Origin of the sequence: Pelagibacterium mangrovi, from assembly GCF_036662815.1 — a bacterium.
Taxonomy (GTDB): domain Bacteria; phylum Pseudomonadota; class Alphaproteobacteria; order Rhizobiales; family Devosiaceae; genus Pelagibacterium; species Pelagibacterium mangrovi.
In genome coordinates this window covers 55,393-113,063 of the sequence record NZ_JBAFXA010000009.1, presented here as the reverse complement: position 1 = coordinate 113,063, position 57,671 = coordinate 55,393, and the positions used below count along the sequence as shown (strand labels likewise).

Below are 57,671 nucleotides of genomic sequence, written 5' to 3'. Positions count from 1 at the left end.
GGCATTCTCGATGCGGACCTCTACGGTCCCTCGCTCCCCAAGCTTTTGGGCCTCGAAGGCAAACCCGCCGTCCGTGACGACGGCATCTTCAAGCCGTTCGAGGTTTTTGGGCTCAAGGCCATGTCCATCGGCCCCATGCTGACGGGCAGCCAGGCCGTCGTCTGGCGTGGCCCCATGGCCACCTCCGCCTTGCGCCAGCTCCTGCGCGAAACCGCCTGGGGCGATCTCGACGTCCTCGTCGTCGACATGCCCCCCGGCACCGGCGATATCCAGATTTCCCTCGTTCAGCAGGTCGAACTGACCGGCGCGGTGATCGTTTCCACCCCGCAGGATCTGGCCTTGATCGACGCGCAAAAAGCCATCGACATGCTCGGGCGCACCAACGTCCCGGTGCTCGGCATCGTCGAAAACATGAGCTTTTTTATCGCCCCCGACACCGGCAATCGCTACGACATCTTCGGCCATGGCGGTGCCCGCCAGGCCGCCGCCGATCTCGACATCCCCTTCCTGGGCGAAATTCCGCTGGTCATGTCCATTCGCGAAGGGGCCGACGCCGGCCGCCCCGCCGTCATCGCCGCCCCCAACGGCCCCGAGGCGCAAGCCTTCATCGCCGTCGCGCGCCAGCTCGCAGAAGCGATTTCCCTTCGCAGCTAGAATGACAAGCTGGAATCGGGGCAGCCTATGTCCTCTTCCAGCGTCGACATTCGCCCACCCTCGTGACAAATCCGCCGAACGCTGCTAATCATAATGTAACCGATTACAAAAATGCATTCCGGGCGGAGATCATCCCATGTTCAGCCACAAGCGGGCCGATTTCGGCACCGATTTCCTCTTCGGCACGGCAACCGCCTCCTATCAGATCGAGGGTGGGCAAACCGACGGTCGCGGCTCGTCCATCTGGGATACGTTTTCGGCCACCGCCGGCAACGTCCATAATGGCGAGACGGGAAAGATCGCCTGCGATCATTACAATCGCTGGCCTCAAGATCTCGACCTCCTCGCCGATGGCGGCTTCGATGCCTACCGCTTCTCCTTCGCCTGGCCGCGCCTCATCCCCGATGGGGTAGGGGCGGTCAACCCGAAGGGTATCGATTTCTACGATCGCCTGATTGACGGCATGCTCGAACGCGGCCTCAAACCCTTCGCCACCCTCTACCATTGGGATTTGCCCAGCGCGCTGCAGGACAAGGGCGGCTGGCTCAACCGCGACATCGCCAATTGGTTCGCCGATTACGCGACCCTGGTCCACACCCATTTCGGCGACCGCCTCGCCGCCACAGCCACCATAAACGAGCCCTGGTGCGTCGCCTTCCTTTCCCACATGCTCGGCATCCACGCCCCCGGCTATCGTGACATCCGCGCCGCCGCCCGCGCCTCCCATCACGTGCTGTTCGCCCACGGCACGGCCATCCAGGCCATGCGCGCCCAGGGCGGCAAGAACCTCGGCATCGTCTGCAATTTCGAAATCGCCCAGGGCGCGACCGGCAAGCCCGAGGACATGGGCGCCGCCCGCCTCTGGGATGGCATCTTCAACCGCTGGTATCTCGACGGCCTGTTCAAGGGCAAATACCCCGCCGACGTCCTCGCCCATTTCAACCCGCACATGCCCGACGAGTACGCCGACGACATGGACGTGGTTTCAACCCCCATCGATTGGCTGGGCGTCAACTACTATTCGCGCAGCCTCTGGGCCCACGACGCCGAACGCGGCGCGTTCCCGTTGCGTAAGGTCGATGGCCCGCTCGAAAAGACCGAAATGGGCTGGGAAATCTTCCCCGAGGGCCTCGAGGAAATTTTGACCCGCATCTCCGCGGACTACACCGACCTGCCGCTCTACGTCACCGAAAACGGCATGGCCGAAGTCGAAGGCACCGACGATCCCCGCCGCGTCGCCTACTACGATTCCCATCTGGGCTCGGTTCTCGCCGCCCAAAAGCGCGGCGCCGACGTGCGCGGCTATTTCGGCTGGTCTTTGCTCGACAATTACGAATGGGCCGAAGGCTACGACAAGCGCTTCGGCCTGGTTCACGTCGACTACAAAACCCAAAAGCGCACCCCCAAATCCTCCTACCGCGCCTTCCAGACCCTCCTCACCGGCGACAACCGCTCACGGGTAGCCTAGCCACCTCTCAGCGCAGTCCTGCCGAAACGCTGCCCGGGCTACCCTTCTCCCTTGAGGGAGAAGGTGGGCTTTCGCTTTTTAAGCGAAAGGTCGGATGAGGGGTGCGCTGAGTCCACCAAAAGCACCGTCCCCTCATGTGCCTCTCACCCCACCTCCCGCAACGCCTCCTCCGGCGGAATCGGAAAGTTCTGGTTGAACACATTGTCCGGATCGTAACGCCGCTTCAGCGCCCGCAACCGCGACAACGCCGGCTCGGGAAACGCCTCGCCCAGCCGGTCGACATGCGTATCGGTCTCGAAGTTGAGATACATCCCCCTGAGCAATGGCCGCAATTCACCCCACAGCGCATCGAGCACGCCCGCGCTGCCGCGACTGCCCGCCGCGATCAGTGAAAAATTCTGCGTCCGATGCGGATAGGCCATCGCGTCCGCCGCCACATCGTTGACCGCCCCGCCCACCGAACGCACCTGCAACAGATTGGCCGCGCCCGACGACAACAGCGCGCTCGTCTTTCCAGCAAGCTCGGGGGTGAAATGCTCCACCAGCCCCGACCGGATCACCGCGCTGCCGCCCCGGTGTTCGCCACCCTTCTGGGCGACGATAGCGGGGTAGGGCACCATATAGGCCCGCTGGTCGAGGATCGGCCCGGCCTCGGAAATCGCATTGATCGCCTCGGCCGCAGCCTCGACATCCTCGCCGGCATAAACCGTGATCGCCTGCGCAATGGGTGGCTGGTCGTCGCGCCGCCCCACGGCCACCAGAAAGCTCGTGACCTCGCGCGGCGCGGCCTCCACCAGCCCGCCCCAGCGCTCCAGAACGCCCGCCATGTCCGATCCGTCGAACACCTGGATCGCCTGCACCACATTGCCCAGCCGATAGGCTTCGAGCTCGAACGCGGTGACGATCCCGAAATTGCCGCCCGCCCCGCGAATGGCCCAGAACAGGTCGGGTTCGTTCTCCGCGTCGGCGCGCACGATCCGTCCATCCGCGAGCACGATTTCCGCCGCCACCACATGGTCGATGGTCAGCCCAAACTTGCGCGCCAGATAGCCCAGCCCGCCCGCCGTCGCCAGCCCACCGACACCCACGCCACCATAATCGCCCGAACTCATCGCCAGCCCGTGCTCGCCCAGAACCGAAGCGACCTCGCTCCAGCGCGCGCCCGGTCCCAGCCGCACCAGCCCGCGCTCGGCGTCGAGCACCTCGATCCCGTTCATCGCCCCCAGATCGATGACGATGCCATCCCGATTGGTCGAGCGCCCGCTGATCCCGTGCCCGCCACTCCGGACCGATAGAGGCACGTCTTGCGCGCGGGCATAAAGCACCGCCTCGGACACTTCCCCCGCGCTCTGCGGCTTGATCACCAGCCCCGGACGCCCCGACCAGATATAGGAATGGCGCACCCCGTCATAGCGGAAATCCCCCGGCTCTATCGCCCGGTCGGCGAGGGCAGGGGGTAGGCCGTCGTAGTCGATCCTCTCGACCCGCTTGGACAGCGCAACGCTCGATTTCGGCGCCAGCGTCCCGGCCTGCGACCGCGCCTTGCTCACCGCCACCCGCACACCCGGCGCAATCTCCTCGCCGAGCACGCCGATCACCTCGGGATCGTCGCCGCCGAAAAAGAACCCCGAAAACCCGTGCTCGAGCACCAGCCCGGTCAACTGCTCGATCCATTCCTCCGGCGTCTCGCCGGAAAGCCGCATGATGTTGAGCAGACGCCTTATGTCGCCCGGCTGCCGCCCCGCCGCGATTGCCGCCGCGTCGATAGCCGCGTTTGATTCCGCAATGGTCGGCGATTTGATGTATTCGAGCGAGGGCAGCCACCCATCCGCCTTGGCCCCGGTCAAGGCCAGCATCCGTGGCTTATACGCCCCGAGCCATATCCCGATCTCATGCGCCGGCTTGGGCCCGCGTCTCAGCCCGGCGATCTTGTAGTGCTCACCTTCGTGTTTCAGTCCCGCGCGGCTTGTGTCCCACACCCCGCGCATCACCTCTATCGCCTCTTCGAGCGCATCGACGCGCTGGCCGGGCGTGAGGTCCGGCCCACCCGCCGCCTTGATCGCGTCGCCGAACCCGCCCGCGCCCAGTCCCATCTCGAACCGTCCGCCCGAGAGCAGGTCGATGCTCGCGGCCGCCTTGGCCAGCACCACCGGCGGGCGCAGCGGCAGATTGCTGACATTGGCCGCCACCTTGATGCGGCTGGTCTTCGCCGCGATCCAGGTCAGCAGCGTATAGGTGTCGAGAAAATCGGAATTGTATGGATGGTCCTGGATCGTGACCGCATCCAGCCCCGCCGCTTCGGCGGCCTGCGCAATGGTCACCGCAAGCTGGGGGTCCTTGGCCGATGGCGTCGTGAAGGTGCCGAACATCAGCTCGTGTCCATAGTCAGGCATCGTTCGTACCTCTTGTTACTATTTGTTCCTGCAGTATATGAAGGTGACCACAAAACCACGCAAGACGGCACCTCGGTGTTAGGTAAGGCACATGCATGTAACGGCCCCCGCACAAACCCATCCCACGGCGGAATGCCTCAAGATCAGCCAGGTCCTGGCCCGCATCGGCGACAAATGGAGCCTGCTCATCGTCACCCGCCTGGGTGAGGGCCCGCGCCGCTTCGGCGAGTTGCTGCGGTCTATCGACGATATCTCCCAGCGCATGCTTACCCGCACTCTGCGCGGGCTGGAGCGTGACGGGCTGGTCCGGCGCACCGTCGTGCCCGCATTGCCCCCGCGCGTCGAATATGAGCTGACCGATCTTGGCCGCTCGCTCCAGGGCCCGGTCACCGTCCTCAGCCAGTGGGCGGCCGAAAACCTCTCGGCCATCGACGCCGCCCGCGCCAGCTATGATGGCGAGCCCGCGTAGGTTGAACGACGGTCGGCGGTTTCAGTCGGTGCCACCCCACCACCATGTCACCCCAGGATTTATTCCCGGGGTCCAGCAACAGCATCTCCAAAAGCAATGGCTATATCGTTCGCCAGGCCCCGCGCCGGCTGCGATCGGGAACGGGGTTGAACCTCAAGCATTTAGTGCCCGGCGATGCCGCCTCTCGCCGCTCGCAACCGCGTTACACCGCTTGGCAATTCAGCCACTTTATGTAACCCTCTTTTCTGCCGCACGTCAGAGCCCGCTTCCTCAACTGGGCCGGCAAAAACGTTTTGGTTGCCAAAACGTTTTGGAGTGTCGTATGCGGCAGCTTGACGCAGCTAAGCGTCGCCATGTGCAATGGGAGGACTACATGCACAAAACCCTTTTGGCCGGAGTGTCCACTCTGGCTCTTTGTCTTGTCGCGACGTCCGGCTTCGCCCAGGATATCGTCCGCGGCGAAGGCGATTTCACTTGGGATTCGCTTGATGCATTCGAGGCCGAATATGCCGGTTCGCTCGATGGCCAGCAGCTCACCTTCTGGACCCCCTGGCGCGACGATCCGGGTGACGCTTCCCAATGGCGCGCGGTGGTATCCTTCTTCGAGGAAGCCACGGGCGTAACCGCCCAGCTCGGTTCATCCCCCAACTATGAAGAGCAGGCGCGCATCGATATCGCCGCCGGCTCCCCCGCCAACATCACCATCCTGCCCCAGCCCGGCCTTCTGGCCGATTTCGCGGCCCAGGGCGCCTTGGCCGATCTGGGCGAGGAAACCACCACTTGGGTCAACGAGAACTACGCCGCCGGCGAATCCTGGTCGGCTCTTGGCCAGTTCGAAGGCGAGGACGGCGCCGTCGCCCAATATGCCTTCCCCTTCAAGCAGGAAGTCAAATCCCTGATCTGGTACTCGCCCGACAATTTCTCCGAAATGGGCTATGAAGTGCCCGAGACCATGGAGCAGCTTCTCGAGCTTCAGGAACAGATCAAGGCCGATGGCGGCGTGCCCTGGTGCGTCGGTCTGGAATCGGGCGGTGCCACCGGCTGGCCGGCCACCGACTGGATCGAAGACCTGATGCTGCGCACCCAGACCCCGGAAGATTATGACGCCTGGGTCTCCAACGAGCTGCCCTTCAACGACCCCAAGGTCGTCGAGGCCATCGAAATCTTCGGCTCCATCGTCAAGGACGATGCCAACGTCGCCGGCGGCACCGCTGCCGTTGCCACCACGGCGTTCGGTGACAGCCCGCTGGGCCTGTTCACCATTCCGCCCCAGTGCTATCTGCACAAGCAGGCGTCCTTCATCGCCTCCTTTTTCCCCGAGGGCTCCGAAGCGGGCACCGATTTCGACTTCTTCTATATGCCTCCCTATGAGGCTCAGGCCGATCTCGGCCGCCCGGTCCTGGGTTCGGGAACGCTGGTGTCGATTACGTCCGATTCCGACGCGGCCCGCGCCTTCCTCGAATACCTCAAGACCCCGATCGCTCATGAGATTTGGATGGCACAGGACAATTCGAGCTTCCTGACCGCCCATACTGGCGCCAATGTCGATGTCTATTCTTCCGACGCACTGCGCGCCCAGGGCGAAATCCTGCTCGAAGCCACCACTTTCCGCTTCGATGGGTCCGACATGATGCCCGGCGCCATCGGCGCAGGCGCGTTCTGGACCGGCATGGTCGATTTCGTGAACGGCGCCTCGGCGCAGGAAGCGGCCGATCAGATCCAGGCTGCTTGGGACAACCTCTAATCCATAGGGTTGCGGGGCACCCGCTCCGCAACCCATCCAGCTTGCACTAAAAAGAACAATCGGGTCCGCTGAGCCGGACCATGGGGGAGCAGAGGTGGGGGGATGATAACACAGGTCCTGAATGCCGTTCTGGCGGTTCTGGTCGCGCTTATTGCCGCCGGGGCCTATTTCTGGGGCAGCAACTGGCTGCTCGACAGGTTTCTCAAGGCCGATGCGGCAGGCGAGGCCTCGGTCCGGCAGGACCGCCTGCGCACGTCCATCCGCCCCTGGCTGTTCCTCGCCCCGGCGCTGCTGTTCCTCTCCCTCTATCTCGTCTATCCGGTTTTCGAGACCATCAGGCTGAGCCTTTTCAACGCCAATGGCTCCCGGTTCGTGGGGTTCGCCAATTATATCTGGGCGATAAACGACGCCAATTTCCGTCAGTCGCTGCTCAACAATTTCCTCTGGCTGCTGATTGTCCCCGCGCTCGCGACGGCGTTCGGGCTGGTCATCGCCGTTCTGGCCGATCGTATCTGGTGGGGCAACATCGCCAAATCGCTGATCTTCATGCCCATGGCGATCTCATTCGTCGGCGCCTCGGTCATCTGGCGCTTCGTTTACGCCTATCGCGGCCCCGACCAGGCCCAGATCGGCGTCCTAAACGCGTTGGTCACCGGCATGGGCTTTCCACCCCAGAACTGGATGACCATCATCCCATGGAATTCGTTCCTGCTGATGATCATCCTCGTATGGATTCAGACCGGCTTTGCCATGGTCATCCTCTCTGCCGCCCTGCGCGGCATCCCCGAGGAAACCATCGAAGCGGCGCGCATTGACGGTGCCAACGAGGTGCAGATTTTCTTCACCATCATGATCCCCCAGATCACCGGCACGCTGATCGTGGTGTGGACCACCATCACCATCACCGTGCTCAAGGTTTTCGATATCGTTTTCGCCATGACCGGCGGTCAGTTCCAGACCGAGGTTCTGGCCAATCTCATGTATTCGTGGATGTTCCGCTCGGGCGATTTCGGCCGGGGATCGACCATTGCCGTGGTCATCCTCATCGCCGTCCTGCCGATCATGATCTGGAACGTGCGCAACGCCAACCGCGAGCAGGGGACACGCTGATGAGCACCACCACAACTGCCCCCGCCGCGACCGTGTCCACCGACCAGCCCCGGTCCTCGTTCCTATCGCGCATCAAGCTCGGCCGCCTCATCGCCAACATCGCGCTCCTGCTGATCGTCGCGCTCTGGACCTTCCCCACTGCCGGCCTGCTCATCTCTTCGGTGCGCGATGCCAACCAGCTCGCGCTTTCGGGCTGGTGGACGGCGCTGACCACCACCGATTCCGCCGGCGCCTCGCGTCTTGGCGCGGCCGAGGATCAGGTGGAAGAGGGGGGGCAGTTCGTCATCACCGGCGATATCCTCGACGATGCGTCCAATCTCACCGTCTCCGCCGTCGGCATCACCAGCCGCGAACCGGCCGCCTTTGGCATCGATGAGCCCATCGAAATGCGCCAGGGCGGCGAGCTGGTGGTCGATGAAACCGGCGCCTACCGCTGGACTTCTGCAACCCCGTTCGAGCACGACAGCGGCCCGCGCATCTACTACACCGCCAGCGAGCCACCGCGCTTCACGCTCGACAATTACTGGTCGGTCCTCAACGCCAACGGCATCGGCCAATCCTTCCTCAATTCGTTGACCGTCGCCATCCCGGCCACCATCGTCCCCATCCTCATCGCCGCCTTTGCCGCCTACGCGCTGGCATGGATGAGTTTCCCGGGCCGGGGCATCCTCGTCGCCATCATCGTGGGCCTTCTTGTCGTCCCGCTGCAGATGTCGCTCATCCCGATCCTGCGGTTCTACAACGGCGTCGCCGATATCTTCGGGGGCGAGGCCAAGGGCTATCTCGGCGTCTGGCTGGCCCACACCGCCTTCGGCCTGCCGCTCGCCATTTTCCTGTTGCGCAATTACATGGTCGGCCTGCCGCGCGAGATCATGGAAAGCGCGCGCATGGATGGCGCCAGCCATTTCCAGATTTTCACCACGATGGTTCTGCCCCTGAGCTTCCCCGCGCTCGCCTCGTTCGCGATCTTCCAGTTCCTCTGGGTCTGGAACGATCTGCTGGTTGCCCTGATCTTCCTGGGCTCGCAAAACACCGAGCTCGTCCTCACCGGCCGCCTCATCAACTTGCTCGGCACGCGCGGCAACAATTGGGAACTCCTGACCGCCGGCGCCTTCATCTCGATGATCGTGCCGCTGATCGTCTTCTTCTCCCTCCAACGCTACTTCGTCCGTGGCCTCTTGGCCGGTTCGGTCAAGGGCGGGTGATGGGAAGAGCTGTAGCGTCTGCGTTTCTACTGCAAAGCTGCCACAAGCTACCCTTCTCCCCTTGAGGGAGAAGGTGGGCTTTCGCGAAAGCGAAAGGTCGGATGAGGGGTGCGCCGAGCTTCACCGGGCGACCAAGCCCGAATTCTCCCCTCAAACCACCTCCACAGTCCCCACAATCACCTCTCCATCCACCCCATCCCCAAGATCGAACACCGACGGAATCAACGTCCCCGTCATCGTCTTGCGCTCGCACTGCCCGATCACTTCCGCCACCAGCGCCCGCCCCGCCGCCCGCAGGGAAGACCGCACATAGGTGATCTGCCCCTCCATCGGCGCGAGGTTGAGATATTGCAGCTCGTCATTCATCGAGGCGATCATCACGTCGCGCCCCGGCGTCCGCCCCGCCCGCGTCACCGCGCTCACCCCCTCGGCCGCCATCAGGATCGAGGAATAGAGAAACGCCGTTATCGAAGCATCGGCCAGCGCCAGTTCGGTCAACTGAAACCCCGCCTCGACCATCGGATGCGTGCCTTCGAGATAGGTCACCGTCTCCGGCGGCAATCCCAGATCCCTCAACGCATCCTCGACCGCCTGCCGCCGCGTCGTCGCATAGAGAAACCGCTCGTCGCCATTGATGAAGGCGAACCGCTGGTGCCCATTGGCCACGATCAGCTTGGTGAGATTGTAGAAATTCCCGTAATTGTCGACGTCCACCCAGCCATAGTCCGCGCTGCGCTCCTCGCGCCCATGAACGACGAACGGCACGCCCGCCTCGAGCAGAAAGCTGATGCGCGGATCGTTGGGCCGGGGCAGGTCGACGATGAACCCGTCAACACTTCCGTCCCGCACATAGCGCTCATAGGCCGCCAACTGACGCTCGGGCGTCTCGCTGGTCATGACTATGTCGTATTGGTCCATGCGCGCCTCGCGCAGCACCCCCGCCATCACTTCCACGAAATGAGGATCGACGAATTTGTTGTCGTCGTCCGATTGCACCCAGGCGATTGAATGGGACCGCTGCGTCACAAGCCGCTGGGCATTGCGGTTGGGCGTGTAACCGAGCCGCCGCGCCGCATCCACGATCTTTTCGCGCGTCTTTTCCCCCACATCGGCATAGCCGTTGAGCGCGCGCGAAATCGTGGTGATCGAAACCTCGAGTTCGGCCGCCAGATCCTTGATCGTCACGTTCTTGCCGGGGGTGCCGCCCCGCTTGCGCGAGCGGCCGGTGGGGGTGGTCATCGTCTGGTTTTCGGGCTCCTCTAACCCTTGCCCTATCGCCTTGATAATGGTTTTGGCGCAATCGGCATTCCCTCATGCACAACATTGCGCGCCCCGGCGCAAGTCCCGATTGACGGCTGCCGGGTGCCCGGCATAAAGACTCCACGCCAAAACGTTTTGGAAACAAATCATAAGGCATAATCCGGAGACGGTCCGCCCAATGAGGCCGGGCTCCGCCAGGGTCTTGATCACCGAACGTCACACGGTCACATCCGGACGTTCGCCGCTTAGGGGAGTTCGCTCGGCGATGAGTTATTTTGCGCCCGAGTCCAGGCAATACGCCCATCCTGATGACATTTCGCCCGCCGCCCGCGATTGGTGGCGCGGCGCGGTGATCTACCAGATCTATCCGCGCTCCTTTCAGGATCACAACAATGATGGCGTGGGCGATCTGGTGGGCATCACCTCGCGCCTCGATTACGTCGCCGATCTGGGCGTCGATGCCATCTGGCTGTCGCCGGTCTTTACCTCCCCCATGAAGGATTTCGGCTACGACGTCTCCAACTATCGCGACATCGATCCAACCTTCGGTACGCTGGAAGATTTCGACCGCCTCGTCGAAAAGGCCCACGCGCTGGGCCTCAAGGTCATCGTCGATCAGGTGATCTCCCACTCCTCGGACCGTCACCCCTGGTTTGCCGAAAGCCGCCTGTCGCGCACCAATGACAAGGCCGATTGGTATGTCTGGGCCGATCCCAAGCCCGATGGCAGCCCGCCCAACAACTGGCTCTCGATCTTCGGCGGCTCGGCCTGGCATTGGGACGGGCGGCGCATGCAGTATTACCTGCACAATTTCCTTACCTCCCAGCCCGATCTGAACTTCCACAACCCCGCGGTGCAGGAGGCGCTTCTGGGCGAAATGCGCTACTGGCTGGAGCGCGGCGTCGATGGCTTCCGCCTCGATACTGTGAACTTCTACTTCCACTCCCAGACGCTTCACTCCAACCCGCCCGTGCGCCCCGAGGACTACAGCGCCTCGACCGCCCCGGCGGTCAATCCCTACAATCTGCAAGAACACCTCTACGACAAGAGTCAGCCCGAAAACATCGAGTTCCTCAAGCGCCTGCGCGCGCTGCTCGATGAATATCCGGGCACGACGACCGTGGGGGAAATCGGCGACGCCCAGCACCAGCTCGAAGTCATGGCCCAGTACACCTCGGGCAATGACAAGCTGCACATGTGCTACACCTTCGATTACCTGGGCGGCGAATACACCGCCCGCCACTTCGCCGAATCCCTCAAGGCCACCCGCGAAAAGGCCCCCGAAGGCTGGATCTGCCTCGCCTTTTCCAATCATGACGTGGTGCGCCACGTCTCGCGCTGGTCCCCGCACGGCCATGAAGGGCGCCTCACCAATCAGGCCGCCCTCCTGCTTTTGACAATGCGCGGCTCGGTCTGCATCTATCAGGGCGAGGAACTGGGTCTGGGCGAGGCCGAAATCGCCTATGACGATCTCGTCGATCCCTACGGCATCGAATTCTGGCCCGAATTCAAGGGTCGCGACGGCTGCCGCACGCCGATGGTCTGGCACGCCCATGTGCGCAATGGCGGCTTTTCCGCCGCCGATCGTACCTGGCTGCCCGTACCCGCCCAGCATCTGCCCTACGCCGTCGACCAGCAGGACAACGTCGCCAATTCCACGCTCTCCTTCTACCGGTCCGTCCTGCGGTTCCGGAAGGATCACCCCGAACTGATCAAGGGCGATCTCGAAGTGGTCGAAGGCACGCCCGAGGGCGTACTGGCCTTCACCCGTTCGCTGGATGGGCAAACCCTGTTCTGCGTCTTTAACATGTCCGCCGAGCCGGTCGATTACGACCTGCCTGCCGGCCTCGCGCCCACCGACGCCGGCGCCCCCGGTGCCGATGCGCAGCTCGTCGGCAATCGGTTGAGTTTCAGCCCGTTCGGGGCCTATATTGGACGCATAAACTAAAGCAAAACGAAGGGGAGGGGACGATGTCCGACTTGAAGATTTCAAATCTCTACAAGCGTTACGGCCATGTCGAGGTGTTGAAAGACATCAATCTCGACATCAAGTCGGGCGAATTCATTGTCTTCGTCGGCCCCTCGGGCTGCGGCAAGTCCACCCTGTTGCGCACCATCTCGGGTCTCGAAACCATCACGTCGGGCCAGCTCGAAATCGGCGGCCGCGTCGTCAACGACGTGGCGCCGTCCAAGCGCGGCATCGCCATGGTGTTTCAGTCCTATGCGCTCTACCCGCATATGACCGTCTTCGACAACATGGCCTATTCCTTAAAGCTCACCCGCACCCCCAAGGATGAGGTCCGCCAGAAGGTCGAAGCCGCCGCCGACATGCTCCAGCTCCGCCCCTACCTCGACCGCCTTCCCAAGGCGCTCTCGGGCGGGCAGCGCCAGCGCGTCGCCATTGGGCGCGCCATCGTGCGCAACCCCCAGGTGTTCCTGTTCGACGAGCCGCTGTCCAACCTCGACGCCGCCCTGCGCGTCGCCACCCGCATGGAAATCGCCAAGCTCAAGGAATCGCTCCCCGACACCACCATGGTCTATGTCACCCACGACCAGGTCGAAGCCATGACGCTGGCCGACCGCATCGTGGTATTGAAAGACGGCAAGGTCATGCAGGTCGGCACGCCCATGGAGCTTTACGACCACCCCCAATCGCTGTTCGTCGCCGGCTTCATCGGCAGCCCCAAGATGAATTTCCTCCACGGCAAATACGCCGACATCTACAAGGCCACCACCGTCGGCGTCCGCCCCGAGCACATGGAAATCGTCCCCAACGGCGGCGGCGACTGGACGGGCAAGGTGATCTATTCCGAAGATTTGGGGTCCGACAGCTACATCTACGTCGATATCGGCGAGGAAGAACCGGTGATCATCCGCCAGGACGGCAAGACCCCCTACCGTTCGGGCGACACCGTCTCCTTCCGCCCCAAGGAAAACCTTTTCCACCTCTTCGACCAATCCGGCGCCCCCCTCACCACCCCAGCCGCCGAACCCGTCACACCCGCCAAACCAAAAACCCCCACCGCCCACAAAGCCCCCGCCACGCCCGAGGTCTGAATTCTTTTTGCCAGGGGAGAAGGGGGCCGATGCAACGCTGATGTTTCCCCCGTAGTCCGCCCCACGCTTCCCTTCTCGCCTGCCATGAGAGCGGCGCCTGCCCCCGCGAAGGCGGGGGCTCGAATGGCGGGCCGGCGAAGCCGGGGCGGATGAGGGGTGCGCCGAACTTCAACAATCACCCGTGCCTGAATTTAACGCACCACCAAACTCGCCGGAATCGTCAACGTCATCAACGTCCCGCTCTCGCTCACCGGATAAAGGCTCAGCGAGCACGCATTGACCGCCACCAGCGATCGCGTCAGCGTCAGCCCAATGCTCGATTGGCTCGGCTTGCGCTGCGATCCATCCGCCGCCACCCCATCGCGGAACACCACGAACCGCTCGGCCAACGCCCCCGGCGCCTTGGCGGCATCGCGCACATGGATCGAAACCGACCCATCCTCCTCGGCCTGCCCCGACAACACCACCCGGCTGCCTTCGCCCGCTTCGCTGATCGCGCTCGCCAGCATATTGAGCACGGCCTGTTTCAGCGTCGCCGCATCCACCCGCGCCATCGGCAGCCGCTCGCTGATCGCGCTGCGCAACAGCACGCGCTCCTTGCTCGCCTGCCCGCGCACGCGCACCAGGCACTCGGCCAGAAGCGTCCCGATATCCACATCGGCGGGCGAAACCGCCATTTCGCCTTCCGCAAGCCGCACATAATCGTCCAGCTCGTCGGCCAGATCGCCGATTTCCCCACTCGCCGAGCGGATATCGCGCGCATATTCGAGGTAGCGCGGATTGGCCAACGGCCCAAAAGCCTCCGAAGCGATCAACTCGGAAAACCCGGCGATGGTATTGAGAGGCCGCCGCAGCCCGCGCGTGATCCGCCCCAGCGCGGCCGCCGGCAACGCGCCCTTGCCGGGCACGGCTGCCGCCTGAACGCCCCCGGCGCTCAACAGCCCGAAATAGCCCGAAACGATCCCCGCGCGCCCTTCGGCAAACAGCGTCAGCGTCTGCCCAGTCCGCGTGCCCTTGAGCGCGATGGCCGGCCGCACGCCGCCGGCATAGCGCGCCGGCAGGGCCAGGAAATTGCGCAGCGCCGATTGTTCGGCCTGCGCCACCAGCACGCCCAGCGGCGCCCCTTCGGCCACACTGGTCCGGTCCGGCGCGCCCGCCGCAAACGAGGTCAAGATTCCCGCCCGGTCGGCGGTGACGAAATCGAAACCGGCCACCTTGGACCAAAGCTGGGCGAACTGGCTTACCTCGGCCTCGCGCAACGGCTCGATCTCGCTCGCCCGCGCCGAAAGCATGAAGCCCGGTCGCCCCTGCCATGTCACGGCATTGAGCCGCGCATTAACCGCCACCTTCGCCCCGTCCTGGCGCAGCAGATGGCTCACCGGTCCTGCCGGCTCACCCGAATCGATAGTGGGAAAAATCGCCGACAGCCCAAGCCCGCGCAGCGTCGTCGCGTTCTCATACCCTGTCAGATCGACAAGCGCCCGGTTGGCGAACAAAATGTCCTGGTCGCGGAAGATCAATATACCGATCGGCAACCGGTTGAGCACCAGCGCTTCTTCCGAAAGCGGCACCAGCGCCCCGCCCGGACCTTTTGCCCGCTGGGGCAGGGGGGTAGGCTCGGTCTCCTCGCGCCCCACCCGGTCGGTGAGAATGCGCGAAAGCTCCTCGAAATTATAGCGCGTCGCCCGGTCGACGGGGGCGGGATCGCCCTCGATCTCCCCGCTCGTCTCCGCTTCGGAAGCTGGCTCCTCATATTCGGCCTGTGCAACCGTCAGCCCGCGCCCGCTCACCTGCCACAGGCCCACTCGCCGGGGCGCTTGCTCGTCATTGCCATCGGCGGCAAAGGCGGCCTCTTCCTGCGCGACGGGATCGTCATTCCCCCAGTCGGACTGTCCCTTGCCATTGCCCGCCTCGACTTCTTCGTCATAGGCGATCGAGGCGAAATCGCGCGCCGGCACGGGCGAGGGCAGGGGCTCGTCGTCCCCGGCATCGAGCGGATCGAACAGATGCTCGTGCTCGGCGAGCTTGTCGACAAGCGCCGCCAGCCCCTCGCGCTTCGGAGCCTCTTCCAAAGCCTCCACGGCCTCTGCTACCGGCTCAGGCGCGGGCTTGAAAATATCGTCGGCGATCGGGTCCACCCCCACCACCAGCAGATACAGCTTTTCATCGGCCAGCCGCATCGGCGTGCAGCGGCAGGTCGCCGAAATCGGCTTGTGGCCAGCCAGAAAATGCATCCGCGACAGCGTCGGTTGCCCGATCAGCCCCAGCCGCAATATCCGCGAAATCTGGCCCTTGACGGGAACGGCGGGCGCAGCCGGCCTTATCTCCCCATGCTTGATCTTCGCGCCGAACAGTCCCGCGGCCCGGTTGGTCCAGACCGGTTCGGGCCCATCGGCGGGCCACAACCATGCGGGCCGCGAATCGTCTTCGAGCCGCGCTACGGTCTGAGCTTGTTCTGCACTGGTCCAGTCGAGCGTCATGTCCTGTCCGTCTGGTTCAACCTGGGCGCCGGCCGCCCAATGGTTGACGAAACCTTAAATATAGGGACTCCTCGGCCCGGTCCACGCCTTGCGCCGTCAAAGCCGCCGAATGGTTAAGACGGGGCCCCGCAAAAAACATTTCCCCATCGATAAACCGCACTTGTCTTTGCTTTCATCTCGACCTATGGTCCGCCGCGTTTCGGGGCGACGCTGCCACAAGCGTCCTTGAACCCCCAGCACCCATGCCGTCGTAGCTCAGTTGGTTAGAGCGCTAGATTGTGGATCTAGAGGTCCCCCGTTCGATCCGGGGCGACGGTACCACCTCCCTTTCCCCAATATGCCCCCATCGCCCTACCGGGCGATAAACGGCCTATGGCCCATTGGCGCGCCCGTCTTCGCCCCATTAAGGCTTTGTTAACCCTATCGGTAAACTATTCGTGAGTGTGAGTAGGGTTTGGGGGCTCAGAAAGGACGTGCTGTGTACGACTTTGCTCCAAACGCCGAACTGGCCGAGGCTCTTGTGGGCCTGCCGGTCTCCGAGGTGGAACGGGATTTGATTCTCGCAACACTGCGGCAGACCCATGGCAACCGCACCCACGCCGCCGATATCCTGGGGATTTCGGTTCGGACCATTCGGAACAAGCTCAAGGACTATGCCGATCTGGGTTTCGAAATCCCCCATTCGGCTTGACCGTTAAACCGGGGCGAAACAACTGACCCCGGAACGATGCAATGATGGCTCTGGCCCGGCGACGCATGTCGCCGGACCAATTTCGTGGGGTTTAGCGTGCCTGGCTCGCCCAGTCCGGCAATTCGCCGGGCGTGACGCCCATCAGGGCGATCATCAGGCCATAGGCCAGCGTGCTGATCGCCACCAATGACAGGATGTTGAGCCACAGGCCCTGCCGCGCCATCTGCGGAATGGTCACATGGCCCGATGCGAAAACCAGCGCATTGGGCGGGGTGGCCACCGGCAGCATGAACGCCATCGACGAGGCCAGCGCGGCCGGCACGGTCAGCAGCAGCGGGTTCTCGCCCAGGCTCACCGCCAGCGCGGCCAGCAGCGGGATAAAGGCCGCGGCCGTCGCCGTGTTGGAGGTGAATTCGGTCAGCGCCAGAATCACCAGCGCCACGACGACCACCACCGCGATCAGCGGCAGTGCGCTGACGGAGGACCCGAGCATATCGCCGATCCAAACATCCAGGCCCGTTGCGGTCACCGCGGCGGCAAGGCTCAAGCCGCCGCCAAACAGGATCAGCACGTCCCAGGGCAGCTTGCGCGCATCGTGCCATTCGAGCAATGCACCGCCCCGCCGGTCGCCCGAAGGGGCAACGAACAGCACCAGCCCGGCCATCAGAGCGATCGACGTATCGGTCAGCCCGGGAACAAAGTCGTCCAGCACCGTGCGGAACATCCACGCCAGCGCGGTGAGCACGAACACGATTCCGACCCGGATTTCAGCCTGGGTCCACGGCCCGATTTCGGCAAGCTGGGCGCGGAACAGCTCCTCAGCGCCCTCCAGCTTTCCCTTATCGAGGCGGATCGAGAATCGGGTCAGCACCAGCCAGGTGCCGATCAGCATCACGACGGCCACCGGCACGCCGACGATCATCCACTGCGCAAATCCCAGATCGTAGCCATAGCTCTGGTTGAGCGCGCCGGCCAGCAGCGCATTGGGCGGCGTGCCGATCAGCGTGGCAACGCCACCGATCGAGGCCGCATAGGCAATCGAAAGCATCAGGGCGAGCGGGAATTTGGACGATCCGCCGCGCTCCTTGATCAGCTCGGCAACCGAAAGCGCCACCGGCAGCATCATCACCGCCGTGGCGGTGTTGGAAACCCACATCGAACAGAACGCAGTGGCGATCATGAACCCGCCAACGATCTGGCGCTGCCCCGATCCGGTGCGCAGCACGATGTTGAGCGCAACGCGCCGGTGCAGGCCCGAGCGTTCCATGGCAAGCGCCAGCAGAAAACCGCCCATGAACAGGAAAATGATCGGGTCGCCATAGGGCGCCGTGGCGGCCCCTTGCGATGTGGCGCCCAGAATGGGCATGGCCGCAACGGGAATCAGCGCCGTGGCGGGAATGGGTATCGCCTCGGTGATCCACCAGATGATCATCAGGGCGGCGATGGCCACCACCCGCCATCCTTCGATCGAAAGGCCTTCGGGGGCCGGCAGGATCAGCAGGCCAATAAAAACGACCAACCCAATGCCGATGGGAATCGGCCGCAGGGGAAAGCGGTCGCTGACTTTGGAGTCCGTCTGGGTCATGAATAAAAAGTCTCGTCAGCTAAAAGGGAGCGCGCCTCCCTGCGCGATAGCTGACGATCGCGTCAATGCCTTGACGAATTTTTGCTCTTCTGAAGTGTATCCACCTAAACCACGATAACCTTGGCCCCCACCGGCACCCGCTCGTAGAGATCGATCACGTCCTGATTGGTCATCCTGATGCACCCCGAAGAGACCGATCGCCCGATGGTCCAGGACTCGTTGGTCCCGTGAATGCGGTAAAGCGTCGAGCCCAGATAGAGCGCCCGCGCGCCCATCGGGTTGTTCGGTCCGCCCTCCATGAACCGGGGCAGTCCGGGCTGGCGCGCATGCATTTCGGCGGGCGGCGTCCAGCTCGGCCATTCGGCCTTGCGCGTCACCCGATGCGTGCCGCTCCATTCGAAACCGGTCCGCGCCACCCCGATTCCATAGCGCATCGCCTTGCCGTCCGGCAGCACCAGAAACAAAAAGTGCTGCCGCGTATCGATAACGATAGTGCCGGCCCCCTCACTGGTGCGATAATCCACCACCTGCCGCAAAAAGCCCGGATGGCTCACATAGTCGGTCTGATATTCCAGCATGTGCTCGGGCGTATCGGGGGTCAGCACCATGCCCGGCGGCGGCCCGAACATGGCGTCGAGATAACCGCGATAGCCCGATTGCGCGTGTGCCGGAACGGCCAGCACGAAAACGGCCAGAAAACTCAAGACTATGCGGATCATCGACGCCTCTCATCGATAGATTGGAGCGATATTCTTGACCCCCAGCCGCAAAGATTGCGTCAAATGGGATGGTTAAAACTTGCCCGACCGCTATGGTTACCCAGTTCTTCGAAAAGCCGATTCCATGACCCAAGCCGAACCCATCCGTTGCCCTTGGCCGGGCAGTGACCCGCTCTACCAGCGCTATCACGATACCGAATGGGGCTTCCCCGTCACCAGCGACACGCGCCTTTTCGAAAAGCTCTGCCTCGAGGGTTTCCAGTCGGGCCTCTCCTGGCTCACCATCCTGCGCAAACGCGAAAACTTCCGTGCCGCCTTCGCCGGTTTCGATATCGATAAGGTGGCTGCCTTCGGCGAGCCCGATATCGACCGGCTCCTGGCCGATGCCGGCATCGTGCGCCATCGCGGCAAGATCGTCTCGACCATCAACAACGCCCGCCACGCCCAGGCCTTGCGCGTCGAGTTCGGTTCCCTCGCCACCTATTTCTGGCGTTTCGAGCCCCAGCCCGACGAGCGCCCCGCCGATTTTTCATGGGATACGTTGCGCGCCATCGCCACATCGCCCGCCTCGATCCGGCTCTCCAAGGACCTCAAGAAACGCGGCTTTTCCTTCGTCGGCCCCACCACCTGCTATGCCTTCATGCAGGCCATGGGCATGGTCAACGACCACATGGACGGCTGCCACTGCCGCGAACCCATCCAGGCCCAGCGCGCCGTTTTCGTGCGCCCTTAACCGACCACGCTCCCTTCCCCCTCTCCCCTCAGTAGAGAGGGCCGGGGTGAGGGGCTGCCGAGCCGGAAACAGCCCGCCAACAAAAACGCCCTCCCCAAAAGGGAAGGGCGCAACGGCCTACGGCCTCATGTACACCATCATCACCGTCGGCAGGCTTGGCGGGTCCGCCACTGTGGGCAATCCGATATCGCGGCGCAGCGACGGGGGCAGGTCTAACGGGCGGATCGTTTGCACTCTCCGCTTGCCGCGAACCATCGCCTTGATGGCCGCAACCACCACGCGCCACTTGCCATGCTCGGCGATCAGAGTGTCCACGGAAACCCGCAGGATCGCTTGTTCAGTCGAAATTTGGATATGCGACATCGTCTGTCATCCAGGCGCCACAAGGCGCGCTGGCTCCATTGTTGCGGTCGCGAAAAGGGTCGGGTCATCCGTCCCGCAAACGCGGCCAGAGATTGAGTTTGGTTGGAATCCGAACGGCGGACGCGAGATGTGCCGGCGTCGGGACTGCTGGTTTTGAGGAGGTCTTAAGAAGGCCGGGACGAGATGGCCGGCCCGGCTACCGCAATTTCAATGTCAGGCTTTGAAGCCGACAATGCCTTTGCAGTTGAGGCGGTAGGTCATTACCCAGCCGCGACCTTCAACTCCACGGGTGAGGACGTAAGCAAATGCTGTCATATGACGTCTCCCGAAGGCTGACGCGCCCGTTGCAGGCGCCGGTTGAAGGTGACGATCTCATAACTCACGAATCCGTGATCGCCAACCCCTGATGTGGCGCGATGTCGCAGATCGCATCCCCCTGTGGCCCATCGGCAACACCGCCGGCTCGCCTTGTCTCGAATTCTCATATCGGTTAGGAACGGCGCGTATTTCAAAAAGCCCGAAATTTCGGGGCTGGGGACCACCATAATGGCCAAGAACACTGCGCTCATCGAACCGCGCCTGCCGCGCGGTTTCGTCGATTCCGAACCGGCCGATCTGGCCGCTATCGAAGAGATGGTGGGCAAGATCCGGCATGTGTACCAGCGCTATGGCTTCGATCCCCTCCAGACCCCGTTCCTCGAATACACCGAAACGCTGGGCAAATTCCTCCCCGACACCGACCGCCCCAACGCCGGCGTCTTTTCGGTGCAGGACGATGACGAGCAATGGATGAGCCTGCGCTACGATCTGACTGCCCCGCTCGCCCGCTATTTCGCCCAGAACTATCAGGACCTGCCGAAACCGTTCAGGTCCTACCGTCAGGGTTGGGTGTTCCGCAACGAAAAGCCCGGCCCCGGCCGCTTCCGTCAGTTCATGCAATTCGACGCCGACACCGTCGGCGCAGCCGGCCCCGAAGCCGACGCCGAAATCTGCATGATGATGGCCGACACCATGGACGCGCTGGGTTTGCAGGGCAAATACGTCGTCCGCGTCAACAACCGCAAGGTCCTCGACGGCGTGCTCCAATCCATCGGCGTGGTCGATGAAGTCCAGAAGCTCTCCGTCCTGCGCGCCATCGACAAGCTCGACAAATTCGGCCCCGAAGGCGTCCGCCTGCTCCTCGGCGAAGGCCGCAAGGACGAGAGCGGCGATTTCACCGAAGGCGCCAGGCTCGACGAACAACAATGCACTGCGATTATAAAGGCAGTGAGCATTGAAAATGCCGAACAACTTTTCGACCTCGCTGCTCCAGAGGACATAGCAGGTTACGAAGATGCGTATTTCTCTGTCCCGGAACTGTCGGCATATAAATTGACGAAGACGTTTGCCGATGGTGTTGAGGAACTTCGGGAGATGCAGGCTCTCTTCACCTCCGCCGGTTACGACCCCGACCGCATCAAGATCGACCCCTCCGTTGTCCGCGGCCTCGAATATTACACCGGCCCGGTTTTCGAAATCGAACTGACCTTCAAGGTCCAGAACGAAAAGGGCCAGGACGTGGTGTTCGGCTCGGTCGGCGGCGGTGGCCGCTATGACGGCCTCGTCTCCCGCTTCCGCAACGAGGAAACCCCGGCCACCGGCTTTTCCATCGGCGTCTCCCGCCTCGCCTCCGCCCTGCGCCTCACCGGCAATCTCTCCAGCGCCCCGACCACCGGCCCGGTCGTCGTCACCGTCATGGAAAAGGACCGGATCGCCGACTACCAGAAAATGGTCGCCGATCTGCGCACCGCCGGCATCCGCGCCGAACTGTTCCTGGGTGCCTCCAAGAACATGGGCAAGCAGATGAAATACGCCGACAAGCGCAACGCCCCGGCGGTGATCATCCAGGGCTCCGACGAACGCGAACAGGGCGTCGTCCAGATCAAGGATTTGGCCGAGGGCGCCGAAGCCGCCGCGTCCATCACCGACAACGCCGCCTGGAAAACCGAACGCCCCGGCCAATATTCGGTCCCCCGCGCGCAAATGGTCGATTTCGTCAAACAAATCCCCGCCGTCGCGGCCTGGATAAAGGCAAACGGGTGATGCTCGCCCCCCCCGGTTCCCTTGGCCGGCCCCTCACCCCCATCCCCTCTCCCCAGCGGGGCGAGGGGGGCTCTCTTTGCAGCCTTAGGGCTCCAGCCGAAACGTTCCCCCTGGCTACCCTTCTCCCCTTGAGGGAGAAGGTGGATCGCCCGCAGGGCGAGACGGATGAGGGGTGCCCAGCGCCTGCAAAGCATTCCGTGGTAGATTATGTCCTGAACCCCTTCTCCCCTGGTGAGAGAAGGTGGCCGCGAAGCGGTCGGATGAGGGGGGGCAGCCTTTGCCCCAATCGCCAGAGCCGACGCGAGCTTGTTACCGGAGCCCGCCCATGACCTCCACCACCCGCCGCTCCGCCCTCCACGCCCTCGTCTCCACCCCCGGCATCACCCTCGCGGCCCCACCGATCCTCATTCCCCCCGCCGCCTATTTCGACCTCGCCGGCGAGGAGCTCGGCGCGCGCATGATCCTCACCCAGGCCCCCGACGGCTCGGAATTCTGCCTGCGCCCCGATTTCACCCTGCCCATCGCCATCGAGCATATCGCCACCGGCGCGGCCACCCCCGCCGCCTATGGCTATCTCGGCCCCATCTTCCGCCAGCGCGCCGATGGCCCCGCCGAATTCGATCAGGGCGGCATCGAGCTCCTGGCGCTCCCCGATGCCGATGCGGCGCTCACCCGCGTCATCGCCTTCGCCCGCGCCGTCATCGATATCTATGGCGTCGCCGCCCCAACCATCCGCATGGGCGATATCGACCTGTTCGAAACAATCCTTAACGCCTGCGACATGCCCGATGTCTGGCGCCCGCGCATCCGCGCCCGCTACGGCCACCCCGAGGCCATGGCCCATCTCCTCGATCGCCTCGCCGACCCCAAGCCCCCCGCCGCCGGCCCGGCAGGCCTTCCCACCGGCGACATCGCCGATTGGGTGCGCGAGCTGATGCTCACCAACGGCCTCAGCCTCACCGAAAGCCGCAGCCCAGAGGAAATCGCCGAGCGCTACCTCGAAAAGCAGGCCCTCGAAGCCGCCCATGTTCCCGGCCCGGCCATCGATTTGTTGCGCAACTATCTCGCCATTTCCGGCCCCGCCGAAAAAGCCCTCGCCGCCATCGGCAGCCTTGGCCTCGCCACCGGCATCGACCTTTCGGTGGCCCTTTCCACCGCCCGCCGCCGGGTGGCCCAATTGCATGACGGTCTCGGCGGCACGGTGCTGTTCGACGCTGGCTTTTCCCCGCGCCTCGATTACTACACCGGCATCACCTTCGAAGTGACCGGGGCAGGGGGGCTGGTGCTCATTTCCGGCGGGCAATACGACCGCCTGCTGCGCCGCCTCGGCGCGCCTGAAGATATCCCCGCCGTCGGTTGCGCGGTATGGGTGGATCGTTTGGAAGCTGAGGTGCAGGTATGAGCAGCACCATCATGCTCGCGCTCCCTTCCAAGGGCCGCATTCAGGAGCAAGCCATCGCCGTATTCGAAAACGCGGGCCTGCCCATCGAGCGCCCCGGCGGCGCGCGCTCCTATCTTGGTGAAATGGCCGCCATGCCCGATGTCGTCGTGCGGTTCCTCTCGGCCTCCGAGATCGCCCGCGAGCTGATCCGGGGCACCATCGATATTGGCATCACCGGTGAGGATTTGATCCACGAATCGGCGGAAACCGGCCCCCAGCAGGTCGAAATCGCCAAGCGCCTGGGCTTCGGCCGCGCCGATGCGGTGGTTGCGGTCCCCGATAGCTGGATCGATGTGACGGCGATGGCCGATCTGTCCGACGTCGCCGCCGATTTCCGCGCCCGCCATGGCCGCTGGCTCAAGGTGGCGACCAAATTCGTCAATCTCACCCGCCGCCACTTCGCCCGCCACGGCATCGCCGAATACCGGATCGTCGAAAGCCTTGGCGCCACCGAAGCCGCCCCGGCCTCGGGCGCTGCGGACCTGATCGTCGATATCACCACCACGGGCTCCACGCTCAAGGCCAACGGCCTGCGCGTCCTTGAGGATGGGGTGATGCTCAAAAGCGAGTCCCTGCTGGTCGTCGCCCGCAACGCCGATTGGCACGAGGGCAAGATAGCCACCCTGGACAAGCTCCTCGCCACCCTCGGCGCCTCCAGCTTCCGCCCATGAAAAAGGGCCGCTCACGCGGCCCCTTCAAATTGCATCGGAAGCGCAGTCCTTATGCCTTGCGCTCATCCACCGACAGCGCGCCCGCACCATAGGCGATGACATAGAGCATGCCGCCGGTTATGGCGATGTTCTTGAGGAACGAGGTCATTTCCATGGCATCGGCCGGGTTGAAGTGGAAGATGAAGCCCGAAAGCAGCGTAAAGGCGCCCAGTGCAGCCGCCGCCCGGCGCGCCTTGAAGCCGATGACCAGCATCAGGCCGCCGACGATTTCAAGGACAATGGCCGGCCAGATCAGGATGCCGGGCACGCCGAACATTTCCATATAGCCGACATTGAACTCGATCGCCGGGATCTTCTGGAAGCCCGCAATGATGAAGATCAACGCCAGCAGAATGCGCCCGGCAGTCGGAAGATAAGTCTGAAACGAAGTCATGGTGATGTATCCGGTGTTGGGTTGTGATGCCCGGACATTGCCGCAATTTCCCCGATCGAGAAATCAGCCTAAAACCGACGCATCGTTCACTCAAACAACACCAATCCACCCGCTCCCATACCCAGAACCTCGACCAGAAAATAACGGCACCGTCTTCTCCACCCGGAAATAACGCCGCAGGGGCCAGTCCACCAACTCCGCCCCACCCCCACCTTGTCATTCCGGGATTTATTCCCGGAATCCAGTCCAGCGCCTGCCCACCCACCAAAGCCCAGACACAGCCCCACCGACCTGCACCCCCCATTGCAAACCGCCCCGCTTCATGCCAGCAAGCCCCGTCTTCCGCTTCAGGGCCATCATTCCGTGTTCGATATCTGGGTTCTTCTCATCCTCGGCGGCGTCGGCGTCGTCGCCGGCTTCGTCGATGCCGTTGCCGGCGGCGGCGGAATGATCACCATTCCGGCCCTGCTTTCGGCTGGCCTTCCCCCGGTCACGGCGCTGGCCACCAACAAGGCCCAGTCCATCGTCGGCACCACGATGGCCGCCTACACCTATTGGCGTAAGGGCTACGTCTCGATCCTCTCGCTGATCCCCTCGATGGCCGCTGCCTTCGCCGGCTCGTTCCTGGGCGCCATCGCCCTCAAGCAGATCGATACCTCCGCGCTCGAAATCGCCGTCCCCATCGCGATCATCGCGGTGGCGCTCTATTTCACCCTCTCACCCGCCATCAAGGATATCGACGGCGCGGCGCGGCTCGATTTCTCCACCTTCGTCCCGCTCTTTGCCTTCGGCATCGGCTTTTACGATGGCCTGTTCGGCCCGGGCACCGGCTCGTTCTTCATCCTGGCCTTCGTCGCGCTCTTCGGCCTAGCGGCGGCCCGTGCTTCGGCTCACACCAAGGTGCTCAACGTCACCTCCAACCTCGCGGCGCTCTGCTTTTTCATCTTCGCGGGCGACGTCGTCTGGCCCGTCGCCGCCGTCATGGCCGCCGGCCAATTGCTCGGCGGCTACCTCGGCGCCATCACCGGCATCCGCTTCGGCGCCCGTGTCATCCGGCCCCTTGTCGTCATCGTCTCCATCGCCCTCGCCATCAAGCTCCTGTTCTTTCCTTAGACCATCCGCAACCGCCGTTCCTCGACGCTAGCACAGGGGGCTCTTGGGGAAGCATCAGAGTTCTTTCCGAAACGCTGCCACAATCACCCCTTCTCCCCCTGAGGGAGACTTCGAGCCGTCCTTTGGCCAATCGTGCCGGTGGCACGATTGGAGGCGAGAAGGCCATGAGAGCTATGCTCGAATGGCAGGCCGCGAAGCGGTCGGATGAGGGGTGCGCTGAGCTCCCACAACCGACATGGCCAATCGATTCCCCTAACACCCCAAAAAACGGAAAAGGCGGCCCCGGAGGACCGCCTTCCCGTTCGAGGGTCTGGAGAGACCCCGATAGCGATGGGGATGGATTAGAAATCCATGCCGCCCATACCGCCCATGCCGCCGCCGCCCGGCATTGCCGGCGCTTCGGTCTTGGGCAGTTCGGCGATCATGGCTTCGGTGGTGACCAAGAGGCCCGCAACCGAGGCAGCGTCCTGCAGGGCTGTGCGAACCACCTTGACGGGGTCGATGATGCCCATCTGGATCATGTCGCCATATTCGCCCGTCTGGGCGTCGTAGCCATAGGTGTCCGAACCGTTGTCGAGGATCTTGCCCACAACCACCGAACCTTCGTCGCCGGCGTTGTTGACGATCTGACGCACCGGCTCCTGGAGCGCGCGGCGCACGATGGCGATACCGGCTTCCTGGTCGGCGTTGATGCCCTTGGCGGCAAGGTTGGACGAAGCACGCAGCAGAGCCACGCCGCCGCCCGGAACGATGCCTTCTTCAACGGCAGCGCGAGTCGCGTTGAGCGCGTCGTCGACGCGGTCCTTGCGCTCTTTCACTTCCACTTCGGTCGCACCGCCGACGCGGATCACGGCAACGCCGCCAGCGAGCTTGGCCAGGCGTTCCTGGAGCTTCTCGCGGTCGTAGTCCGAGGTGGTTTCCTCGATCTGCGCCTTGATCTGGTTGACGCGGCCTTCGATGTCTTCCTTGGAGCCCGAACCATCGACGATGGTGGTGTTTTCCTTGGAGATTTCGACGCGCTTGGCAGTGCCGAGCATATCGAGCGTCACGCTTTCGAGCTTGATGCCGAGGTCTTCGGAAATCACCTGACCGCCGGTCAGGATGGCGATGTCCTCGAGCATGGCCTTGCGGCGATCGCCGAAGCCCGGAGCCTTGACGGCAGCGACCTTCAGGCCACCACGCAGACGGTTGACGACGAGGGTGGCGAGCGCTTCGCCTTCAACGTCCTCGGCAATGATCAGCAGCGGACGCTGGCTCTGGACGACGGCTTCGAGAACCGGCAGCAGGGCCTGCAGATTGGCAAGCTTCTTTTCGTGCAGCAGGATCAGCGGATCGTCGAGCTGGGCGACCATCTTTTCGGTGTTGGTCACGAAATAGGGCGACAGATACCCACGGTCGAACTGCATGCCTTCGACGACGTCGAGTTCGGTCTCGGCGGTCTTGGCTTCCTCGACGGTGATGACACCTTCATTGCCGACCTTCTGCATGGCGCTGGCGATCATCTCGCCGATTTCTTTTTCGCCGTTTGCGGAAATGGTGCCGACCTGCGCGACTTCCGAGGAGTTGGAAATCTTGACGGCCTTCGAAGCGAGGTTTCCGATCACTTCGTTCACGGCGAGGTCGATGCCGCGCTTGAGGTCCATCGGGTTCATGCCGGCAGCGACGGCCTTGACGCCTTCGTTGACGATCGACTGGGCCAGCACGGTCGCGGTGGTGGTGCCGTCACCGGCGATGTCGTTGGTCTTGGAGGCCACGGCGCGCACCATCTGGGCGCCCATGTTTTCGAACTTGTCTTCAAGCTCGACTTCCTTGGCGACCGAAACGCCGTCCTTGGTGATGCGGGGAGCGCCGAAGCTCTTTTCGATCACCACGTTGCGGCCCTTGGGACCCAGGGTCACCTTCACCGCATTGGCGAGGATGTTGACGCCGCGGACCATCTTGTCGCGGGCGTCGGTCGAGAACTTTACTTCCTTGGCGGACATGTAAGTTTGCTCCGAATGAGAATTAAGAAGAGAGCGGGAGAGGCGGACTGGAGCGTTTTCAGGAACCCGTTTTCAGGTTCGAAAACGCGACCGGTAAAAATTACGCCTCGATCACGCCCATGATGTCGGACTCTTTCATGATCAGCAGGTCTTCGCCGTCGATCTTGACTTCGGTGCCGCTCCACTTGCCGAACAGCACGCGGTCGCCGGCCTTGACGTCGAGCGGGGTAACCTTGCCGGCATCGTCGCGGGCGCCCGGGCCCACCGAAACGATGACGCCCTCGGAGGGCTTTTCCTTGGCAGTGTCGGGGATGATGATGCCGCCAGCGGTCTTTTCCTCGCTGTCGACGCGCCGGACCACAACGCGGTCATGTAGGGGACGGAAGCTCATGGTCGCTCCTTTGGAACGTAGTGTTGAGATCGTATATTCCTCCACTGTTAGCACTCCTGTACCGAGAGTGCCAGCAGTATGGCCGACGAGATAGGAAGAGGGGGCAGATGAGTCAAGCGCGCCCCGGGCAAAAAATTTTGCATCCCCCAGCCGGGCTTGCTATGCGAGACGGGCGCCGCGTTATAGCGGTTGCACGCGGTGGCCTTCGGGCTCCGCGCCCGCAACAGCCAAGAGCTATCTTGGGGACATAAAAAGACGATACCATGACTGCCCTTGCCCCCCATGATCCCCTCGATGCGAACTGGACAGCGCCGACCCTGTCGGTGATCGTCCCCACCTTCAACGAGCGCGACAACATCGGCCCGCTGATCGAAAAGCTCGAAGCCGCGCTCGACGGCACCGCTTTCGAAGTGATCGTCGTCGATGACAACAGCCCCGACGGCACTGCCGAGCTCGCCAAATCCATCGCCGCGCAAAAGCCCCATGTGCGTTGCATCCACCGGGTCGGGCGGCGCGGCCTCTCCTCGGCCTGCATCGAGGGCATGGCCTCGTCCTCGGCCGAATTCGTCGCCGTGATCGACGCCGACCACCAGCACGACGAAACCATCCTGCCCCAGATGCTGCAAAAGGTCCGCGATGGCGCCGATATCGCCGTGGGCTCGCGCTATACGGGGGAGGGGAGTTCCGTTTCCGGCTTCACCGCCGGCCGCCAGATGGGTTCCACCCTCGCCACGCGTCTTTCGGGCATCCTGACGGGCAAGTCGCTCTCGGACCCCATGAGCGGCTTCTTCCTCCTCCGCCGCTCGCTGTTCAATCGCATCGTTCCCCAGCTATCGCGCGAGGGGTTCAAGATTCTGCTCGACATCATCGTCACCGCCAACCGCAGGGCGGACGGCAAGCTGGCGATCGCCGAAGTCCCCTACAGCTTCCGCCCGCGCCACGCCGGCGAAAGCAAGATGAGCCCCTTGATCGTCGCCCAGTTCCTGGGGTTGATCCTCTCGCAGATCTCGCGCGGCTTCCTGCCCACCAGCTTCCTTTTGTTCGCCCTGGTCGGCGCCTCGGGCGTCGTCGTGCACATGGCGGTCCTGGCCCTGGCCTTCCAGGCCCTCGATTTCAACTTCGCCAACAGCCAATTGGTGGCCACCCTCGTCGCCATGACCACCAATTACGTCCTCAACAACGAGCTGACCTACGCCGACAAGAAGCTCCGCGGCGCCAAATTCTGGACGGGCCTTTTGAGCTTCTACATCGTGTGCAGCTTCGGCGCGATCGCCAACATCTCGGTCGCCAGTGTCCTGTTCGAAGCCCACCTCGCTAATTTCTTCATCGCCGGCATCGCCGGCGTGGTGATGAGCGTCGTCTTCAACTACGCGGTGACCCGCATGTTCACATGGCGCTGACGCCCGATCCCCTTGCCGCGCCGCTACTGGACCCCGGGAATAAATCCCGGGGTGACAATTTGTGGATGGAGCAGGGCACGCAACACACCCTCTCCCCTGTCATTCCGGAACTCGTTCCCCGAATCCAGCCCCAGCCTCAAAGGTCGGATGAGGGGTGCGCAGCCTCTGCCGCACAAACCGGAGCCCATGATGCCCACTAACCCCCGCATCGGCCCCTTCACCCCCGCCCAGGCCACCCTCATCCTTATCGCGGTGACCTTCATTCTGCGCACCATCGGCGCAGCGGTGGTCGGCTGGGGCACGGGCGAGGCCTATTACCTCGCCTCAGCCCGCCAGTTTCACCTCTCCTATTTCGACCAGCCGCCCCTCTCGCTCTGGACCATCTGGGCAACCCTCCAACTCACCGGCTCGGACAGCCTCCTCGCCATCCGCCTGCCGTTCGTTGCGATGTTCGCGGTCTCCACCTGGCTGGTGTTCGACATCACCCGTCGCATCCACACCCCGCTCGCCGGCTTTTTCGCCGCGCTGATCGTCAACGCCTGCGTGCTGTTTTCCCTCTCGGTTGGCTCCTGGACCCAGCCCGACGCCCCCATGCTGCTGTTCTGGCTGGCCACAATCCGGGTGCTCGTCGAAATCTTCTTCGGCGCCGGCGCCCGACGACCCTATTTCTATTGGGGCCTCGCCGGCCTCTTCCTCGGCCTTACGTTCCTCTCCAAATACCACGCCGCCTTCCTCGTCGCCGGCACCGGCCTGTTCATCCTCCTCAATTCCACCCAGCGCCGCTGGCTAACCCATGGCGCGCCATGGCTCGCACTGGCCATCGCCCTGGCGATCTTCTCCCCCGTCATCATTTGGAACGCCCAGAACGATTGGGCCTCCTTCGGCTTTCAGGGCGGCCGGGCGCTGGCCGAATCCCGCCTGCGCTGGGATGGCCTTTTCCGCATGATCTGGGGCCAGCTCCTCTACATGGTCCCCTGGCTCGCCATTCCCGCGCTCTATATCGGGGGCAGGGCGCTCGCCGCCGGCCCGCGCGGCCAGTTTCCCTCGGGCACTGTCCCCGGCGCCGCCGCACTCTTTGCTTATATCGGCTGGCCGCCGGTGATCTTTTTCACCCTCGTGGCGCTCTGGAGCGATACCCAGTTCCACTTCCACTGGCAGGCGCCGGGCTATCTCATGCTGTTCATGCTGATGGGCGCCTGGGCGGCCAATCGCGACGGCAGGGCCATCCGCATCTGGCTCTACGGCTCGGCCATAGCAACGCTCGCCATCCTGACCCTGCTGGTCTCCCACGCCGCCACCGGCTGGGCCCGCACCGTCTTTCCCGGCGATTGGGAAGACCCGACCGCCCTCCAGCTCCCCTGGACCGAACTGGGCGACGACCTCGCCGCCCGCAACGCGTTTACCGAACAAAACCTCTTCATCGCCGGCATCGACTGGATCGATTGCGGCTATGTCGACACCCAGATCGCCGGCCGTCTCCCCTTCGCCTGCTTCGGCGAGGACACCCGCAATCTGGGCTACAATTTCGACCCCGCCGTCCACGCCGGCTGGAACGCCTACATCGTCGACCAGACCCGCAGCCCCGACGCCGTCATCGAAACTTACGGCTCCCGCTTCGAAAGCATCGAACACCTCGATACGCTGACGGTTTCACGCAACGGCGTCGTCGAACTCACCAACATCCAGCTCTTCTACGCCGAAAATTTCTCCGGCGAGTGAGGCCCTAATCGTGAGCATGCCCATGCCCATGCTCTCCCACGGGATGCCCGATCAGCGTCGCATGCTCATCCCGACATTCCCCCGGCGCCTCGAACTCCAGCGTCGAATGAGCAATCCCGAACCGCTCCCGCGCCACCGCTTTGAGCCGGGCCTTGATCGCATCGCGAGCCGCCCCATGCTCCTCGCCCGTCACCACATGCGCCTCCAGCGCGTTCTGGTGCTCGTCGATCGCCCACACATGCACATGATGCACGCCCTCGACCCCCTCGACCTCACCGAGCGCGCCGACCAACAGCTCCATGTCGATCTCCGGCGGCGACCCCAGCATCAGCACCCGGATCGACCCGCCGATCTCGGCGAACGCCATCCACAGGATGTACCCGGCGATCGTCAGCGTCACGATCGGATCGACGATCCACCAATCGAACAGGATGATCAGCGTCCCCGCCACGATCACCGCCACCGAGCCGAGCGCATCGGCGACATTGTGCAAAAACGCCGCCCGGATGTTCATCGAGCTTTTTGACAGCGTATAGGTGAGCATCGCCGTCACGATATCGACCACCAGCGCCACCCCGGCGATGATGACGATCATCCACCCGGCTACCGGCTGCGGCTCGAAAAACCGCATCACCGCCTCATAAACCAGATACAGCCCGATCACGATCAGCGTCGTATAATTGATCAGCGCCGCGACGATCTCGGCCCGCACATACCCGAACGTCATCTTGGAATCTGAAGGCCGCCGCGCGATCTTACGCGCCGCAAAGGCGATCACCAGCGACACCGCATCGGAAAGATTGTGCAACGCATCGGCGATCAGCGACAGGCTCCCCGCCATGACGCCACCCACGATCTGCGCGATGGTGAGCAGAAAATTGACCCCTATCGCCCAGAACACCCGCCGGTCCCCCGATGCCGGGTCGATATGATGATGATGGTGATGAGCCACTGCGCCACCCTGCCGTCGTTTCGTTAAGCTCACCACTTCTGCATCCTCCAGTCACTAGAGGAGCAAGCCCTTTTTTCCGCTTACGCGGCAATGCCGCTTCTCCCCCCGCCACAGGCTCTCCTTCTCCCCTGGCAGGCCGCGAAACGGTCGGATGAGGGGGCTCTGAGTTTCTACCCGCGCTATCGCCAGCATATTACCGAAGCATCCGCCACAAGCTCCCCTTCTCCCCTTGAGGGAGAAAGTGGGCCGGCGAAGCCGGGTCGGATGAGGGGTGCGCCGAATCTCCCCTCGCGCCACCGCCGGCATTTTTACCGAAGCACCCACCAAGGCCGAAACAGGCCTCAGCCCCCCTAAGCCGCCCCGGCCCGCTCCCAGCCCAACCGCTTACGATAAATCGTCGAAGGGCTGATCTCCAGCGCCGCCGCCGCCCGCGCGATATTGCCCCCGAAGGCATCGAGCGCATCCTCGATGATCTTCTGCTCCTGCTGCCACATGGGCAACACGCTCGGCTGTCCACCCATCGCCGCCTGCGCCGCGCAATAGGCGTCGCGCGATTCGATATCGGCGGCCAGCGCCATCTGCGCGCTCACCGCACCCCCGTCGAACATCACGACGACCCGGCGCACGAGGTTCTGAAGCTGGCGCACATTGCCCGGCCATTCCCGCGCCACGAACAGATCGGCGACGTCCGGCGCGAACCCGGAAAAATCCTTGCCCTCTTCCTGGGCGAAGCGCCCGAGAAAGCTCTGGGCCAGCGGCATGATATCCCCCGGCCGCTGCCGCAGCGGCGGCAGATGGATGGGCAGCACATGTAGCCGATAGAACAGATCCTCGCGGAATTTCTTTTCGCTCACCAACTGCATCGGGTTGCGATTGGTCGCGCAGATCACCCGCACATCGACCGGCCGGGCCACCGATTCACCAACCCGCGCGATCGTCCCGGTCTGCAAAAACCGCAGCAACTTGGCCTGCAGCGAAAGGTCCATCTCGCCGATCTCGTCGAGAAACAGCGTTCCCCCATCGGCCATCTCGATGGCGCCCTTGCGGTCCTCATGGGCGCCCGTATAGGCCCCCTTGACCGCGCCGAACACCTCGGCCTCCATCAATTCACGCGGGATCGCCCCGGCATTGATGGCAATGAACGGCTTTTTGGCGCGCGGCCCGCGCTTGTGCAGCGCCTCGGCGGAAACTTCCTTGCCCGTGCCGCTTTCCCCGGTGATGAACACGGGCGCTGCCGAAGGCGCTATCCGCAAAATCTGGTCGTAGATCGCCCGCATCTGCGGAGTCGTGCCCACGAACCCCTCGAAATCGGCGTGCCGGTCCTCCGCCGCCTCGCAGACGATGGCGCGGGCCTTGCCGTGCCGCTGGCCCAATTCGCCCAGCCGCGCCGCCAGCACGGGGCCGGAAATGGGCAGGGCCAGATAATCATGGGCGCCGGCGCGCATCGCGGCCACCGCCATCGAGACCGACCCGCCATCGGAAAGCGCGATGATCAGCGCCCCGTTCGACGCCCCGGCCAGCATCCCGAACGCCGCTTCCTCGTCGCAGCCCAGCCCTTCCAGACTTGTCGTCTCGGCCAGGATCACGTCGAACCGCCCGGTCTTGAGGTTGCGCAGTGCCTGCTGGCCGCTGGTGCAATGGACCAGCGCGACGCCTTGGCCCCAGTGGGAAAAGATCGCCGCCATCGTGGCACGCGCCCTCTCGCCCGAGCTCTCGATGAGCAACAGTCTCACATCTGCGTCCGATGGGTTTCCATCACGCATCCGGCCAGTACTCCTAGAGCGTTTCCAGCAAAAGTGGATACCACTTTTGCGGTTCGGAAACGGGCCAAAACAAAGACTTAGAGCTATTGAAGCGATTCGAGGAAACGCCGAAATGCTCTAAATCGAGGCCCTGCGGCCTCACGAAAAATCAAGACCTTGCGGAGAGACGGCTTGGCTCGCGGCCCGGCGTCTCTCCAGCGGCAGGGCTTATCCCCACTATCAATCCGTTAGGGTAAACAAAGGGTTGGCACTTATGCTTTTTCGCCTTCCCGCCAGATGCTAGAGATTGATCAGGAAGCCGATTTGATTCCCTTGGGGGCTGGAGCCGCGTGCAGGGGCTGGTCTTGATCTTTATCGGGGTGTGCGGCGCCGCTCTGGGCGCCGTGGCCTATTTCGCGCTCGGCTTCACTCCCATCGAAGCCGGGCTGCTGGCGCTTGTCGTCATCGTCGGCGGCGCGCTGGTCGAGGAGCGCACCGCCCGCCGCCGCGCCTTCAAGCGCCTCGAAGCCGGCGTCGAGGAAATGGGCCGCCTGCTCGCCACCGATGCCAAGGCCGGCCAGGTCCTCTCCCAGCGCGTCAACGCCATCGCCGATCTCGAACTCGGCCCCCGCCTCGATATCGTCGAAGCGGATATGAGCGTCCTGGGCACCGTCGTGCGTCAGGTGGCCGAGGCTGTGTCCGATCTCGAAACGGCGCAGCAAGCCGCAACGCCGGCGCGCGACGAGGGCTCCCCCCGCACCGAGCGCGAGCCGCGCCGCCCAAGCGTTCCGCTGTCCGAGGTTCGCCGCGCTCTCGACGAGGGCAGGGTGGTTTACGAGGCCCAGCCCATCCTCACGCTCCCTCAGCGTAAATTCCACGCCCTCGATCTGGTGCCGCGCCTCGAGCTCGATGGCGGTCTGGTCGATCCGCCCGCCTTCATGCCCATCCCCACCGGCGAGGGCACGGTCATCCTGCGCCGCATCGACCTTCTGTCGGCACAGGAAGCCATCCGCATCGTCCGCCGCGCCCGGCTCAACGGGGATCCGGTGCGCCTTCTCGTCGATATTTCCCCCGCCACGCTGGGCGACAAGTCCACGCTCGAAAAACTCCTGGCGCTGCTTGCCGCCAACCGCGCCGTCAATGGCGATATCGTCTTCGCCCTCGATTACGAAATCTGGGCCTCCCTCTCGCTCCCTCAATCCGATGGTCTTGCCAGCCTCGTGACCCAGGGCGCCACCGTGGCCCTGCGCGACGCGACCACCCTGCGGCTCGATTTCGCCGGCATCGCCGAAAAGGGCGTGCGCTACATCTCCACCTCCGGCCACGCCTTCCTCAAGACGCCGGCAGCCTTGACCGATTTCCATTCCTCCGACATCAACGACTACATCAAGCGTTTCGGCATCAACCTCGTCGTGACGGGTCTGGAGGCCGAAAGCGAAATCCTCGCCCTTCTCGACGATGGCGTCGGTCTCGCCCAGGGCCGCGTCCTGGGCTCCACCGCGCCGCTGCGCCCCGATTTGCGCGACGAAGGCGACGACGACCTCCGCCACGCCGCGCGGCGCTAGAGCACTTCCAGCAAGTCCGGGAATGACATGGGAGTGGATATGACGACGGGGTTGTCCTAAACCCAACCTGTCATTCCGGGATTTATTCCCGGAATCCAGTGCGGCACCCGTCCGAAACACGTAAACATCGATTGGCTCCAGCGCGCCAAAAACAATGACCTGCAGCAACCGGCTTTCGAAGAAAGCGGAAATGCTCTGATATCTGGAGGCATATATGCCCGCACTTTCCGGCCCCACACCGGGCCTCTCAAGCCTCGCCTCCCGCTACCCGGCGGTGCTGTCCGACGTCTGGGGCGTTGTCCACAACGGCATTGCTCCCCATGAAGGGGCTGTCGAAGCGCTGGTGAACTATCGCGAGCAGGGCGGCTGCGTCGTGCTCATCACCAACGCCCCGCGTCCTGGCGCCTCCATCGTCGCCCAGCTCGACGCCATGAATATTCCGCGCGCGGCCTATGATGCGCTCATTTCCTCGGGCGACGCCACGCGGGGCCTGTTGGAAAACTGGCGCGGCCGCACTGTCGCCCGCGTCGGTCCCTCGGTCGACGACGTGCTTTTCGAAGGCCTCGATCTCACCTTCGGCTCCGACGAGGAGGCCACCGCCGTCGCCGTCACCGATCTGGACACCGACGACGACACCCCCGCCGACTATGCGGCCCGCATGGAAATCTGGAAGTCGCGCGACCTCCCCCTCATCTGCGCCAACCCCGACAAGGTGGTGGAAGAGGGCGACCGCATCGTCTATTGCGGCGGCGCGCTGGCCGATGCCTATGAGGATATCGGGGGCAGGGTGATGATGGCCGGCAAGCCCTTCAACCCCATCTACGAACAGGCCAAGGCAATGCTCGACGAGGCCGCCGGCCGCCGCTTCGCAAAGGCCGATATCCTGGCCATCGGCGATTCGGTCCGCACCGACGCCATGGGCGCCGCCCAGTTCGGCATCGATCTGCTGTTCATCACCGGCTCCATCCACGCCGCCGAACTCGACGCCTTCAACAATCCCCCCGCCAAACGCGTCTCCGACCTCGTCTCCGTCTCCCGCGCCAACATGATCGGCTTCATGCCCCGCCTCATGTGGTGAGCCAGGGCGCGTCGGCAGCGCTGATATTTCTCCAGACTCCCCCAAGCGCTACCCTTCTCCCCTCGTAAGGGGAGAAGGTGCCCCGAAGGGGCGGAAGAGGGGGTGCGCCGATCCGCCGCCAAACACAATCGCCAGAAGCATCCCCCGACTCTTTCTCCACCCCCCACTGCCGTCACCCCGGGTTTATCCCGGGGCAAGGTACGCTCGCCGCCCTCGGCTCCTTCCCCCTCATCGTCTTCGGTGATTGCGCTCCATTCTCTCTTGGAACACACTGACCCACCCCATGACCGACCCGGCCACCTTCATCGCCGCCAACCTCCCCATCCGCCCGGTGCCGGATCTTCCCCACATCCGCCTCCACACCGCCACGCCCCAGAGCGGCGTCTGGCGCCTCGCCGCCGATGGAGTGCCGCCCTATTGGGCCTGGCCCTGGCCCGGCGGCCTCGCCCTCGCGCGCCACATCGCGGCCCATCCCGAAATCGTCGCCGGCAAATCCGTCCTCGATCTGGGCACCGGCTCCGGCCTCCTCGCCATCGCCGCTTCCCGCGCCGGCGCGTCCCACACCACCGCCGCCGATACCGATCCGCTGGCCATCGCCGCCCTCGGCCTCAACGCCGCGCTCAACGGCACAGCCATAACCCCCATCCACGCCGACCTCCTCGACGCGCCTCCACCCGATGCCGAAGTGATCCTCATCGGCGATCTCTTCTACGACGCCTCGCTGGCCCGCCGCGTCACCACCTTCCTCGATCGCTGCCTTGCCGCCGGCGCCACGATCTATGTCGGCGATATCGGCCGCGATTTCCTCCCCCGAGACCACCTCGTTCCCCTTGGAACCTACCCGCTCCACGATTTCGGCGAGCCCTCCACCGCCGAGCCGCGCCCCGCTCACGCCTATCGCTATCGAAATCTCCAGATTTGACGCGGGCGTTTAAATGTTTTTTATGCGCGTTGGGTGAAAACGGGCCCATCCTCTTTATGAAATCGCAGGCTGAAGCGCGTGACCGGGCAGTTCTTTTTCGCATTGCTCAATCCGGTCATCGCCCTGGTGCTGGCCGTGATGTTCTTCATCCTTTGGCGAAAACGCCCGGCGCGCCGCCATTTCATGTTCGTTTCCATCGCGTTTGCCTGCTGCGGGCTGGCCTTCATCGCCCAGGATTTTCTCCAGCCCTTTGAAGGCCCTGTGCTCCGGATCTTTGCCAATGGCCTGTTCTTTGCGGCCATCCTGCTGGCTTGCTGCAGCGCGCTGATCCGCATCGATGCGCCCATCCCCGCCATCGCCTTCACCCTCATCGGCCTTCTCTCGGGAGCCGCCTTTTTCTGGTTCCTCCTGGTCGACCCATCCGTCACCGCCCGCATCTACATCCTCAACGCCGCCTATGCGGTCTTTGCGGTCATCACGGGTTGGCATCTGCTCAAGGCAAAGCCCAAAAATACAGTCGATTGGCTCGGCATCGTGTTGATGGCTTTCCTCTTCGTTCTCGCCGTTTCGCGGCCCCTCGCCACGCTGATGAGCGTCCTCGACGTCAACGCGGGCGGCGATTTCCAGGATTCGACCTATTGGGCCACCGTCCAGGCGCTCACCCCGCTGCTGGCCCTGGCCACCGCGTTCCTGTTCCTGGCCGCCATGGTGCTCGAACTGGTAGGCGAATTGCGCAGCGAGGCCGATCGCGATTACCTCACCGGCCTTCTCAACCGCCGGGGTTTCGAAAGGCACGTGGCGCCGGCGCTCCAGGCGACCGATCCGGCCCTCTCCCAGCCCGCCCTGATGCTCATCGACATCGATAATTTCAAAGTTATCAACGATAGTTTCGGCCATGCGGTGGGCGATGAGGTGATCGCGGCGGTGGCCGGCGTCCTTTCCACTCACGGCGCCGCCGCCCTCGTCGCGCGCACCGGCGGCGAAGAATTCGCGCTGTTCTACACCGACAGCCGCCGGGCCGGTCTTCTCGCCCAGGCCCAGATCATCCGGTTCGAATTGACCCGCGTCGCCGTTGCGGGCCTCCCCCCGGCCCACCCGCTCACCGTCAGCATCGGCATCCAGGCCCGCCACCAGGCCGAACCGCTCTCGGACATGATGACCCGCGCCGACCGCGCGCTGTACGAGGCCAAGCTGGCCGGCAAGGACCGCGCCGTCATGGCCCCGCTGCCCCTGCGTTCGATCGTCGAGCACCCGGCCCGCGCCATCCGCTAGCGCGCGACAATACCCGCTCTTGCAATCGGCGTGACAAAAAGGCAGTTTCCGCCTCTCCGCAGCCTCACCAAAAGACCTCATGACCGCCGGAAAATCCTTCCTCCGCCTCGACGGCCTGTCCGACGTACCGTCCGCCATAAAGGGCGGGGTGATCGCCATCGGCAATTTCGACGGCTGCCATCGCGGACACCAGCAGGTCTTCGCCGCCGCGCGTGAAATGGCCGCCAAAAAAGGCGTCCCCTCGGTCATGCTGACCTTCGAACCGCACCCGCGCGACGTCTTCGCGCCAAAGCCTTTCCTGCATCGCCTGACCTACGCCGATCAGAAGGCCCGGCTCGCCGAAGCACTGGGGTTCGATGCCATCGCGATAATGGAATTCTCCCGCGAGCTCGCTTCCGTCGAAGCCGCCGATTTCGTCTCGCGCTTCCTGCTCGATGCGCTGGAAGTGTCCGGGGTCGTGGTCGGCGCCGATTTCCATTTCGGCAAGGGCAGGGCGGGCACGCCCGATTTCCTTCTCGCCCAGGGTGAGGAAAAGGGCTTCTCGGTCAACATATGCGAAATGCTCGACGAGGGCGCCGAACCGGTCTCCTCCTCCCGCGTCCGCGACGCGCTGGCCCAGGGCGATGTCGCCACCGCCAACGCGCTTTTGGGCTACCACCATTTCTTTTCCGGCACGGTGATCGACGGCGACAAGCGCGGCCGCGCGCTGGGTTTTCCCACCGCCAACATGGCGGTGCCCGAAACCTTCGGGCTGGCCCAGGGCGTTTACGCCGTCAAGGTCCGGCTCGATGGCGAGGTGTTCGACGGGGTTTCCGCCTATGGCAAGCCCATGTTCGACAACACCAAGCCCCCGTTCGAAACCTTCATCCTCGATTTCGACCGCGACATCTACGGCAAGACCCTCGAGGTCGCCCTTGTCTGCCACGTCCGCGGCCAGATGAAATTTGCCGACCTCGATTCCCTTGTCGCCGAAATGGCCCGCGACACCCAATCCGCCCGAATTACCACCGCCCAGGCGGCCCCGCTCTCCGAGCTCGACGCCGCGCTGGGCTTCGTTTCTTAGCCAATAGGGATGGGTTGGTGCCCCTGGCGCACCCCTCGCCCCCGTCCCCTCTCCCTCAAGGGGAGAGGGGGGCTTTTACTGAAGCGCTTGCGCCAGTCTACCCTTCTCCCCCTGAGGGAGAAGGTGGGCCGGCGAAGCCGGGTCGGATGAGGGGTGCCATCGGCAAAGCCGATGAGCGGGCATAAGCCCGCTTCCGGCCTCCCGCCACCCAAACCCATTGGCAATCCTCCACCGCCACTGCTAAAAGCGGCACCAACCACCGACGATTAGAAAATTTGTGCGAGTTTCAATGACCGACACGCATCCGGGCGCGACGACCGAGCGCGACTATTCCGACACCCTGTTCCTGCCCCAGACCGATTTCCCCATGCGGGCCGGCCTGCCGCAGCGCGAGCCCGAATGGCTCAAGCGCTGGGAAGACATGGACCTCTACCGCCAGTTGCGCGAGCAGAGCAAAACCCGCGAAAAATTCACCCTCCACGATGGCCCGCCATACGCAAACGGCAACATCCACATCGGCCACGCCCTCAACAAGACGCTGAAAGACCTCGTCTCGCGCTCCATGCAGATGCTGGGCTACAATTCCGCCTATGTGCCGGGCTGGGATTGCCACGGCCTGCCCATCGAGTGGAAGGTCGAGGAACAATACCGCGCCAAGGGCAAGAACAAAGACGAGGTGCCGATCAACGAATTCCGCGCCGAATGCCGCACCTTCGCCGAACAGTGGATCGACATCCAGCGCGAGGAATTCAAGCGCCTCGGCGTCATGGGCGATTGGTCCAACCCCTACCTCACCATGAGCTTCGACGCCGAAGCCACCATCGCTTCGGAACTGATGAAAGTCGCCATGAGCGGCCAACTCTATCGCGGCTCCAAACCCGTCATGTGGTCGGTCGTCGAGCGCACCGCGCTGGCCGAAGCCGAGATCGAATATCAGGATTACGAATCCGACGCGATCTGGGTGAAGTTCCCGGTGGCCGAAGGCAGCCACCCCGGCGCCCATGTCGTCATCTGGACCACCACCCCCTGGACCATCCCCGGCAACCGCGCCGTCTCCTATTCATCGCGCATTGAATACGGCCTCTACGAAGTCGAAACCGCCGAGAACGATTTCGGCCCCCAGCCGGGCGAAAAGCTGATCTTTGCCGATAAGCTCGCCGAGGAAAGCGCCAGGAAGGCCAAGCTGACCTTCAAGCGCCTCGCCGACGTCACGGCAGACGATCTCGCCGCCATGACCCTGCACCACCCCCTGCGCGGCCTTTCCGGCGGCTACGATTTCCTCGTCCCGCTCCTCGATGGCGAGCACGTCACCGACGACGCGGGCACCGGCTTCGTCCACACCGCTCCCTCCCACGGCGCCGACGACTTTGACGTCTGGCAGGAAAACGCCCGCGCCCTCGAATCCCGTGGCATCGACCCCACCATCCCCTTCACCGTCGATGACGCCGGCTTCTACACCTCCGCCGCTCCCGGCTTCGGCCCCGACGCCGAAGGCGGTCCGGCGCGCGTCATCGACGACAAGGGCAAGAAGGGCGACGCCAACGACCGCGTCATCAAGGCCCTGATCGCCGCCAACAACCTCTTCGCGCGCGGACGCCTCAAGCACCAATACCCCCACTCCTGGCGCTCCAAAAAGCCCATCATCTTCCGCAACACCCCTCAATGGTTCGTCTATATGGACAAGGACCTTGAGGGCAAAACCCTTGCCCCAACCACCATCTCTTCTCCCTCAACGCCTGCCCCAGGAACCCCTTCTCCCCTGGTGGGAGAAGGTGGGCTTTCGCGAAGCGAAAGGTCGGATGAGGGGGGCGCCACGAACTCCGCCCCCGACACCCTGCGCACCCGCGCCCTCGCCGCCATCGACCGCACCCGCTTCGTCCCCCCCGCCGGCCAGAACCGCCTGCGCTCGATGATCGCCGACCGCCCCGATTGGGTCCTCTCGCGCCAGCGCGCCTGGGGCGTCCCCATCACGGTGTTCGTCCACAAGGACACCGGCGAAATTTTGAAGAACGAGGCCGTCAACGCCCGCATCGCCGATGCCTTCCTCACCGAGGGCGCCGACGCATGGTTCGCCGATGGCGCCAAGGCCCGCTTCCTGGGCAACGACGTCACCGATCCCGACAACTGGACCCAGGTCACCGACATTTTGGACGTCTGGTTCGATTCCGGCTCCACCCACGCCTTCGTCCTGCGCAACCCGCAGAAATGGCCGGACCTCAAATTCCCCGCGTCCATGTATCTCGAAGGCTCGGACCAGCATCGCGGCTGGTTCCATTCCTCGCTGCTCGAAAGCTGCGCCACCAACGGCTTCGCGCCCTATGAATCGGTTCTCACCCACGGTTTCACCATGGACAAGAACGGCTTTAAAATGAGCAAGTCGCTGGGCAACACCATCGCCCCGCAGGACATCATCAAGAAGTTCGGCGCCGATATCCTGCGCCTCTGGGCCGCCACCATCGACTATGCCGAGGATCACCGCATCGGCGATGAAATCCTCGCCAACACTGTCGAAATGTATCGCAAGATGCGCAATTCCTTCCGCTGGCTCCTTGGCAACCTCGCCCATTTCAAGCCCGAGGAAGCTGTGGCCTTCGCCGACATGCCAGAGCTCGAACGCCTCATCCTGCACCGCCTTGCCGTGCTCGATGAAGAGGTGCGCGCCGGCTACCGCGCTTACGATTACAAGCGCGTCGTCACCACCATCGCCAATTTCATGAACCTCGAGCTCTCGGCGTTCTATTTCGACATCCGCAAGGACGCGCTCTATTGCGACCCGATCTCGTCGGTAAAGCGCAAGGCGGCCCTGACGGTCCTCGATCACCTCTATTCCTGCCTCACCGCCTGGCTCGCCCCGGTCATGGTCTTCACCATGGAAGAGGTCTGGCTTGAACGGAACCCCGGCGACACCTCCAGCGTCCACGCACGGGTTTTCCCCGATGTGCCGTCCGAATGGCGCAATGACGCCTTGGCCGACAAATGGAGCAAGATCAAAACCGTCCGCCGCGCCGTCACCGCGGCGCTGGAGATCGAACGCAAGAACAAGGTGATCGGCTCCTCGCTCGAAGCCGCGCCGCTCGTTTCCATCACCGATCCCGAGCTCGAAAAGGCTGTCGAGGGGCAGGATCTGGCCGAGATCTGCATAACGAGCGCGGTAAACCTGGGTACAGGGGCACCTGCAGAGCCGAATAACGCAAATCTCGACCCGGATACGCCGGTCCATGTAACCTTCCAGAGGGCCCAGGGCACCCGCTGCGCCCGCTCCTGGAAGATCACCCCCGATGTGGGGTCGGACCCTGAATATCCCGACCTGACCCCCCGCGATGCCCAGGCCATGCGCGAACGCGCCACAGCGGGGTTAAGTGCATGAACTTTCTTGCAAAACCATCCGTCCTCTGGAGCTTCATCCTGGGGGCGGGTGTCCTGATCCTCGATCGGCTGCACAAATATATCCAGGTCGACCTGAGCGGCTGGGTGGGCGGCGAAGTCACCCCTCTCGCGCCGTTCTTCAACTATACGCTGGTCTGGAACACCGGAATTTCCTATGGCCTTCTGGGCGGTCTCACGCCGGAAATGCTGTTGCTTGTCATGGCTTTGGCCATGGTTGCCCTGGCATGGTGGTGGGTCAAGGAAGATGGGTTCCTCACCCGCATCGGCATCGCGCTCGCCATCGGCGGCGCGCTGTCCAACGCCATCGATCGCATCGTCTGGGGCGCGGTGGCCGATTTTTTCCATTTCTTTATAGGCACTTGGTCGTTCTACGTCTTCAACATCGCCGATGTCGCCATCAGCCTGGGCGTCGTGCTGATGATCTTCGACGTCCTGCGCCCCAGGGCCAAAGTGGAAGCGAAATCGTAAATCGGCCAAATTCTGGCCTTAGGCCCGCCGATAGGCTATAACCCGCCGGAACACACAGCGATAATCGGGGTTTCGAAGCGCCAATGCGTATGGTTGTAAAGAGTGCCGGCAAGGGCAAGTCCCTGTTGCGCCTGACATTTCTGGCCGCTATCGCCGCGGTGACGGTTTCGGCCTGCACCACCGTGGAGGGCACCAACGCCCTGGTCGATCCGCTGACCTTCGAGCGCGAAGTGATGCGCACCACGCTTCAGGGCGTCGGCGTCGTCCCGTCCGAGGAAAAGCCGATGATTTCGGGCGAACGCAGCCCGCTGGTCATCCCCGGATCGGGCGCCACTCCGCCGCCGCCCAGCCAGTCGGCTGCGGTCATTCCCGCCGATTCCAGCCAGGTGAGCATCAATACCGCCGGGTTGACCACGGCCGATCTCGACGCCTTGCGCGGTGGCCGGGTCGTTTCCTCCGGCGCCACCTCCGGCCGGCCGCTGACCGAAGCCGAAGCGCGCCAGCTCGCCGCCCGCATGCAGGCTTATCGCAATGCGCAGGGCGGTGGTCAGCGCAGCATCTACCTGCCGCCGGAAAGCTATTTCCAGACGGTGGGCGGCCAGCAGATGATCTGCCAGGCGGCCAATGGCGCGCTCGTCGCCCCGAGCGATCCGAGCTGCCCTGCCGATGTGCGCGCGGCGCTGGCGCAACGCTAACCGCCAGGCGTCTGCCGGGCTGATTTTAGGGCGAGGCCGGTCGGCCTCGCTTTGTTTTGGTATCAAGAAAAAGAAAGTCCGCTCCAGATGAGCGATAAGCCTCAACCCCCCGCTGGCGAACGTCTTGCTAAGGTCATCGCGCGCGCCGGCGTGTGCTCGCGCCGCGACGCCGAAGCCTGGATCACCGCCGGCCGCGTCTCGGTCAATGGCAGCCCGGTCAAGACCCCGGCCTTCAACGTTGTCGAAAGCGATACAGTCGTCGTCGATGGCAAGCCCATCGCCCGCCGCCAGCCCACCCAGCTCTGGCTCTACCACAAGCCCGCCGGGCTGATGGTCACCGAAAAGGACCCCGAAGGCCGCGCCACTGTCTTTACCGAATTCGACAAGCTCGGCCTGCCGCGCGTCCTCACCGTCGGCCGGCTCGATTACAACACCGAAGGGCTGCTGCTGCTCACCAATGACGGCGGTTTGAAGCGCACGCTCGAATTGCCTGCCACCGGCTGGGTCCGTCGCTACCGGGTCCGCGCCTTCGGTTCGGTCACCCAGGAGCAGCTCGACGGTCTGGCCAACGGGATCACTGTGGAGGGCGTCGAATACGGCGCCATCGAAGCCGTCCTCGACAGTTCGGCCGGTTCCAATGTCTGGATCACCATGTCGCTGCGCGAGGGCAAGAACCGCGAAGTGCGCAACGTGCTCGGCGCGCTCGGGCTCGAGGTCAACCGGCTGATCCGCCTGTCCTACGGGCCGTTCCAGCTCGGCGATTTGCCCACCGGCAGCGTCGAAAAGGTCAAGACCCGGATTCTCAAGGATCAGCTCGGCAGACGTCTGGCCGAAAGCGCCGGCGCTGATTTCGATTCGGTCATGGAAGAAGATCCCACCCAGCCGCGCCGCCGCTCGCCCGAGCGCGAAAGCCGCCCCACCGAGCGTGACCGCTTCGGCGGCCTGCGCAAGCGCCCCGATTTCAAACGCCCTGAACGGCGCGAGGAAGCGCCGCGCACCGTCCATTTCGACGATGGCCGCCCGCCCCAGAGCTTCGTGCCCTCATCGGGCGACCGCCGCCCCAAGCGCGACGATGCGGGAGAAGGCTCGGGCAAGCGGTTCGCCAGGGACGACAGGAAGTTCGGCGACCGCAAGCCCTTCGCCAAGGGTCCGCGCGATGGCGACGGCGGGCGCCCCAAGCGCTTCGACCGCGCCGAGGGCGGCGATCGCCCCTTCCGCAAGGATTCCGACCGTCCCCTGTCCAGGCGCACGGCGCCCGGCAAGGGCGATAAGGCTTTCGGCGACCGTCCACCCCGCCGTGACGGCGACAAGCCCTTCGCCAAAGGCCCCCGTCGCGACGGACCGGGCTCGGATCGCCCCTTCTCGAAGGGCCCCCGCCGCGAGGGCGGGGAGGGCGCGCGTTCGTTCTCCAAGGGCCCACGCCGGGACGGTCCCGGCGGCTCTGATCGTCCATTCTCCAAGGGTCCGCGCCGCGAGGGCGCAGAGGGCGCACGCCCGTTCTCGAAAGGCCCGCGTCGGGATGGCCCCGGTGGCGCCGAGCGTCCTTTCTCCAAAGGTCCGCGTCGCGAAGGTGGGGATCGGCCCTTCTCGAAGGGCCCACGGCGTGAAACGGGCGACAAGCGCCCGTCAGGCCCGCGCCGCGACGGCAAGCCGTCCGGTGGCCCGCGCCCCGATCGTCCCCGCCGTCCGCGCCCGAGCGAGGACGAATAGCTAGATGCGCATCGTTGCCGGCAAGTTTCGCGGCAAGCAGCTCGATACGCCCAGATCGGATGACATCCGGCCCACGGCGGATCGGGTGCGCGAGGCCGTGTTCTCGATCATCGGCAGCCGCATCGGCCCGAGCCTCGATGGGCTTTACGTGCTCGATCTCTTCGCGGGCACCGGCGCCATGGGCCTCGAAGCCATTTCGCGCGGCGCCGCCCATTGCGTCTTCGTCGATACCGGCATCGAGGCGCGCGGCCTGATCCGCGGCCATATCGAAAGCTTCGGCCTGGGCGGTCAGACCAAGCTCCTCAAACGCGACGCCTCCGACCTCGGCCCCATCGAGCGGCTGCGGCCCGCCGATCTGGTGTTCTGCGATCCACCTTACGGAAAAGAACTTGGCGAAAAAGCCGTAGCCAGCGCCATCGCCGGAGGCTGGGTCGCGCCCGATGCGCTCATCCTCATCGAGGAGGATAAGGACGTCTCGATCACCGCTCCGGCGGGCACCGAAATCGTCGATCGCCGCGATTATGGAAGCACCGCGATCACATTTCTGGAGCGCCTGTCATAAGGCGCTTCGGACAAACGTGAACATCGCGGTCAACACGCGATTCAACACCGTCAACGGCGACCGAATAATCGCTCGAGATCACCCTTTTTGAGCTCGATATAGGTGGGACGTCCGTGGATGCACTGGCCCGAATGGGGCGTCGCCTCCATCTCGCGCAACAGCGCATTCATCTCGTCCGCCCGCAACCTCCGGCCCGACCGAACCGACCCGTGACAGGCCATCCGCGCGATGATCGCATCCATGCGCTCCTCGAGCACCGCCACATTGTCCCACTCGGCCAATCCATCGGCCAGATCGCGCACCAGCCCCTCGATATCGGTCTGACCCAAAAGGGCGGGGGTCTCGTTGACGGCCACCGCTCCCGGCCCGAAGCGTTCGAGATAAAGCCCAAGTTTTTCAAGCACCTGCGCCGCATCCTGCAGCCGTCCGCAATCTTCTTCCGGCAGGTCGATAACCACCGGAATGAGCTGTCTTTGACCGGCCACCGGCCCCGAACGGAGCTGGGTGCGGAACTTCTCATAGACCAGCCGTTCATGGGCCGCGTGCTGGTCGATCAGCACCAGCGCATCGCCATTCTGGGCGACGATATAGTTCTCGAACACCTGCGCCCGGGCCACCCCGAGCGGAAAATCCTGCTGCTCGGCAACCGGCATTTCAACCCGCGCGCTCGGCGCATCGAACCCCCGGATTTCGGCGGCAAGATCACCCGAAAACGCCGGCTGCTGCCCGAACGAAGGCGCGGCCGGCCGATAGCTTTGCGCGGGCCCCGCCGGCTCGGAAAAGCTGTTTGTAAATTCCGCCGGAGCCTGGGACATCGGCGCGCGGAAACTCGCCAGCGCGGCGTCTGCAACGCTCGATGACGCCCGGAAACCGGCGGCTGCCAAGGCTTCTCCAATAGCCCGGATCACCGCGCCCCTGACCGCTCCCTGGTCACGGAAGCGCAGCTCCGCCTTGGTCGGATGCACGTTGACATCCACCTCGCCCGGATCGATCGCAACGAACAACGCGATCACCGGAAACCGGTCGCGATGCAGGAAATCTGCATAAGCCGCGCGGACGGCGCCCAGCAGCACCTTGTCGCGCACCGAGCGTCCGTTGACGAAATAGAACTGGTTGAGCGTATTGGCGCGCGAATAGGTCGGCAGCCCGGCCAGCCCGCCCACCACGATTCCCCCGCGCGAAAACCCGATCTGCTGGGCGTTCTCGGGAAAATCGGCGCCGATAATCTGCGCCAGCCGCGCATGCACGGCGTTCTCGCCAGTTTGCGCCGGCCAGTTGATCGGCTGCCGATCCGTACCCGAAAGCACGAAATGCACCCCCCGATGCGCCATGGCGAGCCGTTTGACCACATCGGTGATCGCCCCGGTCTCGGCGCGGTCCGATTTGAGAAATTTCAACCGCGCCGGAATGTCGGCAAAGAGGTTCTTGACCTCGACCACGGTGCCCCGGTTGATCGGATGCGGCACGGGTCCGGATTTTACCCCGCGCTTGAGCGAAATCTTCAGCCCCGTTTCGGCCTCCGCCGTTCGCGAAGCGATCGAAAGATCGGACACAGAACCGATCGAAGCCAGCGCCTCGCCGCGAAAACCCAAGGTGCGGATATCATCGAGCCCGTTATCGGCAAGCTTGGAGGTGGCGTGCCGCTCGACCGAGAGGATCAAATCGGCCTCGCCCATGCCATGCCCATCGTCCTCGATGCGGATCAGGCTTTTGCCGCCGGCTGCAGTGGTGATCGCTATGCGTTTCGCACCGGCGTCGAGCGCATTTTCCACGAGTTCCTTGACGACACTCGCGGGGCGCTCGACCACTTCGCCGGCGGCGATCTTGTTGACGAGGTCGTCTGGAAGCTGGCGAATGGCCATAAGCACTGATTCTCCTTGCCGCCTATCCTAACGATGCGGACAGCCCACGCCAAAGCTGATATGGGCAGATCGTGATGACGACACCCGACAATCCCATGGAAATCGCCTTCGCCCTCGCCGAAGAGGCCGCCGCCCGCGGCGAAGTGCCCGTCGGTGCGGTGATCATGCGTGACGGAAAACTGCTCGCCACCGGGCGCAACACCATGCGCGAAACCGGCGACCCCACCGCCCATGCCGAGTTCAACGCCATCCGCGCCGCGCTCGCCGCCGATGGGACCGGGCGGTTGTCCGATTGCGATCTCTACGTGACGCTCGAGCCCTGCACCATGTGCGCGGGCGCCATAGCCCATGTGAAACTGCGGCGGCTCTACTACGCGGCAGAGGACCCCAAGGGCGGCGCTGTCGACAATGGCGTGCGGTTCTTTTCCCAGCCCACCTGCCACCACGCCCCCGAAGTGATCGGTGGCGTCTCGGCCTCGCGCGCCGGCGAAATGCTCAGGAAATTTTTCGCTGATCGGAGATGAAGGCTTCGATGCGCGTGGCAAGCTCGCGCTTGAAGCGGTCCTTTTCGGCCTCTCCGGCTTTGACGATCTCGCGCACCCGCCAATATTCGTGAGCACCCATATTGACGTGGTGGGGCCGGAAATAGAGGTCGGGTGGATAGGCCGCCAACATATTGGCGATCATCTGATGCATCATGATCTGGGCCGAGCCGAACCCGATATCGAGCAGGGTGGGCACATACCCTTCCGGCCAGGGCCGGGGGTCGCCATTGACGTCGATGGCGATCAGGATATCGGCGCCGACCGACGCGTGATCGAGCGGCAGGGGATTGACCACGCCGCCATCGACCAAAAGCGTGTCGTGATAACGCACGGGTCGGAAAAGGCTCGGCACGGCAAGCGATCCCGCAACTGCGGGCACCAGCGGCCCTTCATGGAAGGCCACCTGGTGCCAGGACCGGAAATCGGTGGCGATGCAGGTGAAGGGGATTTTGAGCTCCCCGAAGGTCTCGGCCATGCCCGGCGGGGTGAACAGGTCGACCACATGGGCTGGATCGAGCTGGATCGATACGCCTTCGCGAAAGATCTTGGTCATCGACCGCATCTGGGTCGAGAGCAGGCGCCCGAACAGCCCGTTCATCGTCCCCAGCATGTCAAAGGCAAGCTCGCGGATTTCGGCGCCCGTGAGCCCCGCCGCCCAGCCCGAACCGATCAGCGCGCCGATGGAGGTGCCGGCGATCCGGTGCGGAACCAGGCCCAGCTCGTCCATGGCTTCGATGAACGGGATATGGGCCAGCCCGCGCGCCGCGCCGCCCCCCAAGGCAATGCCGATCTTCGGATCGGTGATCGTCCCCACAGCCGTCGACCTCCTGTTGGATCGTTAAGCTAGCCTAGCGCTCCCGGGTTGAGAAGGCTTGAAAGGGGTGCGCGCCGCCCTTCTATTTCTCCAGCGCGCGCCAACCGATATCGCGCCGGCAGAACCCTTGCGGCCAATCGATGGCATCGACGGCGCGATAGGCCCGTTCACGTGCGTCGGCCACGGTTTCGCCAATAGCGGTCACGTTGAGCACCCGCCCGCCATTGGCCAGCAAGCGCCCATTCTCACGTTTGGTGCCGGCGTGGAACACGCGGACATTGTCGCTGTCGAGACCGTCGGCATTGCCGATTTCGGTGTTCTTTTCATATGCGCCCGGATAGCCCTCGGCAGCCAGGACCACGGTCATGGCGACATCGCGTTTCCAGCGCGGCGTCACCGTATCGAGGCGGCCATGGGCGGTGGCTTCGAGAATATCGAGCAGGTCGCTTTCGAGCAGCATCATGAGCACTTGGCATTCGGGGTCGCCGAACCGGGTGTTGAACTCGATCAGCTTGGGCCCATCGGCGGTGATCATCAGTCCGGTGAACAGAATCCCCGAAAAAGGCGTTCCGCGCGCGGCCATGCCCTTGATGGCGGGGGCGACGATTTCGCGATAGGCGCGCTCGACCAGGGCGTCGGTCATGACCGGGGCAGGGGCATATGCTCCCATGCCGCCGGTATTGGGGCCCTTGTCGCCGTCGAAGGCGCGTTTGTGATCCTGGGCGGATGGCAAAAGCACTGTATGTTCGCCGTCACAGATGGCGAACAGGCTGGCTTCCTCGCCTTCGAGAAACTGCTCGATCACCACTTCGGCCCCGGCCTCACCGAAAGCGCCGCCGAAACAATCGCGCAGCGCCGCCTCGGCTTCTTGCGGCGTCATGGCGACGGTCACCCCCTTGCCGGCTGCCAGGCCATCGGCCTTGATGACGATGGGCGCGCCGGTCGCCCTTGCGTGTTCAAGCGCCGGTTCGAGCGTATCGAACTTTGCGTAGGAGGCGGTGGGAATGCCCATTTCGTCGCAAAGCGCCTTGGTGAAGGCTTTCGATCCTTCGAGTTGCGCTGCCAGTTTCGATGGCCCGAACACCGCGATGCCCGCCGCCTGCAGATCATCGGCGATGCCGGCGACGAGCGGCACTTCCGGCCCGACCACCACGAGATCGATCCGCTCGGCCGTGCAGAACTGCACGACCTTGCCATGGTCGGTAATATCGAGGGCGACATTTTCGGCGATCGTTTCGGTGCCGCCATTGCCTGGCGCGACGAAGAGCTTTTCCAGCCTGGGAGATTGGGACATCTTCCAGGCCAGCGCGTGCTCGCGTCCTCCCGATCCGATCAGCAAAACCCGCATGACGCACTTCCCTTCGATACCCGGCAAATTTGGCCGCCCCATATCACGCGCGCTTCGCGCCCGCTACCCTTGACGGACGCCTGAGTCTCGGCCACCAACGAGATCATGAGCGATCAGCAAACCAATGCGTATGAATTCACGGTCTCGGAAATTTCCCACGCCGTCAAACGCACGGTCGAGGACCAGTTCGGCCATGTGCGGGTGCGGGGCGAGATTTCGGGGTTTCGTGGGCAGCACAGTTCCGGCCATTGCTATTTTACCCTCAAGGATGACGGCGCGACCATCGACGCGGTGGTCTGGAAGGGGAGCTATGCCCGGCTGGCCTTCAAGCCCCAGGAGGGGCTGGAAGTCATCGCGACGGGGCGGCTGACCACCTATCCGCGCTCGTCCAAATACCAGATCGTCATCGAGCAGATCGAGCCGGCGGGCGCCGGTGCGCTCATGGCCTTGCTCGAAGAGCGGCGCAAGAAGCTGCTGGCCGAAGGCCTTTTCGCCCCTGAACGCAAACGGGCGCTGCCCTATCTGCCGCGCGTCATCGGTGTGGTGACCTCGCCCACGGGCGCGGTGATCCGTGATATCCTGCACCGTCTGGACGACCGGTTTCCCTCGCACGTCATCGTGTGGCCCGTCCGCGTTCAGGGAGAAACCTCTGCGCCGGAAGTGACAGCGGCGATCGACGGCTTTAACGCCTTTGCTCCCGATGGCCCGATCCCGCGACCCGATCTGCTGATCGTGGCACGCGGCGGTGGTTCGATAGAGGATTTGTGGGGGTTCAACGAGGAGAGCGTGGTCCGTGCCGTGGCCCGTAGCGCCATCCCCATCATTTCGGCGGTCGGGCACGAGACCGATACGACCCTTATCGATTATGTGGCCGACCGGCGCGCTCCGACCCCGACCGGCGCCGCCGAAATGGCGGTTCCCGTCCGAAGCGAGCTGATCGGCTATGTCGAGGATATGGGGTCGCGCCAGCGCATGGCGGCGCGGCGTATCGCGTCCAACCTCAAGGATCGCCTGCGCGCGGCATCGGCCGGCTTGCCTCGCGCGGGAGACCTTATCGCAACGCAGCGCCAGCGGCTCGATATGGCGACCGCCCGGCTCGCCTCGGCGCTTCGCGCGGCCCAACACGCAAAGGCCATGGATCATCAGCGCATCGCCGGAAGGCTCGCCATCGGGCTTTTGCGCCAGAGGAGTGATGCCGCCGAAAACCGACTCGAAAACGCCGCCACGCGCGCCCGCCACGGGCTGCAAACGCGGGCCGGACGCGCCCGTCTTGCCTATTCTCCGCTCGCCGGCCGCCTGCGGGCCGGCCTGTTGTCGACCCCCATAAGCCAGGGACATCGGCATCTTCAGGCGGCGACGGCACGAATGGAGCCAGCCTATATCCGCATCGTTGAAGCCCGCCGCGCACGGCTCGACAGCCTCTCCAAGCTGTTGTCCTCGGTGAGCTATCACCAGGTATTGGCCCGCGGCTTCGCGCTCGTCACCGATGCGCAAGGCAATCTCGTGCGGGCATCTTCCGACGTCAAACCCGGCGATGCGCTCACCATCGACGTGGCGCAGGGCTCGATCGCGGCAACCGTCGCCGGGGCGCCGCCCATCCCCAAGCGCAAGACGCGTTCCGGTGACGAACCCGGCACCCAGGAGACTCTGTTTTGACGGTGTCGGGAAAGGCCACTAGATTAGGGGCAAAGGAACAGAACGCATGAACATACTCGATTCAGGCTTTTCGCCTTCCGAAGCCCAGATCCGCTATCTCGATGCCGATTATGTCGTGGTGAAGCCGGGCACTTTCGTGCGCTGCGCGATCACCGGCGCGCCGATCCCCGTCGAGGACCTTTCCTATTGGAGCGTGGACCGGCAGGAGGCCTACGCCAACGCCGAAGCCGCATTCAAGGCCTACCAGCGCTCCATCGGAGAAGCGTGATCAGCCGTCCTTGGCCGGGTCGAGCAGCTTGTGCATGTGCACGATGAAGTAACGCATCTCCGCGTTATCCACCGTCATCTGCGCCTTCTGCTTCCAGACCGCATAAGCGGCAGCATAGTTGGGATAGACACCAACGATATCGACTTCATCGAGGTTCTTGAATTCGGCGCCCTCGATCTGGGACAATTCGCCCCCGATCACGAGATGGAGCAACTGCTTGGCCGGCGTTTCGGTCATGAGTTTGAGCCTGTCGGTTTTTCAGCGTCGGAATGAGGTTGCGGGCATCCATAGACGATCCGCAGTGCGTCGCACAATGGCGATAGTAGCGAGGCGTCGCCCGTCGCGGCAAGGGCCGCGTGCCGCGTGTCGGCGCGGTTGTAGAGCGGCGTGCCGCTGCACGCATCCTCCAGCCGCGCACCGGCTTCCGAAAGAATGATGTCGGCCCCAGCGATATCCCAGTCCTGAGCACCCCGCCGGGCAACGGCCGCATCGAGCGTTCCCGCCGCCACCTGCACAAGCCGATAGGCCAGCGAGGGGTAGGCGGGGCCTTTGGTGTAGTTCAGGCCCAGAGTGGTCAATTCATTGTGCACCGCCGCCGGCACCGGAATAACCGGGCTTGCCGAGGCTATTCCGGACACCTGCATCGGCACGCCATTGCGGGTTGCCCCGAGGCCAAGCCCGGCCACATACATCTCGTCTCGCGCTGGCGCGTAAACCACCCCGGCGATAGGCCGTCCCGCTTCTACAACGGCCAGCGAAATCGTCCAGCTATCCTCGCCTTTTATGAAGCCGCGCGTGCCGTCGATGGGGTCGACGATGAAAATGCGCTCCTGGCCCAGGCGGGCAGGTGAATCGGTGGTTTCCTCGCTCAGCCAGCCATAGGCGGGGCGTGCGCCCTTGAGCGCGCCGATGAGGAAGTGATCGACGGCAATATCGGCTTCGCTGACCGGAGAGGAGATATTCTTGGTCCAGGTGCGCATGTCGGTTCGGAAAAAACCAAGCGCGATGATCCCCGCGTGAACGGCCGCCGATTGCAGCAGCTTCAGATCGTCCTCGATGCCCTGATGAATGGCGATGGGCATGCCGCTCCAGACCGGTTGCTCGGATAGCCAGGACTGCCCGTGGGGGCAGGGGTTCTGGCGTCCTTGTTATGTCCTTCGCCCGTGCCGCGCAAGCGGGGATGGTTAATCGCTTCTTATGCGCAGTGAGATTCCGCTAACCCATTTTGAGACAAGACAAACTTAACCCCGTTTTTTAAGCCGATGATGAGAGCGCCGGGCTAGAGTGTGAGCAACAAAACGAGAGCGTCAAAAAACAAAAAGCTCTCGAAAGTTGACAGGAAGGCTGAATATGGTTCTCGGCGTCATTGTCGATGGGTTTCCATCGACACTTTTGAGTGGTGCGGTCTATCCCCGCAATCTTCGGCACGAACCCGCCAATGACGATGGGCCGCGCACGGATGCAATGACGGTCACCGTGCGGCGCAAGCTCGACAAGAGCGGGGTCACCGTCAAGCTCAAGGTCCCGGTCGCCGAATATGTCGGAGTGGCCGTCGCCACACGCATTTCCGAGAATGGCGAGCTGATGAGTTCGATCGAGCTCATCCATTCCGACGAGGATTTCAACTACAGGGTCTTCGAGGAAGAGGGCAATTCCAACGTCGTCGCCGAATGGCAGAATTGGGGCCGCAAGCTTCGCCTGCCGCTCTATATCCGCTCCGGCGACGGATCGCTCATTGCCTATTCCCAGCAGATCGATGGGGTGATGGTCGGCGCATCCAGTTCGCGCCGGATGCTCTCGGCCGAAGCCGAACGCCGCACCCGCTTCGCCCGCCGCCGCAAGCCTGGGGAAAATATCGGCTGAATTGTCGGCGACGTTTCAGGAATAGACAAAACCCCGTCTTGCGCGGGGTTTTGTGCGTTAGAGCAGGCCTTCGACGACAAATGCCGCCGTGAGCGCAAGTCCGAGCCAGTGGTTGGATTTGAACAGCATGAGGCTGCGCGGCCCGTTCGTGCGCTCGATGGTCGTTACCTGCCAGACGAGCATGGCGGCGGGCACGATAAACAGGGCAAAGAACATCCAGCTCGCGCCGGCCATAAACGCGGCCAGCGCCCAAAGCATCGCCGCAGCCGCATAGAAGGTCCCAACGAACGGGCGGACATTGGTGCCCGCCAGACGGGCTGTGGATTTTACCCCGATCAATACATCGTCTTCCACGTCCTGAAGGGCGTAGATGGTGTCGTAACCGATCGTCCAGGCAATGCAGCCGAGATAGAGAATGACGGCCGGCCAGCCGAGGCTCCCGGTTTCGGTCGCCCACCCCATCAGCGCGCCCCATGAAAAGGCGAGCCCGAGAAAGAGCTGCGGCCAATAGGTGACCCGCTTCATGAACGGATAGATCGCGACCAGCACCAGCGATGCGATCCCCACCAGAATGGCAAAGCCGTTGAACTGAACGAGCACCGCCAGACCGACCAGCGATTGCGCCACCAGCCAGATCGCCGCCTGCCTGACGGTGACCTGACCCGAGGGGATGGGACGCGAGCGCGTGCGCGCCACCTTATCGTCTATGTCGCGGTCGACGATATCGTTGAAGGTACAACCGGCGCCGCGCATGGCGATGGCGCCGATCAGAAACAGCACCAGATGCCACCAATTATAGCCCTCGCCGGTCGCAACGCTGACCAGTCCCAACCCGAATGCGCAGGGCCAGAACAGGAGCTGATATCCGATCGGCCTGTCTAGTCGGGACATGCGCAGATAGGGCTTGGCCGGTGCCGGCGCGTATTTGTCCACCCAATTATCCTTGGGGGCGTCGGCGACGATTCCCGTATTGTCCTCGTGCATGGATGGCCTTTTGTGTCGGAGCGTTGTCTGGCACAAAGGCTCTAATCGCTCACCAATTCAAGTCAATCGCTCATCATGCCGCGTACCCACAAGACCCTGCCCCGTCTTTTCGTCGAAGTTCCCTTGAGTGAGGGCGCCGAAATCGCGCTCGACAAGGACCAGACCAACCATCTGGTCAATGTCCTGCGTCGTGGGGCAGGGGACAATTGCGTGGTCTTTAATGGTAAGGACGGTGCGTTTCTCGCCAATATCGTGCAGGCGGGGAAAAAGCTCGTCTCGCTGCGGCTGGTCGAGCGATCCGCCGAACAGACGCCGGCCAACGACCTCTGGTTCGGCTTTGCGCCCATCAAGCGCCTCGACTATGAAATCCAAAAGGCGACCGAGATGGGCGCCGGCATCATTCAGCCGGTGATCACCCGCTATGTGCAGAACCCGCGCCTCAATCCCGTAAAGCTCAAGGCGCACGCCATCGAGGCTGCGCAGCAATGCGAAGTGCTGAGCATGCCCGAGATCGGTCCCGAGGTCGGCTTCGAAAAGCTCATCTCGTCGTGGAAAGAGGTCCACGGCGATAGGGTGCTGGTCTTTTGTGACGAGGCGGCTGCATCTTCATCCCCGCTCGAGACGTTGGGCACGCTGAAGGGCAAACGGCTGGGACTGCTCATCGGCCCCGAAGGCGGGTTTGCCGACGAGGAGCGCGATAGGCTGCTGGGGTCCGATTTCGTGGTGCCCATAAGCCTGGGGCCGCGCATTTTGCGCGCCGATACGGCAGCCGTTGCGGCGCTTGCGCTGATCCAGGCGACGACCGGCGATTGGTGAGATGTTTTTATCGTAAGATTACGATAAAGGGGATTGATCTGGAACGAACGCTGGTTATTGTCGCGAACTCCGGCATGACCCCCATGCCCATCTGCAATACCCGAGGTACTTAATGGCCGATAAGCCATCGCCCACGATCGAAACGCGATCCCAGTTGATCGAAACGATCTCTCGCGGCTCCAAGCCGAAATCCGAGTGGCGTATCGGCACCGAGCACGAGAAGTTCACCTTCTATCGCGACGGCTTTACGCCCGTGCCCTATGAGGGCGAAAACGGCATCGGCGCGCTGCTCGACAAGGTTCAGACCGAGACGGCCTGGCTGCCTTATTACGACGGCGACAACGTCATCGGTCTCAACAACCCGCTTGGCGGTGGCGCCATCTCGCTCGAGCCGGGTGGCCAGTTCGAGCTGTCCGGTGCGCCGCTCGAAACCATCCATCAGACCTGCACAGAGGCCAACGAACACCTCAAGCTTCTGCGCAAGTTCACCGAGCCCATGGGGATCGACTTCCTCGGCATCGGCGTGACGCCCACCTGGACGCTCGACGAGATTCCGGCCATGCCGAAATCGCGCTACGGCATCATGAAACCCTATATGGAAAAGGTCGGCACGCTGGGCACATCCATGATGTTCCGCTCGGCCACCGTGCAGGTCAATCTCGACTTCGCATCCGAAGCCGACATGGTCAAAAAACTCCGTGTCAGCCTTGCGCTCCAGCCCATTGCGACGGCGCTCTTTGCCAATTCACCGTTCCTGGAAGGCAAGCCCAACGGGTTGCTGTCGTTCCGCTCGCATATCTGGCTCAACACCGACGCCGCTCGCACCGGCATGCTGCCCTTCGCCTTCGAAGACGGCATGAGTTTCGAGCGCTATGTGGATTACGCGCTCGACGTGCCGATGTATTTCGTCATCCGCAATGGCCAATACGTCAATTG

General features: G+C 63.7%; 48 protein-coding genes, 1 tRNA gene and 1 pseudogene (2 of these 50 only partly in view). 33 read left to right on the top strand and 17 right to left on the bottom strand.

Annotation, left to right across the window (positions count from 1 at the left end; all coding sequences use genetic code 11):
- Positions 1–654 carry the 3' portion of an Mrp/NBP35 family ATP-binding protein gene (locus tag V4T21_RS16055; RefSeq protein ID WP_332718697.1) on the top strand. Its footprint begins 420 nt before the window's first position, so the window shows 654 of its 1,074 coding nt (coding positions 421–1,074); its start codon lies beyond the left edge, outside the window; it ends in the stop codon at positions 652–654.
- Positions 655–790: 136 nt separating this feature from the next.
- Complete coding sequence (locus V4T21_RS16050; protein WP_332718695.1) at positions 791–2,122, top strand: GH1 family beta-glucosidase; 1,332 nt, start codon at positions 791–793, stop codon at positions 2,120–2,122.
- A 143-nt stretch (positions 2,123–2,265) separates the two neighbouring features.
- Here V4T21_RS16050 and V4T21_RS16045 read toward each other — a convergent pair whose 3' ends face one another.
- Positions 2,266–4,515: an LLM class flavin-dependent oxidoreductase gene (locus tag V4T21_RS16045; protein WP_332718693.1), complete on the bottom strand. Its 2,250-nt coding sequence runs from the start codon at positions 4,513–4,515 to the stop codon at positions 2,266–2,268.
- 91 nt (positions 4,516–4,606) lie between these two features.
- On the opposite strand from V4T21_RS16045, the gene V4T21_RS16040 reads away from it, so the two are divergent.
- The 4 genes from V4T21_RS16040 (at position 4,607) to V4T21_RS16025 (ending at position 9,043) form a co-directional block, all read left to right on the top strand.
- A complete protein-coding gene (locus tag V4T21_RS16040) occupies positions 4,607–4,984 on the top strand; it encodes a winged helix-turn-helix transcriptional regulator (protein WP_332718690.1) in 378 nt (125 codons plus the stop codon).
- A gap of 373 nt (positions 4,985–5,357) precedes the next feature.
- The gene (locus V4T21_RS16035) at positions 5,358–6,728 is read left to right on the top strand and encodes an ABC transporter substrate-binding protein (protein ID WP_332718688.1); all 1,371 of its coding nucleotides are present in this window, start codon (positions 5,358–5,360) and stop codon (positions 6,726–6,728) included.
- 105 nt (positions 6,729–6,833) lie between these two features.
- Positions 6,834–7,838 carry a carbohydrate ABC transporter permease gene (locus V4T21_RS16030; RefSeq protein ID WP_332718940.1) on the top strand — a complete coding sequence of 335 codons (1,005 nt, stop codon included), beginning with the start codon at positions 6,834–6,836 and terminating at the stop codon, positions 7,836–7,838.
- Positions 7,838–9,043, top strand: a complete 1,206-nt coding sequence (locus V4T21_RS16025) for a carbohydrate ABC transporter permease (protein WP_332718686.1) — start codon at positions 7,838–7,840, stop codon at positions 9,041–9,043. The genes V4T21_RS16030 and V4T21_RS16025 overlap by 1 nt, the downstream gene beginning before the upstream one ends.
- A gap of 150 nt (positions 9,044–9,193) precedes the next feature.
- Here V4T21_RS16025 and V4T21_RS16020 read toward each other — a convergent pair whose 3' ends face one another.
- Positions 9,194–10,282 (bottom strand): LacI family DNA-binding transcriptional regulator, encoded by a 1,089-nt coding sequence (locus V4T21_RS16020; RefSeq protein WP_332718684.1) that lies wholly within the window; start codon positions 10,280–10,282, stop codon positions 9,194–9,196.
- 286 nt (positions 10,283–10,568) lie between these two features.
- Between V4T21_RS16020 and bglA the strand changes: the two genes are divergently transcribed.
- Together bglA and V4T21_RS16010 are read left to right on the top strand one after the other, a co-directional pair.
- On the top strand, positions 10,569–12,251 hold the full coding sequence (gene bglA, locus V4T21_RS16015) for a beta-galactosidase BglA (RefSeq protein WP_332718681.1): 1,683 nt from the start codon (positions 10,569–10,571) through the stop codon (positions 12,249–12,251).
- 23 nt (positions 12,252–12,274) lie between these two features.
- Positions 12,275–13,360 carry an ABC transporter ATP-binding protein gene (locus V4T21_RS16010; protein WP_332718679.1) on the top strand — a complete coding sequence of 362 codons (1,086 nt, stop codon included), beginning with the start codon at positions 12,275–12,277 and terminating at the stop codon, positions 13,358–13,360.
- A 191-nt stretch (positions 13,361–13,551) separates the two neighbouring features.
- Here the strand turns inward: V4T21_RS16010 and V4T21_RS16005 are convergent, their stop codons facing one another.
- Positions 13,552–15,840 (bottom strand): sensor histidine kinase, encoded by a 2,289-nt coding sequence (locus V4T21_RS16005; RefSeq protein WP_332718677.1) that lies wholly within the window; start codon positions 15,838–15,840, stop codon positions 13,552–13,554.
- Between the two features lie 244 nt (positions 15,841–16,084).
- Between V4T21_RS16005 and V4T21_RS16000 the strand changes: the two genes are divergently transcribed.
- Positions 16,085–16,161: transfer RNA gene (locus tag V4T21_RS16000), tRNA-His, on the top strand.
- A 181-nt stretch (positions 16,162–16,342) separates the two neighbouring features.
- Positions 16,343–16,531, top strand: a pseudogene (locus V4T21_RS15995) (helix-turn-helix domain-containing protein); the annotation flags it as partial.
- Positions 16,532–16,622: 91 nt separating this feature from the next.
- Here V4T21_RS15995 and V4T21_RS15990 read toward each other — a convergent pair.
- Together V4T21_RS15990 and V4T21_RS15985 are read right to left on the bottom strand one after the other, a co-directional pair.
- The gene (locus V4T21_RS15990) at positions 16,623–18,116 is read right to left on the bottom strand and encodes an SLC13 family permease (protein ID WP_332718675.1); all 1,494 of its coding nucleotides are present in this window, start codon (positions 18,114–18,116) and stop codon (positions 16,623–16,625) included.
- A 104-nt stretch (positions 18,117–18,220) separates the two neighbouring features.
- The gene (locus V4T21_RS15985; protein WP_332718673.1) at positions 18,221–18,835 is read right to left on the bottom strand and encodes a L,D-transpeptidase; all 615 of its coding nucleotides are present in this window, start codon (positions 18,833–18,835) and stop codon (positions 18,221–18,223) included.
- A 124-nt stretch (positions 18,836–18,959) separates the two neighbouring features.
- On the opposite strand from V4T21_RS15985, the gene V4T21_RS15980 reads away from it, so the two are divergent.
- A complete protein-coding gene (locus V4T21_RS15980) occupies positions 18,960–19,568 on the top strand; it encodes a DNA-3-methyladenine glycosylase I (protein ID WP_332718671.1) in 609 nt (202 codons plus the stop codon).
- Positions 19,569–19,685: 117 nt separating this feature from the next.
- Here V4T21_RS15980 and V4T21_RS15975 read toward each other — a convergent pair whose 3' ends face one another.
- A complete protein-coding gene (locus V4T21_RS15975; RefSeq protein ID WP_332718669.1) occupies positions 19,686–19,931 on the bottom strand; it encodes a hypothetical protein in 246 nt (81 codons plus the stop codon).
- 546 nt (positions 19,932–20,477) lie between these two features.
- Here V4T21_RS15975 and hisS point away from each other — a divergent pair.
- The 3 genes from hisS (at position 20,478) to hisG (ending at position 24,125) form a co-directional block, all read left to right on the top strand.
- Entirely contained in the window at positions 20,478–22,013 is a 1,536-nt protein-coding gene (hisS, locus tag V4T21_RS15970; RefSeq protein ID WP_332718667.1) for a histidine--tRNA ligase, read from the top strand.
- 325 nt (positions 22,014–22,338) lie between these two features.
- Positions 22,339–23,415, top strand: coding sequence for an ATP phosphoribosyltransferase regulatory subunit (locus V4T21_RS15965; protein WP_332718665.1), 1,077 nt, complete (start codon positions 22,339–22,341; stop codon positions 23,413–23,415).
- On the top strand, positions 23,412–24,125 hold the full coding sequence (gene hisG / locus V4T21_RS15960; protein WP_332718663.1) for an ATP phosphoribosyltransferase: 714 nt from the start codon (positions 23,412–23,414) through the stop codon (positions 24,123–24,125). Before V4T21_RS15965 ends, hisG begins: the two co-directional genes overlap by 4 nt.
- Positions 24,126–24,174: 49 nt before the next feature.
- Here hisG and V4T21_RS15955 read toward each other — a convergent pair whose 3' ends face one another.
- Positions 24,175–24,558 (bottom strand): DoxX family protein, encoded by a 384-nt coding sequence (locus tag V4T21_RS15955; RefSeq protein ID WP_332718661.1) that lies wholly within the window; start codon positions 24,556–24,558, stop codon positions 24,175–24,177.
- A gap of 363 nt (positions 24,559–24,921) precedes the next feature.
- On the opposite strand from V4T21_RS15955, the gene V4T21_RS15950 reads away from it, so the two are divergent.
- Positions 24,922–25,671 carry a TSUP family transporter gene (locus V4T21_RS15950; RefSeq protein WP_332718659.1) on the top strand — a complete coding sequence of 250 codons (750 nt, stop codon included), beginning with the start codon at positions 24,922–24,924 and terminating at the stop codon, positions 25,669–25,671.
- 341 nt (positions 25,672–26,012) lie between these two features.
- Here V4T21_RS15950 and groL read toward each other — a convergent pair whose 3' ends face one another.
- Together groL and V4T21_RS15940 are read right to left on the bottom strand one after the other, a co-directional pair.
- Positions 26,013–27,653: a chaperonin GroEL gene (groL, locus tag V4T21_RS15945; RefSeq protein WP_332718657.1), complete on the bottom strand. Its 1,641-nt coding sequence runs from the start codon at positions 27,651–27,653 to the stop codon at positions 26,013–26,015.
- Positions 27,654–27,753: 100 nt separating this feature from the next.
- Complete coding sequence (locus V4T21_RS15940) at positions 27,754–28,044, bottom strand: co-chaperone GroES (RefSeq protein WP_332718655.1); 291 nt, start codon at positions 28,042–28,044, stop codon at positions 27,754–27,756.
- Positions 28,045–28,307: 263 nt separating this feature from the next.
- Between V4T21_RS15940 and V4T21_RS15935 the strand changes: the two genes are divergently transcribed.
- Both V4T21_RS15935 and V4T21_RS15930 read left to right on the top strand, forming a co-directional pair.
- A complete protein-coding gene (locus V4T21_RS15935; RefSeq protein ID WP_332718653.1) occupies positions 28,308–29,444 on the top strand; it encodes a glycosyltransferase in 1,137 nt (378 codons plus the stop codon).
- A gap of 189 nt (positions 29,445–29,633) precedes the next feature.
- Positions 29,634–31,163 carry an ArnT family glycosyltransferase gene (locus V4T21_RS15930; protein ID WP_332718651.1) on the top strand — a complete coding sequence of 510 codons (1,530 nt, stop codon included), beginning with the start codon at positions 29,634–29,636 and terminating at the stop codon, positions 31,161–31,163.
- A 4-nt stretch (positions 31,164–31,167) separates the two neighbouring features.
- Here V4T21_RS15930 and V4T21_RS15925 read toward each other — a convergent pair whose 3' ends face one another.
- Positions 31,168–32,148 (bottom strand): cation diffusion facilitator family transporter, encoded by a 981-nt coding sequence (locus tag V4T21_RS15925; RefSeq protein ID WP_332718649.1) that lies wholly within the window; start codon positions 32,146–32,148, stop codon positions 31,168–31,170.
- Positions 32,149–32,465: 317 nt separating this feature from the next.
- Positions 32,466–33,878 carry a sigma 54-interacting transcriptional regulator gene (locus V4T21_RS15920; protein ID WP_332718647.1) on the bottom strand — a complete coding sequence of 471 codons (1,413 nt, stop codon included), beginning with the start codon at positions 33,876–33,878 and terminating at the stop codon, positions 32,466–32,468.
- 329 nt (positions 33,879–34,207) lie between these two features.
- On the opposite strand from V4T21_RS15920, the gene V4T21_RS15915 reads away from it, so the two are divergent.
- The 10 genes from V4T21_RS15915 to rsmD all read left to right on the top strand — a co-directional run bounded on the left by V4T21_RS15915 (position 34,208) and on the right by rsmD (position 46,579).
- Positions 34,208–35,422, top strand: coding sequence for an EAL domain-containing protein (locus tag V4T21_RS15915; RefSeq protein WP_332718645.1), 1,215 nt, complete (start codon positions 34,208–34,210; stop codon positions 35,420–35,422).
- 214 nt (positions 35,423–35,636) lie between these two features.
- A complete protein-coding gene (locus V4T21_RS15910; protein ID WP_332718643.1) occupies positions 35,637–36,500 on the top strand; it encodes a TIGR01459 family HAD-type hydrolase in 864 nt (287 codons plus the stop codon).
- Between the two features lie 283 nt (positions 36,501–36,783).
- The gene (locus tag V4T21_RS15905) at positions 36,784–37,422 is read left to right on the top strand and encodes a class I SAM-dependent methyltransferase (protein ID WP_332718641.1); all 639 of its coding nucleotides are present in this window, start codon (positions 36,784–36,786) and stop codon (positions 37,420–37,422) included.
- 78 nt (positions 37,423–37,500) lie between these two features.
- A complete protein-coding gene (locus tag V4T21_RS15900; RefSeq protein WP_332718639.1) occupies positions 37,501–38,694 on the top strand; it encodes a GGDEF domain-containing protein in 1,194 nt (397 codons plus the stop codon).
- A gap of 79 nt (positions 38,695–38,773) precedes the next feature.
- Positions 38,774–39,757, top strand: coding sequence for a bifunctional riboflavin kinase/FAD synthetase (locus V4T21_RS15895; protein WP_332718637.1), 984 nt, complete (start codon positions 38,774–38,776; stop codon positions 39,755–39,757).
- Positions 39,758–40,046: 289 nt separating this feature from the next.
- The gene (ileS, locus tag V4T21_RS15890; protein ID WP_332718636.1) at positions 40,047–43,124 is read left to right on the top strand and encodes an isoleucine--tRNA ligase; all 3,078 of its coding nucleotides are present in this window, start codon (positions 40,047–40,049) and stop codon (positions 43,122–43,124) included.
- On the top strand, positions 43,121–43,612 hold the full coding sequence (gene lspA, locus V4T21_RS15885; RefSeq protein WP_332718634.1) for a signal peptidase II: 492 nt from the start codon (positions 43,121–43,123) through the stop codon (positions 43,610–43,612). The genes ileS and lspA overlap by 4 nt, the downstream gene beginning before the upstream one ends.
- An 83-nt stretch (positions 43,613–43,695) precedes the next feature.
- The gene (locus V4T21_RS15880; protein WP_332718632.1) at positions 43,696–44,307 is read left to right on the top strand and encodes a hypothetical protein; all 612 of its coding nucleotides are present in this window, start codon (positions 43,696–43,698) and stop codon (positions 44,305–44,307) included.
- Positions 44,308–44,394: 87 nt separating this feature from the next.
- The gene (locus V4T21_RS15875) at positions 44,395–46,017 is read left to right on the top strand and encodes a pseudouridine synthase (RefSeq protein ID WP_332718630.1); all 1,623 of its coding nucleotides are present in this window, start codon (positions 44,395–44,397) and stop codon (positions 46,015–46,017) included.
- Positions 46,018–46,021: 4 nt separating this feature from the next.
- Complete coding sequence (rsmD, locus tag V4T21_RS15870) at positions 46,022–46,579, top strand: 16S rRNA (guanine(966)-N(2))-methyltransferase RsmD (protein ID WP_332718628.1); 558 nt, start codon at positions 46,022–46,024, stop codon at positions 46,577–46,579.
- Between the two features lie 50 nt (positions 46,580–46,629).
- Here rsmD and mutL read toward each other — a convergent pair whose 3' ends face one another.
- The gene (gene mutL, locus V4T21_RS15865) at positions 46,630–48,441 is read right to left on the bottom strand and encodes a DNA mismatch repair endonuclease MutL (protein WP_332718626.1); all 1,812 of its coding nucleotides are present in this window, start codon (positions 48,439–48,441) and stop codon (positions 46,630–46,632) included.
- Positions 48,442–48,515: 74 nt separating this feature from the next.
- Here mutL and V4T21_RS15860 point away from each other — a divergent pair, with 74 nt between their 5' ends.
- Positions 48,516–48,965 carry a nucleoside deaminase gene (locus tag V4T21_RS15860; protein WP_332718624.1) on the top strand — a complete coding sequence of 150 codons (450 nt, stop codon included), beginning with the start codon at positions 48,516–48,518 and terminating at the stop codon, positions 48,963–48,965.
- Here the strand turns inward: V4T21_RS15860 and V4T21_RS15855 are convergent.
- Together V4T21_RS15855 and purD are read right to left on the bottom strand one after the other, a co-directional pair.
- The gene (locus V4T21_RS15855) at positions 48,937–49,800 is read right to left on the bottom strand and encodes a patatin-like phospholipase family protein (RefSeq protein WP_332718622.1); all 864 of its coding nucleotides are present in this window, start codon (positions 49,798–49,800) and stop codon (positions 48,937–48,939) included. The genes V4T21_RS15860 and V4T21_RS15855 overlap by 29 nt on opposite strands.
- 82 nt (positions 49,801–49,882) lie before the next feature.
- Positions 49,883–51,148 (bottom strand): phosphoribosylamine--glycine ligase, encoded by a 1,266-nt coding sequence (gene purD, locus V4T21_RS15850; RefSeq protein ID WP_332718620.1) that lies wholly within the window; start codon positions 51,146–51,148, stop codon positions 49,883–49,885.
- 105 nt (positions 51,149–51,253) lie between these two features.
- Here purD and xseA point away from each other — a divergent pair, with 105 nt between their 5' ends.
- Both xseA and V4T21_RS15840 read left to right on the top strand, forming a co-directional pair.
- Positions 51,254–52,804, top strand: a complete 1,551-nt coding sequence (xseA, locus tag V4T21_RS15845) for an exodeoxyribonuclease VII large subunit (RefSeq protein ID WP_332718618.1) — start codon at positions 51,254–51,256, stop codon at positions 52,802–52,804.
- A 46-nt stretch (positions 52,805–52,850) separates the two neighbouring features.
- Positions 52,851–53,072: a DUF2093 domain-containing protein gene (locus tag V4T21_RS15840; RefSeq protein WP_332718616.1), complete on the top strand. Its 222-nt coding sequence runs from the start codon at positions 52,851–52,853 to the stop codon at positions 53,070–53,072.
- On the opposite strand, the gene V4T21_RS15835 is transcribed toward V4T21_RS15840, so the two are convergent.
- Together V4T21_RS15835 and V4T21_RS15830 are read right to left on the bottom strand one after the other, a co-directional pair.
- The gene (locus V4T21_RS15835; RefSeq protein WP_332718614.1) at positions 53,073–53,309 is read right to left on the bottom strand and encodes a DUF4170 domain-containing protein; all 237 of its coding nucleotides are present in this window, start codon (positions 53,307–53,309) and stop codon (positions 53,073–53,075) included.
- Positions 53,306–54,154 (bottom strand): 3'(2'),5'-bisphosphate nucleotidase CysQ, encoded by an 849-nt coding sequence (locus tag V4T21_RS15830; protein WP_332718612.1) that lies wholly within the window; start codon positions 54,152–54,154, stop codon positions 53,306–53,308. The genes V4T21_RS15835 and V4T21_RS15830 overlap by 4 nt, the downstream gene beginning before the upstream one ends.
- A 268-nt stretch (positions 54,155–54,422) precedes the next feature.
- Here V4T21_RS15830 and V4T21_RS15825 point away from each other — a divergent pair, with 268 nt between their 5' ends.
- On the top strand, positions 54,423–54,935 hold the full coding sequence (locus tag V4T21_RS15825; protein WP_332718610.1) for a DUF6101 family protein: 513 nt from the start codon (positions 54,423–54,425) through the stop codon (positions 54,933–54,935).
- Between the two features lie 57 nt (positions 54,936–54,992).
- Here V4T21_RS15825 and ubiA read toward each other — a convergent pair whose 3' ends face one another.
- Positions 54,993–55,919, bottom strand: coding sequence for a 4-hydroxybenzoate octaprenyltransferase (gene ubiA, locus V4T21_RS15820; protein ID WP_332718608.1), 927 nt, complete (start codon positions 55,917–55,919; stop codon positions 54,993–54,995).
- 75 nt (positions 55,920–55,994) lie between these two features.
- Between ubiA and V4T21_RS15815 the strand changes: the two genes are divergently transcribed.
- Together V4T21_RS15815 and V4T21_RS15810 are read left to right on the top strand one after the other, a co-directional pair.
- The gene (locus tag V4T21_RS15815) at positions 55,995–56,735 is read left to right on the top strand and encodes a 16S rRNA (uracil(1498)-N(3))-methyltransferase (RefSeq protein ID WP_332718606.1); all 741 of its coding nucleotides are present in this window, start codon (positions 55,995–55,997) and stop codon (positions 56,733–56,735) included.
- 112 nt (positions 56,736–56,847) lie between these two features.
- Positions 56,848–57,671 carry the 5' portion of a glutamate--cysteine ligase gene (locus tag V4T21_RS15810; RefSeq protein ID WP_332718603.1) on the top strand. The gene runs 553 nt beyond the window's last position, so only the first 824 of its 1,377 coding nucleotides appear in the window; the start codon lies at positions 56,848–56,850; its stop codon lies beyond the right edge, outside the window.

Excerpts from the sequence above, each read along its gene's own strand:
- V4T21_RS16050 (WP_332718695.1), top strand. The coding sequence starts at position 791 with ATGTTCAGCCACAAGCGGGCCGATTTCGGCACCGATTTCCTCTTCGGC.
- V4T21_RS16045 (WP_332718693.1), bottom strand. The coding sequence starts at position 4,515 with ATGCCTGACTATGGACACGAGCTGATGTTCGGCACCTTCACGACGCCA.
- V4T21_RS16040 (WP_332718690.1), top strand. The coding sequence starts at position 4,607 with ATGCATGTAACGGCCCCCGCACAAACCCATCCCACGGCGGAATGCCTC.
- V4T21_RS16035 (WP_332718688.1), top strand. The coding sequence starts at position 5,358 with ATGCACAAAACCCTTTTGGCCGGAGTGTCCACTCTGGCTCTTTGTCTT.
- V4T21_RS16025 (WP_332718686.1), top strand. The coding sequence starts at position 7,838 with ATGAGCACCACCACAACTGCCCCCGCCGCGACCGTGTCCACCGACCAG.
- V4T21_RS16020 (WP_332718684.1), bottom strand. The coding sequence starts at position 10,282 with ATGACCACCCCCACCGGCCGCTCGCGCAAGCGGGGCGGCACCCCCGGC.
- bglA (WP_332718681.1), top strand. The coding sequence starts at position 10,569 with ATGAGTTATTTTGCGCCCGAGTCCAGGCAATACGCCCATCCTGATGAC.
- V4T21_RS16010 (WP_332718679.1), top strand. The coding sequence starts at position 12,275 with ATGTCCGACTTGAAGATTTCAAATCTCTACAAGCGTTACGGCCATGTC.
- V4T21_RS16005 (WP_332718677.1), bottom strand. The coding sequence starts at position 15,840 with ATGACGCTCGACTGGACCAGTGCAGAACAAGCTCAGACCGTAGCGCGG.
- V4T21_RS15990 (WP_332718675.1), bottom strand. The coding sequence starts at position 18,116 with ATGACCCAGACGGACTCCAAAGTCAGCGACCGCTTTCCCCTGCGGCCG.
- V4T21_RS15985 (WP_332718673.1), bottom strand. The coding sequence starts at position 18,835 with ATGATCCGCATAGTCTTGAGTTTTCTGGCCGTTTTCGTGCTGGCCGTT.
- V4T21_RS15980 (WP_332718671.1), top strand. The coding sequence starts at position 18,960 with ATGACCCAAGCCGAACCCATCCGTTGCCCTTGGCCGGGCAGTGACCCG.
- V4T21_RS15975 (WP_332718669.1), bottom strand. The coding sequence starts at position 19,931 with ATGTCGCATATCCAAATTTCGACTGAACAAGCGATCCTGCGGGTTTCC.
- hisS (WP_332718667.1), top strand. The coding sequence starts at position 20,478 with ATGGCCAAGAACACTGCGCTCATCGAACCGCGCCTGCCGCGCGGTTTC.
- V4T21_RS15965 (WP_332718665.1), top strand. The coding sequence starts at position 22,339 with ATGACCTCCACCACCCGCCGCTCCGCCCTCCACGCCCTCGTCTCCACC.
- hisG (WP_332718663.1), top strand. The coding sequence starts at position 23,412 with ATGAGCAGCACCATCATGCTCGCGCTCCCTTCCAAGGGCCGCATTCAG.
- V4T21_RS15955 (WP_332718661.1), bottom strand. The coding sequence starts at position 24,558 with ATGACTTCGTTTCAGACTTATCTTCCGACTGCCGGGCGCATTCTGCTG.
- groL (WP_332718657.1), bottom strand. The coding sequence starts at position 27,653 with ATGTCCGCCAAGGAAGTAAAGTTCTCGACCGACGCCCGCGACAAGATG.
- V4T21_RS15940 (WP_332718655.1), bottom strand. The coding sequence starts at position 28,044 with ATGAGCTTCCGTCCCCTACATGACCGCGTTGTGGTCCGGCGCGTCGAC.
- V4T21_RS15935 (WP_332718653.1), top strand. The coding sequence starts at position 28,308 with ATGACTGCCCTTGCCCCCCATGATCCCCTCGATGCGAACTGGACAGCG.
- V4T21_RS15930 (WP_332718651.1), top strand. The coding sequence starts at position 29,634 with ATGCCCACTAACCCCCGCATCGGCCCCTTCACCCCCGCCCAGGCCACC.
- V4T21_RS15920 (WP_332718647.1), bottom strand. The coding sequence starts at position 33,878 with ATGCGTGATGGAAACCCATCGGACGCAGATGTGAGACTGTTGCTCATC.
- V4T21_RS15910 (WP_332718643.1), top strand. The coding sequence starts at position 35,637 with ATGCCCGCACTTTCCGGCCCCACACCGGGCCTCTCAAGCCTCGCCTCC.
- V4T21_RS15905 (WP_332718641.1), top strand. The coding sequence starts at position 36,784 with ATGACCGACCCGGCCACCTTCATCGCCGCCAACCTCCCCATCCGCCCG.
- V4T21_RS15895 (WP_332718637.1), top strand. The coding sequence starts at position 38,774 with ATGACCGCCGGAAAATCCTTCCTCCGCCTCGACGGCCTGTCCGACGTA.
- ileS (WP_332718636.1), top strand. The coding sequence starts at position 40,047 with ATGACCGACACGCATCCGGGCGCGACGACCGAGCGCGACTATTCCGAC.
- lspA (WP_332718634.1), top strand. The coding sequence starts at position 43,121 with ATGAACTTTCTTGCAAAACCATCCGTCCTCTGGAGCTTCATCCTGGGG.
- V4T21_RS15880 (WP_332718632.1), top strand. The coding sequence starts at position 43,696 with ATGCGTATGGTTGTAAAGAGTGCCGGCAAGGGCAAGTCCCTGTTGCGC.
- V4T21_RS15875 (WP_332718630.1), top strand. The coding sequence starts at position 44,395 with ATGAGCGATAAGCCTCAACCCCCCGCTGGCGAACGTCTTGCTAAGGTC.
- rsmD (WP_332718628.1), top strand. The coding sequence starts at position 46,022 with ATGCGCATCGTTGCCGGCAAGTTTCGCGGCAAGCAGCTCGATACGCCC.
- mutL (WP_332718626.1), bottom strand. The coding sequence starts at position 48,441 with ATGGCCATTCGCCAGCTTCCAGACGACCTCGTCAACAAGATCGCCGCC.
- V4T21_RS15860 (WP_332718624.1), top strand. The coding sequence starts at position 48,516 with ATGACGACACCCGACAATCCCATGGAAATCGCCTTCGCCCTCGCCGAA.
- purD (WP_332718620.1), bottom strand. The coding sequence starts at position 51,148 with ATGCGGGTTTTGCTGATCGGATCGGGAGGACGCGAGCACGCGCTGGCC.
- xseA (WP_332718618.1), top strand. The coding sequence starts at position 51,254 with ATGAGCGATCAGCAAACCAATGCGTATGAATTCACGGTCTCGGAAATT.
- V4T21_RS15840 (WP_332718616.1), top strand. The coding sequence starts at position 52,851 with ATGAACATACTCGATTCAGGCTTTTCGCCTTCCGAAGCCCAGATCCGC.
- V4T21_RS15835 (WP_332718614.1), bottom strand. The coding sequence starts at position 53,309 with ATGACCGAAACGCCGGCCAAGCAGTTGCTCCATCTCGTGATCGGGGGC.
- V4T21_RS15830 (WP_332718612.1), bottom strand. The coding sequence starts at position 54,154 with ATGCCCATCGCCATTCATCAGGGCATCGAGGACGATCTGAAGCTGCTG.
- V4T21_RS15825 (WP_332718610.1), top strand. The coding sequence starts at position 54,423 with ATGGTTCTCGGCGTCATTGTCGATGGGTTTCCATCGACACTTTTGAGT.
- ubiA (WP_332718608.1), bottom strand. The coding sequence starts at position 55,919 with ATGCACGAGGACAATACGGGAATCGTCGCCGACGCCCCCAAGGATAAT.
- V4T21_RS15815 (WP_332718606.1), top strand. The coding sequence starts at position 55,995 with ATGCCGCGTACCCACAAGACCCTGCCCCGTCTTTTCGTCGAAGTTCCC.